The organism is Marinobacter sp., from assembly GCF_014859525.1.
Classification (GTDB): Bacteria; Pseudomonadota; Gammaproteobacteria; order Pseudomonadales; family Oleiphilaceae; genus Marinobacter.
The window spans coordinates 1-44,682 of sequence record NZ_JACUUB010000017.1; the positions used below are offsets into that span (position 1 = coordinate 1).

A 44,682-nucleotide genomic window follows, 5' to 3' on the forward strand; every position below is an offset into this window, starting at 1 on the left:
TCGGGTCATCGGCGCGCCCATCAGGCCAATGCCCAGAAACGCGATGTGAGGAAGTCTACTCGTCATTTTTACTGGTCCCGCTCCAAAAGTTGGAGAAGCAGCTGGGTGGGCCTTTCCAAAACTGTGCGGAGCCATGGATGGCGGAGCCCAAGCGTCACATGGATGTGCCGAAGGAGCGTGTTTTGGAAAGGCCCACCCAGTTGCTTCTGCCCGGAAGTCTGGATTCTATAAGGTATACAAACAAAAACGCCACCAACCGCGAACGGTGGTGGCGTTTTGACTTCAGCGCTCAGGGGCGGATCAGGCTGCCTCAGTCATCTGCGCCTTGATCTTCTTCATCGCATTCTTCTCTAACTGACGAATACGCTCGGCAGAGATACCATACTTGTCCGCCAGCTCATGCAACGTCGACTTACCCTCAGTCAGCCAGCGCTCACGCAGAATATCCTGACTACGCTCATCCAGCGTACTCAAAGCCTGCATCAGCCGGCCATTGGAATCCTCCGACCAGTCCGAATTCTCCAGCTGCACCGCCGGATCACCCCGACGGTCTTCCAGATAATAAGCCGGCGCCTGATAGGCACTGTCTTCGTCGTCATCGGTCGGGCCATCGAACGACGTATCGTGCGAAGACAATCGGCCTTCCATTTCACGGACCACCCTGGGCTCAACACCCAGATCCTTCGCCACCGCATTGAGCTCATCGTGGCTCAACCAGGCCAGCTTCTTCTTCTGGCTGCGCAGGTTGAAAAACAACTTGCGCTGGGCCTTGGTTGTGGCCACTTTCACAATTCGCCAATTGCGCAGAATGAACTCGTGAATCTCTGCTTTGATCCAGTGCACTGCAAACGACACCAGACGAACACCGTACTCCGGATTGAAACGCTTGACCGCCTTCATCAGGCCTACATTGCCTTCCTGGATCAAATCCGCCTGAGCCAGGCCATAACCGGAGTAACTGCGGGCAATATGAATAACAAAACGCAGGTGAGACAGCACCAGGTGACGGGCAGCCTCAACGTCTCCCTCGTAATAAAGCCGTTCTGACAGCTCCCGCTCTTCGTCCACCGAGAGCACTGGAATGCGACTTGCCGCCTGAATATAAGACTCAAGATTCGCACCCGGAACCAGTCTGTCAACCAGCTGTAAACTCATACCCATGCATCAACCTCCGAACCTGACAGCCGTTAAATATAACAACTAAACGTTAGACCGCCAAGAGCCTGTTAAGTTCCTTTAATTCTCAGTAAAACGTTAAAAATCAACAGTCTGAGAATTGGCTTTTGCTTTTCTGACACCCAGTCAGGGCACTCAAACTACGCCAGAACAAGCTGTATCTTCAATACGGTTTTCCCGCTATCCGGATCACCCTCCGGCAATATCTCCCGGTTCTATGTCATCCAGATGACGCTTCACCGCGAGCCAGGCGCCAAGCCAGCCTAACAGCATTGCGATGAGAATCAATGCCAACGCTCCGTCTATCCCCGGCCCCTGCAACGCAAACTCACTGCCATAGAGGCCGGCCAGGCGCTCAATCGGGCCATTTAACCACCACAGCGACATCTGGATCAGCAACCAGGCGACAACCCCACCGCCCAGTCCAAACCAGGTTCCGGTATACAAAAACGGCCGTCGCACAAAAGCGTCCGTCCCGCCCACCAACTTTGCCACCAGAATTTCATCTCGACGGTTTTCGATAGCCAGTCGCACGGTGTTGCCAATCACCAAAATAACCGCCGCACCGAGCAGCAGTGCCAGTGCCCAAACCGCCCTGGCAAGAATGTCGGTCATGGCATTCAATCGCTGCAACCAGCCAAGGTCTACCTGAACCTGTGCAACCCCGTCCATTCCCTCAACAAAGGCCACCAAAGCACGAACACCCTCTGCCGAGCGGGCGCTGTCTTCCGGAGTAATCAGCAAGGTATGCGGCAACGGATTTTCATCCAGGAAATCCAGGGCGTCGTCCAGGCCGGAAGACGCTCGAAACTCGGCCAGCGCCTGATCCCGGTCAACAAGTTGCACCGACAACACCCGCCCATCAATCGCCACCTCCTCGGCGGCTTCCCGCGCCTGCTCCATGGGTATATCCATCGCCAGATAAGCGGTGATCCGGGCACTGCTCTCCCAGCCAGCACTCACGCCCTGCAAGCTGTTGAGTAACAGCAACAAAGCCAGAGGCAAAGCCAGCGCTACCCCCATAACCGTCCAGGTCATCAGACTGGCGATCGGCGTTTTCCACAATCGCTGGGCTGAATCCCGGGCAACCTTGTGATGGTGGTCCACATAACTGCGCGCCTGGGCTTTCAAAGGTGACTTGGCACGATGGTCAGCGCCGCGCCGGGCTTCCTGCTTTTGGCGAGAGTCAGTACCCACTGACACCTCCCATTGCCGCAGCACCGCCACCGGTAACCAGACGGCCATGATCCAGAATAAGCTGGCGCCGGCCCATTTCGTTAATCAGTGCAATATCGTGAGTCGCAATCAGGACCGTCACACCCACCTGACTGAACTCGGTGAACAACTGCATGATGTCGGCCGACAACGCCGGATCCAGGTTACCGGTAGGCTCATCCGCCAGCAGTACCGGCGGTTTGTTGACCACGGCCCGGGCGATGCCGACACGCTGTTGCTCCCCACCCGACAACTGAAGCGGATTCATTTTCTCTTTACTCAACAAACCGACCTTGTCCAGCGCGGCCCTTACCCGTCGACCGATGTCGTTAGGCGACGCCCCCATCACCTCAAGCGGCATGGCAACGTTGTCATACACTGAACGGTCAAACAGCAACTGGTGGTTTTGAAACACCACGCCGATGTGCCGGCGAATGTAGGGGATCTGGCGCTTGGGCAGGCTGTTGAGCTGCTGGCCGCCTACCACTACTTCACCGGCGGTCGGCCGCTCCATCACCATGATCAGTTTGAGCAGGGTACTTTTGCCGGCCCCGGAGTGCCCGGTAAGGAACGCCAGCTCGCCCCGATCCAGGTGGAAATTCACCTGGCGCAGGGCGGTATGGTCGCTGTCGTAGCGCTTGGTAACCTGGCGAAACTCGATCATTGGGGGCGAAGGCTCCGTTGCCGGTACTTCAATCGTCGAACAAGGCGTCAACAAAGGTTTCCGCATCAAAACTGCGCAGGTCTTCGGCCTGCTCACCAACACCGATAAACCGGATAGGCAGCTGCAGCTGACGGGCGATGGCAAACACAATACCGCCTTTTGCGGTGCCGTCCAGTTTCGTCAACGTAATGCCGCTCACACCCACCGCCTGCTGGAACACCTGAGCCTGGCTCAGAGCGTTCTGGCCTGTACCGGCATCCAGTACCAGCATCACTTCATGGGGTGCGGATTCATCCAGTTTTTTCATCACCCGGACCACCTTGGTCAGCTCGTTCATCAGGTTGTCTTTGTTCTGCAGGCGGCCGGCGGTGTCGGCAATAAGCACATCGGTACCCCGGGCCTGGGCAGACTGAATGGCATCAAAGATAACCGAGGCGCTGTCTGCCCCCGTGTGCTGGGCCACGACGGGCACCTTATTGCGCTCGCCCCACACCTGCAATTGCTCAACCGCAGCCGCCCGGAACGTATCGCCCGCCGCCAGCATCACCGATTTGCCTTCGGTCTGGAACTTGCGGGTCAGTTTACCGATGGTAGTGGTCTTGCCAACACCGTTCACGCCGACCATCAGAATCACATACGGCTTATTGTCGGCACTGATATCCAGCGGCCGGGTAACATCCTTTAGCAGGCCATGAAGCTCACCCTTCAAGGCCTTGCGCAGAGCGGCCCCGTCTTTTAGCTGATTGCGCTCGAGCTTATCGGTCAGAGCCTCAATAATCTCAGACGTCGCCGTCACCCCGACGTCTGCCATCAACAAGGTGGTTTCGATGTCTTCCAGCAGATCTTCATCGATTTTTTTTCCAACGGCGAACAGTCCCGCTAAACCACCGGTCAGGTTCGCCCGGGTTTTCCCCAAGCCTTGCTTGATCCGCTCAAACACACTGATCGGCGGTTCTGGTGCCGGTTCCGGCTCAGTGACCGGTTCCGGCGTAATCTCGGGCTCGGCAACAGCTGGGGCAGAGGCAGGCACCTCAGGCGCTACTTCCGTTTCAGGTTCCGCCAATGCTTGCTCAGGCAACTGCTCAGGCTTAACCGGTTCCGGACCTTCCGCAATCTCCGGTTTGCGCTGGGGCACCGGCTTCGGGCGCGGCACCCTCGTGCGGTTGCTGGCAATATCCAGCACAAAGAACAGAACAAGAAGGGCCAACAGGCCGATTGAAATCCACTCTGCCGTCATAGTCTTACCATCTGTCTGGAAATAGGGGGCCAAAATGAAGCGAACATTCTAGCAGACTGGCCGCCGTAAGTGATGGGCCGGCCGATTATCCTCTGCGGGCAGCTTTCCGGTAACATGACGGCCAATGACCTAACCCGCCCAGCATTCCGGAGCACACTCATGGCGCGACGCAGAATGGCCCCAGGCAAACCCGGCCTGGCAACAACCAGAACCAACAGCCAAAGTGGTGTCGGAGAGCTGCGCATCATCGGTGGCGACTGGCGCAGCCGCCTGTTGCGGTTTCCGGATGCCGGTGGCGTGCGGCCCACCCCGGCCCGCACCCGGGAAACCCTGTTCAACTGGCTGAACTTTCACATTGCCGGCAGCCACTGTCTGGACCTGTTCGCTGGGTCCGGTGCACTCGGGTTAGAGGCTCTGTCGCGAGGGGCAGCCCGTGTAACATTGATTGACCACACGCCAGCACTGGCCCGATCCCTGCGAGACAACCTGCGACTGCTGAAGTCGGAGAAAGGCGATGTGCACTGCCAGGATGTGGAGAGCTATCTGGGCACCCGCCAGGGTGCTCCTTTCGACATTGTCTTTATGGATCCGCCTTTCCGGCAAAGCTGGCTGGAACGACTGTTTCCACTGCTGGAATCCGGGCAATGGGTCAGGCCCGGTGGCTGGGTGTACGTGGAACACGAAAGCGAACTGACCACACCGGCGGCTCCACACGCCTGGCAACTGCACCGTCAGAAAACCGCCGGCCAGGTCACCTACAGCCTTTACCGGGTTAATCCCGAATCGGAATAGCCCGCACCCAAAAATAATAAGGCCGGATGAATTTCATCAACCGGCCTTATTGGCATTCAAGACGACAATCAGGCAACCGGTCGCAATGAGTACGCCCGCAAATGAGCCGCAAACTCTTCGAGATACCGGACACCGCTGCTTTCCGCTTCTTTGCACCACGCCATCAGTGCCTGCAACTTGTCCTGCGGCTTGAGACCACGCTGACGCCAAAGAGCCTGTAACTCCTGACTCTTTTCATAGATCAACCGCAGCATCTCGTTACCCGCCAGAACCGTGTCCAGATGCTCCTTTTCCCGAGGCTGGATCAAAGATACCTCGCGCGACAACAGCTTCTTGAGCTTGTGATAGCGGGGCCGGATTTCATCATCCATCAATGTTCTCTGCTGACGAAGCACAGGCTCCACCACCCGTTTGCGGTACTGACGCATGATGTCAAAACGGCTATTGGCAATGGCCTGGACTGTCTCCACATCCATATCCTGCTTACCTGGCAAGTAGTGGGCAATCGGGCGATAGCCCTTGGGCTTGGCCAGACCAAACAACTGGAACAGGCGTATATAGCCCCAGCCAATATCCACTTCAAACCAGCGCCGGGACAGTTTGGCGGAGTTCGGATAGGTATGATGATTGTTATGCAGCTCTTCACCACCAATCAGAATACCCAGTGGCGATATATTGCGGGCGTTATCCGCACACTCGTAGTTGCGGTAACCCATCCAGTGACCAACGCCGTTAACCACACCCGCTGCCCAGACCGGAATCCACATCATTTGAACCGCCCAGATCCAGATGCCGTGAACGCCAAACAACAACAGGTTCAAAACCGCCATCAGGCTGATACCCAGCATTCTGTGGCGGCTATAAAGATTGCGTTCAATCCAGTCTTCCGGGGTGCGCTGACCATAGCGCTCGAGGTTTTCTGGCGTCGCGGCTTCGGCGTAGAGCTCAGCACCCTCAAACAGCACCTTACGAATACCAAGCACCACCGGGCTGTGGGGATCTTCCTCGGTCTCACACTTGGCGTGATGCTTACGATGGATGGCGGTCCATTCTTTGGTGTTCTGGGCAGTCGTCAACCATAACCAGAAACGGAAAAAGTGTTTGAGCACCGGATGCAGATCCAGCGCGTTATGAGCCGAATGACGGTGCAAGTACAGCGTTACGCTGACGATCGTAATGTGGGTGAGCACAAGACCAGTCACGATTAACTGCCACACCGAAAGGTCAAGGAGACCGTTAAACCACATAAATTATCCTCAAAAATCAAGCAGCTTCGAACGGCAATACAGCAGGCGTTAATCGCAAGCGCTCGAAGGGTAAGCACACCATTAACCTTAGCGTACACCTGTACGCATCAACAACTGAGATTGGCGGCTTTTTTGTTACTGTTTACACTATTGGCCCTGAAACACGCCTTGCACCGGAGGCCCTGTGCCCGAATTACCCGAAGTTGAAACCACCCGACAAGGCATTGCACCGCACTGCGAAGGCCAGGCCATCACCAGCGTACTGATTCGAAATGGAAGGCTTCGCTGGCCCGTTCCGGACGATCTGCCCGAGCGCCTGCAAGGCCAGATCATCCGGTCCGTGGATCGCCGGGCCAAATACCTGTTCCTGAACCTGGACGCCGGCACTGTTATCATACATCTGGGCATGTCTGGCAGCCTGCGAGTAATCACCGACAGCAGCCCTGCCATGGCCCATGACCACGTTGAGATCACGCTCGACAACGGTCGCACACTGCGCTTCAACGACCCTCGCCGGTTCGGTTGCTGGCTCTGGGCAGACGACCAGAGCCGTCACCCCCTGATCCGCGATCTCGGCCCCGAGCCGCTGTCTGAGCACTTTAACGGTGCCGTCTTGTTCAACCGCTCCCGAGGGCGACAAACGCCCATCAAATCCTTCATCATGGATAATCATGTTGTGGTTGGAGTGGGCAATATCTACGCTAACGAAGCGCTGTTCAAAGCGGGCATCCACCCAAAGCGCAAAGCTGGACGCATCAGCCTGGACCGTTACCACAGATTGGCCGAGGCCATACGGGAAACTCTGAGCGCAGCCATTCTGATGGGCGGCACCACCTTGCGGGATTTCGTAAACAGCGACGGCAAACCCGGATATTTTGCCCAATCTTTACTGGTTTATGGTCGAGGCGGCGCGGCCTGCCCGGACTGCACCACCACACTGAAAGAAATCCGGATGAACAACCGGTCTACCGTCTACTGCCCTCGATGCCAGCGCTAATTCAACACCGGGATGCCACCTGGCGCACATCTTTCAACGAAAAAGCGTTTGAAATTCGGGCAATATGATTCATAGTTAACAGAGAATTAATGCCCACAGGTTACAATGGACCGACACATTTTCGGTTCTTGCAGACATTCCGGAGTTGAAAACTCAGGCAAACCGGGCCGATACGTTCAGGAGAGATTCATCATGACCCGCAAAATTTCCCGCACTCTGGTTGCGACCGTTGCAGCTTGCCTGTTGGCGTTTTCATCACTCGGCCACGCCAGAGCGGTCGATGAGAGCCCCTCCGCGCTCGCCATGACAACCGATGCCGTTCTATTGCGCCCGGCCCTGCTTGCGACCACCATCGTAGGCAGTGCGGTTTATCTGGTGTCACTGCCGTTTTCAGCCCTGGGTGGCAACGCGGGTGAAGCCGGTGAAGTGTTGGTGGTAGGCCCGGCCAAGGCGACTTTTGTTCGCTGTCTGGGCTGCTCCCGTACTGGCCGCAAACCGCAAACTGTAGAACAGTCCAACAACTGAGCCTGATTGGTCATCGGTACAATTCCGGCTTGCCAGCAGCCGGAATCTGAGGCAGCCTGAAAAAAATCTTTCAGGCTGTTTTTTATGGTTAACTGGTCGACGCTCGATACCGTGTTCCTGGATATGGATGGAACGCTGCTGGACCTGCACTTTGATTCGCACTTTTGGCTGGAGCACCTGCCAAAGCGGTATGCCGAGCAAAACAACCTGCCCCCGGAACAGGCCAGAGAAACCCTTGTAACCATGATCATGGCCGAACGGGGATCATTGAACTGGTACTGCACAGACTACTGGAGTGATCGGCTTTGTGTGGACATCAACCGGCTTAAAGCCGAAGTCAGTGACCGGATCGGTTACCGCCCGCACGCGCCAGATTTTCTTGCCTCGTTGCGTCAGTCTGGCCTTCGCTCGATTATTGTCACCAACTGCCATCCGGATCCACTCGCCTTGAAGCTTAGCCTGACCGGCCTCGACAAACACGTAGATGCGATCATCTCCAGTCACGAGTTGGGCAAACCCAAAGAAGACCCTCACTTCTGGCAGGATCTCGGCCGCCGAATTCCTTACCGCAGGGAAAACACCCTGATGGTGGATGACAGCTTTCCAGTGCTAGAGAGTGCCCGGCACGCCGGAATCGGCCAATGCCTGGCCATCCTCGAACCAGACAGCAAGCAAGCACCCTCACCCCAACACCCCTTCATCCCTGGCATCCACCATTTTGATGAGGTATTACCGGACCTGCAGCTGCAGCAATCTCTGCCATCAAGACGGCAGGGCGGTTATAATTGAGATCAGTCAGGCAGCAGGCCCATCAGGTGAGGAGATATGGCGGTAACTAACGCTGACGAACACAAGATTCGGCTCGACAAGTGGCTTTGGGCAGCCCGCTTCTATAAAACCCGCGGCCTGGCCAAAGAGGCGATAGAGGGCGGCAAGGTTCACTACAATAGCCAGCGCGCCAAGCCAGGCAAAATGGTAGAAACCGGTGCCACAGTTACTCTGCGCCTGGGCTGGCAGGAAAAAATCGTTATAGTGGACGAAATCAGCGACCGCCGTCGGGGCGCCCCTGAGGCCCAAAAGCTCTATCACGAAACCGAAGACAGCGTAAAAAAACGTGAAGATCTCGCCTGGCAGCGCAAAACCATGCAAACCGCTCAGTTGCCACCGGCACGACGACCAAGCAAGAAAGATCGCCGCACTATTCAAAAGTTCCGGGATCAGAACGGCCTGTAAAAGCAGACCCAACAGACTCTCGTCATGCCCAACACCCGCCCCGCTACTGACCATGCCCGGGCACTCACCACTCAATTGACAGACAGCTTCAGGAGACACCATGGCATCCCGAGATCAATTCCAACGTTTTATCTTTGAGCACAGTCAGGTGCGGGGCGCCTGGGTTCAGCTTGGCGACAGTTATCGAGACATCGCCACCCAGGCACCTTACCCGGAATCGATCCAACGCCTGCTGGGTGAATCCCTGGTCGCCAGTGTTTTGATGAGCAGCAGCCTCAAGTTCAAGGGCACCCTGTCACTGCAGGCGGCCGGTGAAGGCGCTTTGCGCACCCTGATGGCAGAATGCAGCCACGACCGCCACATTCGCGGACTGGCCCGCCACGATAGTGAGGCGGTCACCGGCGAAACCCTGAATGGCCTCCTTGGCAAGGGTCGTATGGCCATCACTATTACGCCGGACCAGGGCCAACGCTATCAAGGTGTGGTCCCCCGGGAGGCAGACACCCTGAGCGGCTGCCTGGAGGAATACTTTGAGCGCTCCGAACAAATCGCCACCAGCCTGTTCCTGTTTGCCAACGAAGACACGGCTGCCGGCCTGATGCTACAGCGCTTGCCCGGCCACACCGAAGAAGACGACGATTTATGGAACCGGGTCAACCATCTGGCCCGCACCGTAGAGGCCGACGAGTTGCTGACCCTTGAAAGCGAAACCCTTTTGCACCGGCTGTTCAATGAGGAAACCGTGCGCCTGTTCGACGCCGAGCCAGTTGCCTTCCGGTGCAGCTGCTCCAGGGAGCGCACGCTGGCCGCATTGGAAGCCATCGGCAAAGATGAGTGCTACAGTATTCTTGACGAACAGGGCAATATCAATATGGACTGCCAGTTTTGCCATGCAAACTATCGCTTCGATAGAAATGACATTGACCACCTTTTCACCGGTCATACGTTACACTGAACAGCCTGTTCAGTTGCCTGGAAGCCTGATTTGGCGCGGCTTTCAGCGCAGTCGTTTTTTATTGGCGCGTCTGGCATAATAGCGCGCCTGAATTGACCCGATTGTTCAGAATTCCGCCAATTTCCCAGGGGCGGCCTGAGCAGTTACGAAGACATCCCGAGGGCGAGGTCGAAGTGAGCAACACTTATAGTGATCTGAGTACAGCAAAACTGGTTGAAATGGCGTTGGCCAGGAACGAAGGGCAGCTGGCAGACAACGGCTCTCTGGTGGTCACCACCGGCGAACGCACCGGCCGGTCCCCCATGGACCGCTTTATTGTCGAGGAGCCCAGCACCGCTGACGACATCCAGTGGGGCCCCATCAACCGCCCGTTTGACGCCGACAAGTTCGACGCACTCTGGGATCGTGTTGAAGCTTACATTGCTGAAAAAGACAGTTTTGTCTCCCACGTACACGTCGGGTCCGATCCCGAGCACTACCTGCCGGTGAAGATGACCACAGAAACGGCCTGGCAGAACCTGTTTGGTCGCAATCTGTTTATTCGCCCCGAATCCTATAACTCGGCAGATAAGCAAGAATGGCAGGTGCTTAATGCCGCCAATTTCGAGTGTGTACCCGAGCGAGACGGCACCAACTCCAACGGCTGCGTTATCATCAACTTTGCCAAACGCAAAGTCTTGCTGGCCGGCATGCACTACGCCGGCGAAATGAAAAAGGCCATGTTCTCCGTACAGAACTTCCTGCTGCCCGAGAAAGACGTACTGCCGATGCACTGCTCTGCAAACGTCAGCGAGACCGGCGAAACCTGCCTGTTTTTCGGGCTGTCCGGCACTGGCAAGACCACCCTGTCTGCCGACCCCCATCGTTTCCTGATTGGTGACGACGAGCATGGTTGGGGACCGGGCACGGTGTTCAACATTGAAGGCGGCTGCTACGCCAAGTGCATCGACCTGAGCAAGAAGAACGAGCCGATCATCTGGGACGCCATTCGCTTTGGTGCCATTGTTGAAAACGTGATGATCGATTCGGAAACCCGTGAGCCCGATTACACCGACGTTTCCCTGACCGAGAACTCCCGCTGCGCCTACCCGCTGGAGCACGTTGAGAAGCGCGTTCTGGAAAATCGCGCCGGTGAGCCTTCGCACATTATCTTCCTGACTTGCGACATGACCGGCGTGTTGCCACCGGTCTCCATCCTGAGCCGTGAAGCCGCTGCGTACCACTTTCTGAGCGGTTACACGGCGTTGGTGGGCTCTACCGAGATGGGGTCTTCGTCCAAGCTGAAGTCTACTTTCTCCACCTGCTTTGGTGCGCCATTCTTCCCACGCCCGGCCGGCGTTTACGCCGAGCTGCTGATGAAGCGCATGGATGAGTTCGGCAGCAAGGTCTTCCTGGTCAACACAGGCTGGACCGGCGGTCCTTACGGTGAAGGCCAACGCTTCAGCATTCCGACGACCCGCGCCATTATCGCAGCCATTCAGAACGGTGACCTGGATGACGTAGAAACCGAACATCTCGATGCCCTGAACCTGAGCGTGCCCAAGCACATTCCGGGAGTGGACAACGGGCTGCTGAATCCACGCAACACCTGGACCAGCCCGGAATACTACGACGGCAAAGCCGAAGAGCTGATCAGCCAGTTCGTAGAGAACTTCAAGAAGTTTGACGTGGCAGACGCCATCGTTGCAGCCGGCCCAAAACTCAACTGAGTTAACCGGAATAAAAAAAAGCGCCCTGCGATAGCACGGCGCTTTTTTTGTGAACGCAGTCAATCCATCTCAGGTCGCGTAGAACAAGAGGGGCACGAAAGCCACCAGCAACAGCGAAATACCCATGGCGATCAACGGCATGATAATCCGCTCATAACGCTGATAGAAGGTGCCGCCTTCCTGCTGCGCAGCCAGTACCTCAGACTCTCCCACTACCTGCCGGGTGAGCAAGTGGTTCAGGGCCACCGGTGGGCTCAGATAGCCGAGCTCAAAGGCAACCAGTGTGACCATCCAAAAATGAATGGGATGAATACCGCTGGCGTAGGCAATGGTCGCCACGGTCGCCGTTACCAGTATCACCGCACCAAAAGCGTCCATTATCATGCCCAGAATCACCAGAATCACCACCATCAGCAACATCGCCGACCAGGCACTGTCAAACGCCTGAGGGAACGCCTCCATAATGTGGGAGCGCTCAATCACACCACCAATACTGACTGACAATCCCAGCAACAGCAGCAGGGCACCGATTTCGGCCGTGGTATCGTTGGTTGCGCTCCGAATACTGCGCTCCAGGCCCTGATGTTGAACCTCACTGGTCGCTCTACCCCGCCGAGATTTCAGGCTGACGTGTTCATACACCAGGATTGCCAGCATCATCACCGGCAGCAGTCGTGGCGCAGAGAACTCGTCCATCTTCACGTCAAGCGCGAAGCGATACAGCAGCACCACACCCACCATCACCAGGGCATAGGGCAGCAGCGGCCAAAGCGCCTTAACCGAAGCCGGAAACGCCTCAGCCGTTGGGGCCAGGTTAAACGCGCCCTGTCGGTTAACTGACATGGCCACCACGCCAAACATGGTGGCCGTCAAGACAAACACCCAGATACCCCAACCGAATAGCTCATCGGTCGTCACCTCCCGGTTCAGGTATGCAATCACCACCACCAGCAGACAGGGTCGCAACACCACACCGAGAGAGCCAGACATTGCCGTTGCCGCGAGCGCCAGATGGCGGCGAGCACCGGCCGCACGTAACTCACTGTAAATAACAGCGCCCACCGCAATCACAAAGATACCCGAGGCACCGGTATAGGCCGTCGGCACCGCCAGGAACGCCTGACCCAGACGGCCGCCTTGCGCAAGGTGTTCAGGGGCCCGGAACAGCCGGTACAGACTGGCAAGCGTGAGGCAGGCAAAACCGATCACCCAGAAGTTATGGAGCAACAATTCTTCGGCAGAGATTGAAGCGGTGCTGCCCATACTGGATTGCCGAAAGATTGCACTGGATCCCAATAGCATGGCATTGGCAACGGTCTGCAATGTATGGGAAACGGTGTAATCAAGGCGGGTTTCCATCGACCGCATGGGGGCATGATGGCGGGTCAGAGTGGCGGTGATCGCACACAACATCACCAGAATCGCCAGAAGATAGCGCTGTGCGGAGAGCCCGAAGGCAATCAGATCAGCCACAAACAGTTCGACGGCCCGGTAGGCTTTTACACCCGGCGTCAGCTTACCCTGAACCTCGTCAAAGTTGGCGTGGTCTGACTGACATTCCAGCACCGAGCGCTCAATGGCCCGCCGAAAGGTACAAGACAACGGCGAGTTGGTCCGGCTCGCTGGTTACCCGGCCAAAAGACATCAGCAGAGGCGCGGTGGCTTCGCTCATGGAACAACCCATGGCCAGATCGTCTGATTGCATCAGGTAAGGCACGGTGTGGTTCCGGGAAAACCCTTTCATCACATCACCGGTGGTTTTGTAAACCATGTTATTGACCACACTACAACCGCCAAGGACCAGACTGGCGCCAATGACGACCATCGCGGAACGGAATCGGGACACGGTTTTCCGGAATTCTTGCATAGCATCAACACCCTTTTATTTTTGTGTGTCGTTCAAAAACCAGGAACCTCAGGTAACGACCAGCCGTTTGTTACATCCTGTAACCGGCCCGGCATTGTCGCCAAGTCAGGCCCGGGTTAATGAGACAAGCCCCGCAATTGGCGCCACCAGGCACACATCGTTACTGAACTGGATTTGCACATTCGCAGCAAAGCCACTATAGATTGCATCAGCCGCAAGCCGAGGCGCGCGGCCAACCACAACAATCAAAATGAATAGACAGGAGTATCCGATGCGCAAACCAGAGCTCGCCGCTGCCATCGCCGACCAAACCGGCCTGACCCGAGACAAAGCCAGCGAGGTGATTAGCGCCGTAACCGACCAGATATCCGCAGCAGCGGCCAGAGGCGAAGACACCACTCTGATCGGGTTCGGTACGTTCAATATCCGTGCCCGGGAAGCTCGCACCGGTCGCAATCCACAGACCGGTGCCACCATTCAGATTCCGGCCAGCAAAACCGTTGGTTTCAAAGCCGGCAAGTCGCTCAAAGACGCCATTCGCTGATCAGATCAGCCCGCTTTACGGCGGGCTACTTCACTCTGCTCCGCAAATTCCTGCTTCAGGACGCGCACTCTGAACGGGCACCATCTACCCGGCAACGGATCGCCCGCATAAGTTTGATCGCACGCTCGTCAAAAACATCATCTTCCAGTAGTGACATTCTCACTTGCCGCAGCATCCGATCGTACTCATCTACGTCTTCCTGAGGTGGGTGCATCCACACATGCTCCGGAATGCCTTGCTCTGCTTCGGCAATAATGTCGTAGGCCTGATCAACGCTACCGTTATTAAACTTGCCGGCGAAATTTGCGGAGTTGGACCCGACGACTGAAGCACCCACATGCCGAACCAGGCGAACCGACGCATTGTCGTAATCCAGTGTGGCAATGCGTTTGCCCTGGAGCTTTTGAACGGAATCAATGCTTCGATCCCGGGTATGCAGATAAATAGCACCAGCCGGGAAGACACCGGCCACCTCGTAGGGGCCCTCTATCAGAAATTGGCGTGCCTGGGGCTGGCTCAATGCGTTGTACAGCAGCCGCATTTCTTGCTCGCCGGGCACTGCGCCCATCGCTTCGAGGCTGCCGGTAAACTTGTTGAATTCACGGGCACGGCTGGCCGCCGGCCAATATTCGTCGTCCATAGAGCGACCATAAGTGGCCGCGCCATAGAATACGTTGGCTCAAGCGCCTCTCATCAAGGCCTTTTCAGCAATATCGGGATAAACTGTGATGGTGTCGACAGAGGCTGGGCAACCTCTGCCGCATTTGAGGTGAGGCGGTCAGTGCATCGCGGACCAGGCAACCCGACCGTCCACCAGTGTCAACTTCATCTCGCCGGGCAGCGCAATGCCCACCAGGGGCGCGTGAATGCCCGCTGACATCAACGTTCGGGTAGATGGCGTCCAGCGACCATCGGGATTAAAGACGCAGAGGTCGGCTGGAGCACCCACCGCCAGCTGCGCCGAACGGTTCAATACCCCGGCCGGACCACGAGTGAGCGCCCCCAACAGGCAGGGAAGACTCAGTTCGCCCGCAGCAACCAATTGCAATCCGAGCGATAGAACGCTCTCAATGCTGGAGAGGCCCGGTTCGGTGGCCGGTAATGGCGCCTGTTTGGCGGCGCTATCATGGGGCTGATGCTGGCTCACAATCGCATCGATCACGCCATCACGGACGCCCGCCAGCAGGGCGCGGCGGTCGGCTTCAGAGCGCAATGGCGGGCGTACATGGAAGCGGCTATCAAAGCTCGCCAGCGAGGTTTCGGTAAACACCAGCTGATGCATCGCCACATCGGCCGTTACCTGAATACCTCTCTTGCGGGCGTCCACAAGCATCTCCACACTGCGAGCACAAGACACCTGGCTCAGATGCAGGCGAACACCGGTTTCTTCGGCTAGCAACAGCATTTCCATCACCGCTGCAGTTTCAGCCACCTCTGGAATACCCAACAAACCCAAACGCGTAGCGATCTGACCATCATGGGCATAGCCGTCTGCCGCCAGCGCCTGATTTTCGGGGCTGAACATCACGGTCAATCCAAAAGTCTGAGCGTAAGCCATGCAGCGACGAAGAATACGGGCATTACGAACACCCCGGGAGCCATTACCAACAGCGACGCAACCGGCGTTCTTCAGGCCCTCCATGTCGCTCAGCAGTTCGCCCTCGAGGCCGCGGGTGATGGCGCCAATCGGTAACACCTTGACCACACCGCGCGAGGCTGCGCCCTCGCGGATCAAATGGGTGACGGCCCCGGAGTCGTTCACCGGCGAGGTTTCAGGGCTGGCGCATACGGTGGTGAAGCCGCCATGGGCAGCCGCCCGTGTTTCAGAGGCAATGTTGCCTTTCTGTCCATTACCCGGCTCGCGCAAATTGCAGCACAGATCAACAAATCCAGGCGCTATGACACAACCCTCGGCATCAAACTCCCGATCAACCCCAACATCCAGCGCAGAGGCCCCTATTGCGGCTATTTTTCCATCACGGATCAACAGGCCAGGGTTGGTTATGGGCTCCCCAACGCCATCAAACAGAGTGCCACCGGTAATCTTCAGACTGGCGCTGTCGTGTTGCTGACTTCCACTCATGCCCGGGCTCCCTCGTGATCAACCTGTTTTTGCTGCCGTTCCGCCACCTGCCCACCCATCGCCATGGACATCACGGCCATACGAATGGCAATTCCGTTAGTCACCTGATTAAGAATCACCGACTGCGGGCCATCCGCCACCGCCGACTCGATTTCTACACCGCGATTGATCGGCCCCGGGTGCATCACAATACAATCAGGGCTGGCCAGCGCCAGCTTGTCCTGGCTCAAGCCATAGAGGCGGTAGAATTCACGCTCACTGGGCAACAATGCGCCTTCCATTCGTTCTTTCTGTAAGCGCAGCATGATGACTACATCCAGGTCTCTCATCCCTTTGGTCATATCGTATTCCACGGTACAGCCGAGATCTTCCACATCTCGTGGCAGCAAAGTGCCAGGCGCAATCACCCGTACCTCTGCAGCACCCAACTCGTTCAATGCCCGAATCTGGGAGCGCGCTACCCGGGAGTGCAACACATCCCCGACAATGGCCACTTTGAGGCCATCAAAGCGACCTTTGTGCTGGCGAATAGTCAACATATCCAGCATGGCTTGGGTGGGGTGCGCATGACGACCGTCTCCGGCATTGATAATCGCCACGCCCGGGGTCACGCTTTCTGCAATAAAGTGCGGCGCGCCGCTTTGGGAGTGCCGGACCACAAACATGTCGCTGGCCATGGCTTCCAGGTTAAGCAGGGTATCCGACAAAGACTCACCCTTGGAGGTGGCTGAGGTGCTGATGTCCAGATTCAGGACATCAGCAGACAACCGTTTGGCCGCCAGTTCAAAGGTGCTGCGGGTTCGGGTGCTAGACTCGAAGAACAGGTTGACCACGGTCCGGCCCCGCAACAACGGTACTTTCTTGATGCTGCGCTCGCCCACTTCAATAAAAGAATCTGCGGTATCCAGGATGTCGGTCAGGAGCTCCCGGCCCAGGCCATCCAGCGTGAGAAAGTGCCGCAACTGACCATCCCGGGTCAGCTGCAAATGGTTCGGGGAGGGTGCGTTCGCAGTCATGGTTTGCCTGTCGTCAATGGGAAGGGTTTACTGCCCGGATTCCTGGAGTTCAATGTACAAGGGATCAGGGCCACGCAGCTTGATTCGCTGATGGGGTGCCAACGCCAGCGAACTGCCCGCCACATCAGGCTGAATCGGCAGCTCTCTTGCCCCGAGATCAACTAATGTGGCGAGTATGACACTGGCGGGACGACCGTAATCGAAAATCTCGTTCATGGCCGCGCGGATGGTGCGGCCACTCATGATGACGTCGTCGATCAGAATGATGTCCCGGCCTTCGGTATCAAAAGGCAGGCTGGAGGGCAGAACCCTGGGGTTCAGGCCAATGCGACTGAAGTCATCCCGGTAGAAGGAAATATCCAGTTCACCGAAAGGCTCCGCAATGCCCAGGCGCTTGCCGATCACGTCGGCCAACCAGACACCTCCTGTGCGAATACCAATCAGTGCAGGGTCTTCTATACCCCGCTCTGTCAGAATGCCGCGCAACCCCTTCTCCAGTTCGTCAAGCAACCGGTTGATATCAAGCAATGCCGTCATCAGAGCCTCTTCAGTCAGGTCAGCCGGCTTGCTCCCGGCACCAGGTTTCCAGTATCAATACCGCCGCTCGGTCATCCACGCCATGACGACCAAAATCCCGGCTACCACCAACGGCCATTACATCACCTTTGGCCTCAAAGCTGGTCAGCCGTTCGTCCACCATGTTTACCGGCACATGATAACGGCCATGCAAGCGCTTGCCGAATTTACGGGCCCGGGCACACATGTCGTTTTCAGAATCGTCCATGTTCAGCGGCAATCCAACCAGCACGATGTCTGGACACCACTCAGCCAGAAGCGCCTCGATCACTCCCCAGTCTGGAATGCCATCGCGAGCCGGAATCATCGCCAATGGCTGGCCGGTGCCCAGCATTTCCTGGCCGGTGGCCACACCAATGCGCCGGGTGCCAAAGTCGAAGGCCAGGATTCTGCGCTGTCCCGGTTCAGGCATGACCCACCGAATCGCTGAGCTGGTTCAAGTCTATACCGATCAGCTTCAGCACTGCCTCGTAACGATTTTCTACCGGGGTTCTGAACAGGATATCGGCGCTGGCTGGACAGGTCAGCCAGGCGTTACTGCCGAGCTCTTCCTCTAACTGACCCTCGCCCCAGCCGGAATACCCCAGAGCCACCAGAAATTCAGCCGGCCCTTCATCGTTACCGATACTTTCGAGAATGTCGCGCGACGTGCTCAGCAAGACCTCGTCGGTTACCCGGGCCGTGTTTTGCCAGTGCTGGTCAGGCGAATGCAGCACAAAGCCCCGCTCTGGTTGCACAGGGCCGCCTGTGAACACCGGCAAGTCCAGTTCACCGCCGTGCATATCCAGTTGTTCAAGAATGTCACCCAGGTGAACGTCTAGCAGCTGATTGATCATCAGCCCCAGGGCGCCGTCCGCCGAGTGTTCACAAAGATAAATCACGCCGCCATGAAACCGTGGGTCGGCCAGCCAGGGTGACGCCACCAGAAAATGATGCCTGAGATTGTCTGACGGTTGTGTATCTGCTGTCATCCGGATGTAAGCCCCCGCTGCTGGAACGACCAGGTCCGTATGATCTCCAGCTCGTCGACCTCCTGCTGCATCTCTTCCGGGAAGGGTGCAAAAGGCGCTGCCATACGCACAATACGGATCGCGGCGTCGTCCAGCACCGCACTGCCAGACGACTGAAGAATCGCCACCTCTTTGATTGTGCCATCTTTCCTCAGAGAAACCAGCATCCGGAGGTTACCGTGCAAGCCTGCCTGACGGGCTTCGGTTGGGTAATTGATGTTACCAACGCGGGTGACCTTGCTGACCCAGTTCTGAACATACCAGGCGTTACTGGACCTCAACGTTGAGGCTGCCGTTACCCGCATGACACGAGGTTTACGGGCGTAGGCCTGCTGCTGGGCATCAAAGCGGGCCTCCAGACTGGCAATCTCGAGGCTCCGCTCCATCAGACTTCTGCGTTCAGCCGGCGGCAAGGGCTCCGGGTCTGGCTCGGTTCTCGCTTCAGGCCGTTCCACCTGTCGCTGGGCAGGACTTTCGGTTTGCACCACCGCGCGCTCTTCTCTGGGCTGCGGCTGGGTGGTGGCCTGAGGCTCCGGCTGAACCTGCGCCACCTCTGGCTGGCTGATCTCAGCAGGTTGAGGCGTGGTCATTTCCATCGGCTCGTCTTCAGAGCCGCTGCCCTGCTGGCTGGTCTGGGCCAGAAAATCCGCCTCATCCGGCGCCTGCTCATCGGCAAACTGGGACAGTGTGATTTCCATGGTCTGGGCCGACGACCGAGGCAGTTCCGGAGCAAATGTAATACCCAGCACCACAATGGCGTGCACGGCCAATGCCATGAACAGAGTGAAAGACAACCGGTCGAAATCGCTTACCTGAACTGCCATTACCTTTCCTGAAAGTTAATCCGTACTGGCCTGAACCGGGCGATGCTCAGCCCTGGCCCAGACGCCGGTCAATGGCATCCATAAGCATGCCCGCAATATCGATGCCGTAGGCCGTATCCAGCTCGCGGATACAGGTTGGGCTGGTGACGTTGATTTCTGTCAGGTAATCACCGATCACATCGAGCCCGACAAACATCAGCCCTTTCTGCTTGATCACTGGAGCCACTCTGGCACAGATTTCCCGATCCCGCTCGGTCAGCTCGCGACCCTCACCTCGACCGCCGGCCGCCAGATTGCCGCGATTTTCCCCGTGTGACGGAATTCGCGCAAGCGCATAAGGAACCGGCTCCCCTTCAATCATCAGGATGCGCTTATCGCCGTCGGTAATTTCAGGAATAAACTTCTGGGCCATAGCCTGATGGGCACCGTAGTTGGTCAGCGTTTCGATGATCACTCCCAGGTTGGCATCGTTTTCTTTGATCCGGAAAATCGAGCGGCCACCCATGCCATCCACCGGCTTCATGATGATGTCACCGTGCTCGGCATAAAAATCCCGGAAGCGCTTCGACGAACGGGTCACAATCAGAGGGGGCGTCAGGTCTTCAAACTGGGTGGCAAACAACTTTTCATTGCAGTCTCTGAGTGAGGCCGCGGGATTCACCACCAGCGCACCCTGCTGCTCCGCCGACTCCAGGATATAAGTGGCCATCAGGAATTCACGATCTACTGGCGGATCCTTGCGCATTAAAATGACATCAAGGTCACCCAGAGCCCGATCCTGACCGGCACCAAAACTGAACCAGTTTTCCGGATCCATATGCACCGTCAAATTCCGGGTGTGTGCTCGCGCCTGACCGCCCGCAAGGTACAGATCCTGCTGTTCCATATACTCGATCTGCCAGCCCCGTTTCTGTGCCGCCAGCAACATGGCGAGCGAGCTGTCTTTCTTGAAGCTGATATCTTCGATAGGATCCATCACGATCCCGAGCCGGACTGTCATCAGGGTCTCCTGAAATTTCAATGTGAAAACACGAACCGGTCAGCAGAGCGAACCAGCCATAAAGTGCTATGCTGAAAATGGTATTGTACCCGAGCCTTAATTGCACCCGGTGAAAATCACCTTTAAATCCGTGACAGCAAAGGCAGAAGTACATTTGGTCACAAACTAATACTTTTTATCCGGCCACCAATACTCTATAAATGAGCGGGGTTTATAGAACAACCTTAAGGTTTGTGTTAAAACCCCCGTTTGAAAATAACGACAGTCGCTAGAGCGCAAGGCAGTTGGACAATGGATGACAACTTCGAGAATCTGAAGATCATGGTGATTGACGATAGTAAAACCATTCGTCGCACCGCAGAAACCCTTCTCAAAAAGGTCGGTTGTGAGGTTATCACCGCCACTGATGGCTTTGACGCTCTGGCCAAAATTGCCGATTCCCAGCCGGACATCATTTTTGTTGATATCATGATGCCCCGCCTGGATGGCTACCAAACCTGCGCACTGATCAAGAACAATTCCTCCTTCAAAAAGACGCCGGTTATCATGCTCTCGAGCAAAGACGGTCTTTTCGACAAGGCAAAAGGCCGGATCGTAGGCTCGGACCAGTATCTGACCAAACCGTTCAGCAAGGATGAACTGCTTAATACTATTCGCCAGTACATCCCACAGGCGCACCAGTAAACCTGCTGACACCCGTAATCATCGAGGAAAACATGGCCCGCATTCTCATTGTTGACGATTCGCCAACAGAAGTTAAAAAAATTTCCACCATTCTGGAAAAGCACAAGCACGAAGTGCTGACCGCAGATAATGGTGCTGACGGCGTGGCCAAGGCCCGTGCCGAAACGCCGGATCTGGTATTGATGGACGTAGTGATGCCTGGCCTGAATGGCTTCCAGGCTACTCGCCAACTGACCCGCGCGCCAGAAACAGCCTCCATCCCGGTTGTGATTGTCACCACCAAGGATCAGGAAACTGACCGCGTCTGGGGAACCCGCCAGGGTGCCAAGGGTTACCTGGTCAAGCCGGTTAACGAAGACGACCTGATCAAAACAATCAATAGCCTGATTGCCTGATCTCTAAACGTGGAGTAAGCATGTCCGCCCAGGCCGCCCCCTTTGCCGTTCTGACGGATATCGCTCAGCGCAGCCGGTCGCTAGCCGCCGGCCTTCCGGAACAACAGGAAGCTGTTGAGCTTTGGAACGGTATCGGCTTCGTTCTATCGGGTGAGCGCTACGTCGCCCCCATGGGCGAAGTCACTGAAATCCTGCACGTCCCCCGGTTTACTCATATCCCGGGGGTTCGCCCGTTTCTGATGGGTGCCGCCAACGTTCGCGGTCGCCTGCTGCCTCTGGTCGACCTCGCCGGTTTCTTTGATGTCCCCCGATCTTCCCGCAGCATGCGCGAGCGTCGGGTTCTGGTCATTGAACAAAATGACGTATTCAGTGGCCTGGTAGTCGACACCGTACTGGGCATGCAATATTTCGCAAAAGACAGTTTCAGGGCAACTCCAGAGGGAGTACCCGACAGCATTCGTCCGTTCGTAACCGGTGGTTATGAACGCAACGAGGAGGTCTGGAAAGTGTTCTCTGCTGCCGATCTGGTGGAAGACGAGCGTTTTCTCGATGTCGCACAGTGGTAAGGGTGAGAGTACCGGCAGGAACATCCACCCTGACCGTCTGAAACCCGTTACAAAAACTTGCCATTTCCAGAAAGAAAAAAGGCCGGGAGCCAGAAGATGAAAAACAGAGCCGGAAGACTCAGCTTGGGACAGGGAGGCAACAGACTGGTTGCCGGCCTGATCGCCGCGCTGATTGCACTCACCGTCCTGCTCGTTGTGGTCCTGTTCATTATTAACAGGGACAGCCAGAACGATCAGGAATACATCGCCAACACCGCCGAAATGCGGGTGCTCTCCCAGGAGATCGCGAAGAACGCCACCGAGGCCGCCGGCGGAACCGCCGAAGCCTTTGACCAGCTTCGCCGCTCACGGGATGACTTCCAACAGCTCTGGTCGTTTGTATCAGAAGGCAACCCCGCCACCGGATTGCCCGCCAGTACAATGGCGCAAGAAAGCGGCGTTCAGCAGAACTGGAACACCGTGCGGGACAATGCCGACAGCATTCTGTCGACCCGTGACGCCGTTCTTGGCCTGCACGAAGTTGCCCGCACCTTGAACGAAACCATTCCGCAGTTGCAGGTAGAGTACGATGACATCGTACAGATCCTGCTTGACGGCGACGCGCCAGCCGAACAGATCGCTTTGGCTCAGCGTCAGTCGCTGCTCGCCGAGCGTATTGTACGCTCCGTTAACAACGTACTGTCCGGTGACGAAGACGCGGTTATTGCCGCTGACCGCTTTGGCCGCGACGCCAGCCTGTTTGGTCGGGTGCTGGATGGCCAGCTGAACGGCAATCAGGCCATGGGCATCTCTCGGGTAGCTGACGACGACGCCACCTATGGCCTCGAGGCCGTCGACGAGCTGTTCGAATTTGTTTCCCAAAACGTTGACGCGATTCTTGAAGCTTCTCCCGACCTCTTCAGGGTTCGCACCGCCGCCAGCGACATCTTCCAGAATTCCGAGGTTCTGCTTGCCGAGCTGTCCGTATTGGCAGAGAACTTTGCCTCCCAGTCCAGAACCCGACTGATCAGCCCGACCCTGGCCTTCTTCCTCCTGGCTGCCATGGTTGCGATTGTTGTGTTCATCGGTCTTGCCCTGTACCGCGATGCCCAGGCTCGTCTGGCGTCGACCCAGGAGCAGAACGAACAAAACCAGAATGCGATCCTGCGACTGCTGGACGAGCTGGCTGACCTGGCAGATGGTGACTTGACTACCGAGGCCACGGTAACCGAAGACTTCACTGGTGCCATCGCCGACTCCATCAACTACGCGATCGACCAGATGCGTGGACTGGTGCAAGCAATTCGTGGAACAGCGGTACGGGTAGCGTCCGCCGCCCAGGAAACCCAGGCGACGGCCATGCATCTGGCCGATGCGTCCGAGCACCAGGCTCAGGAAATTGCCGGAGCGTCTGCTGCGGTTAACGAGATGGCCGTGTCCATCGACCAGGTATCTTCCAACGCTGCTGAATCCTCTGCGGTTGCCGAGCGGTCGGTTGCGATCGCCAAGAAAGGCGCGGAAGTGGTACAAAACACCATCCGCGGCATGGACAACATCCGTGAGCAGATTCAGGAAACGTCCAAGCGGATCAAGCGTCTGGGTGAATCCTCCCAGGAAATCGGCGACATCGTATCGCTGATCAACGACATCGCCGACCAGACCAACATTCTGTCGCTGAACGCCGCCATCCAAGCCTCTATGGCTGGTGACGCAGGCCGGGGCTTTGCGGTTGTTGCGGACGAAGTTCAGCGCCTGGCGGAACGCTCTTCTGCAGCAACCAAGCAGATCGAAGCGCTGGTTAAGACGATCCAGTCCGATACCAACGAAGCCGTTATCTCCATGGAACACACCACCGCCGAAGTGGTTCGTGGTGCCCGCCTGGCACAGGACGCGGGTATCGCGCTCGAGGAAATCGAGAACGTATCCATGTCTCTGGCGGAACTCATCCAGAACATCTCCAACGCGGCTCGCCAGCAGTCGTCTTCTGCAGCGCACATTTCAAACACGATGAACGTCATCCAGGAAATTACCTCGCAGACGTCGTCTGGTACCAACGCCACCGCGAAGTCTATCGGTAATCTGGCGGAAATGGCCTCTGAGCTGCGGTCTTCGGTTGCCGGCTTCACCCTGCCGGACGAAGAAAACGCCGATCAGATGCACGACGCAGATAATGACGTACCGGTGATCAGCTGATCACCGGCCCCGGACAGATAACGGTTTATGGCTCAGATGCATAACCAGCTATCACCCTCCGAGGGCATTTGGGCGCTGCGCCGACTCCCTGAGATGGATGAGGCGCAGTTCAATCAGTGGCAGACGTTGCTGGAGCATCGCACCGGTATCTCGTTGACTGCTGAGCGCCGCTCCTTTCTGGAAACCAATCTTGGAATCCGGATGCGGGAAATCGGCTGCAACAGCTACCAGGCCTACTACGAGAAAATCGTCAATGGCCCGGATGCAGTCAGAGAATGGGCAACGTTGGTGGACCGGCTGACGGTTCAGGAAACCCGTTTTTTCCGGGATCCGGATGCCTTCCGCCTGGTAGCAGACTATGTGCTGACACGGCCCAGGGAACAGTTCAGAAAACGGGCATTGGAAGCCTGGAGTGTTGGCTGCTCAACGGGAGAAGAACCGTACACGTTGGCCATGACCCTGAACGAATGCATGGGTCAGCTGGCGTTGCAGCCTTTGTTTGGCGTGACCGGCTCAGACATCAGCCTGCCGGCCATCGAGAAAGCACGCCAGGGCCAATTCAATGCCCGCAAATTGCTGGGCATGGACGAAGACATGAAAACCCGGTACTTCCGTCCGGCTGAACGGAACACCGTAGAAATCGTGAATAGCGTCCGTGATCGCGTTTGCTTTACCAGGCTCAATGTACTGGATCTGGATAAGGCACCGATGCACGGCATGAACATTATCTTCTGCCAGAACCTGCTGATCTACTTTCGCCGCTGGCGTCGGCGGGAAATTGTCAAACGGCTCGCAGAGCGTCTGGCACCGGGGGGCTTACTGGTGCTTGGCCAGGGTGAACTGACCGACTGGCAGCCACCGGGCCTGCAGAGGGTTCCCTCGGAACATGTGCTGGCGTGGATAAAACGTCAGTCCGACGAAGAATAACCGGAGTGGTTATGGGCAATCACCATGACAGTATCGCCCTCGACTGGGTTCGGGGCGAAATACAGGACACGCTGACCCAAGGCCAGCATGCACTGGAAGCGTTCGTTGATAATCGTGACGATACCGCACGCCTGCGTTTTTGCCTGAACTACCTCCACCAGGTACATGGCACCCTGCAGATGGTGGAGCTCTACGGTGCGGCACTGCTCACTGAAGAGATGGAAAAACTGACCCAGGCCATCCTCAACGAGACCGTGGTCAGCGTTGATGATGCGGTCGAAGTGCTGATGCAAGCCATCCTGCAACTGCCCCAATACCTGGAACATCTGGGCAGCAGCCGCGATGATTTCCCGATGGTGCTGCTACCGTTGCTGAACGACCTGCGCGCTGCCCGGGGCGAAGCTCTGCTGTCAGACACCTCCCTGTTCAAACCGGATCTCACGCCCTCACAGCTCGCCGTGGGCGACAAGGGCTCCGAGCGCCTGCACGATCCCAAAGTTCTGGGTCACCTCCGCAAATTACGGCAAATGTATCAGTTTGCCCTGGCGGGCGTGGTCCGAGAGGCAGACCTGGCCGCCCATTTTGACTACATGCAAAAGGTCATTCAGCGCCTTATCCGACTGTGCCATAAGACACCTCGCGGTGAACTCTGGAAGGCAGCCAGTGGCTTTGTCGAAACCCTTCAGGCCAACGTCAATCCGGTCAATACTGCGGTTAAATCGTTACTTCGCGAGTTGGATGCTGAAATCCGCCGGCTGACCGACGAGCACGCCGACATTCTGCAACAGCCGGTGCCAGAAGCGCTCTTCAAACATCTACTTTACTACGTTGCTCGAGCCCGCGACTTAAACAGCCCGCAGGTAAAGGCGCTTCGTGATGCTTACCAGCTAAACAACGCCCTGCCCTCGGAAGACGACGTCAACGCGGCCCGCAGCCGCGTCTCCGGCCCAGGCCGTGATGCCATCCACTCGGTGGTCAGCGCATTGAATGAAGAGCTGGCCAGGCTGAAAGATCAGCTCGATCTGTTTGTGCGCGCAGAGCTCCGCCAGAACAGTGAGCTGGAAGACTTGCTGCCGGGCCTGCACCAGGTTGCCAACACATTGGCCGTTATTGGTCTCGGCATCCCCCGCAAAGTTGTTACCGAACAAGCCGAATTGGTTGAACGACTCTGCGGTCAGGTTGAACCCGCAGACGACGGAACCCTGATGGATATTGCCGGCGCACTGCTCTATGTTGAAGCCAGTCTTGCTGGCCTGGACAGCGATCATCGCAACGACATCGAGTCCGGATCCCAAAACGGAGACCAACCGAATATCGGCTCCATGGAACTTGGCGACGCCAGCGCGGCTCTGTTAAGGGAGTCCCGCAACACGCTGGAACAGGTAAAGTCTGCGATCGTCAACTTCATCGCGTCTCAATGGGATACCCGTGAGATCGATCACGTACCCGGACTCCTGCACAGCATCCAGGGCGGACTGAGCCTGGTTCCTCTTGATCGGGTCGCCGACATGCTCGCCTCTGCCGAGCGTTACGTGTCTGATGTGTTGCTGAGCAACAAGCAGGTTCCGGACTGGAAGCAACTGGATACCTTGGCCGATGCCGTCACCAGCATCGAGTACTACCTTGAGCGTCTGGCTGAAGGCATCAGCGATAACGAGTCCATTCTGAAAGTGGCTGAAGACAGCCTGGCCAGCCTTGGTTTCCCGATAGGTGAAGAACCCACCTGGAACCTGCAACAACCCGAGCCAGAGGCCGGGGTCGAAACGGCAATGGCGTCGGCTGCACAAACTGACTCGGGCGATGCCAACAAAGCCTCCGATGACGAATTGTTGGACGACGAGATTCTCGGCATCTTTGTTGAAGAAGCCGAAGAAGTCCTGCAGACCATCCATGAGTTTTATCCTCGCCTGCATCAAAATCATGAAGACCGCGAAGCCCTGACCGAAGTCCGTCGGGCCTTTCACACCCTCAAGGGCAGTGGACGAATGGTCGGTGCAGTCAGCCTTGGTGAACTGGCCTGGTCGGTCGAAAATCTGCTGAACCGACTGCTTGATCAGACCATTAAGCCGACAGAAGATCTGTTTGCGCTGGTAGACGAAGCGAACAACCGTATCCCGTCCTTGATCAATGAGTTCCGTAGCGGTCAACGCAGTGGTGACGTGGCAGAGCTGATTGCACGGGCCGAGGGTCTGGCAACCACACGAAGAGCAGACACAGATGCCACGGTATCGGATGATCCGGTCGAGGCAACTGAAAACGCCAATGCCGGCGAAGAAGAACCCAGGTTCGAGCCCGGGCTCCCTGCAGAATCCGAACAAGCCTCGGAACCTACAGACAATGATCTGATCGACGACGAGATCCTGGAAATCTTCATTGAAGAAGCCGGCGAAGTTCTCGACACTATCCGTGAATACCTGCCGATGCTGTTGCGCCAGCATGACGATCGTAGCGCCCTCGCCGAAGTGCGCCGCGCCTTCCATACCCTCAAGGGCAGTGGACGAATGGTCGGCGCAGACGTCATCGGTGAACTGGCCTGGTCGGTCGAGAATGTTCTCAATCGGGTTATTGACGGCAGTGTCTTCATGAACGATGACATTGCCCAGTTGTTGCAAGACGTGACCGGCTCTGTTCCCGCTCTGGTTAGCGATTTTGAACATCGGCGCCCGGCAAGTCTGGACATTGCACCGATGGAATCCCGGGCAAAAGCTCTGGCCAATGGTGAAATTCCGGACGCCACCAGCATGCCTCCCGCCGAGACTAGCCTGGCCGACGTCGAAACGCCTGAACCGAGTGATGACACTGTCGACCTGCACGTCGACAGTGTTGATCAGGATCAGGACGTTGACCCGGTGCTGCTGGAGATCTTTGAAAACGAGACCGAAACGCACCTTCAGACCATCAAGGAATATCTGTCTGCGGCCGGTGATAAAACGACAGTCGCCTATACCGACGATCTGTCCCGCGCCCTGCATACTCTCAAAGGCAGCGCACACACCGCAGGTATCGGTCCCATCGCAGAAGTGATCACTCCGCTCGAACGCTTTGTCAAAGAATCGAGAGCACAGAACAAACGGGCGGATCACGACGTTCTGGCGTTGCTTGAGCAAGCCAGTAATTACCTGAGCCAGGGTCTGGCACAGCTCAAAAGCAATCCCCAGGGATCGCTGGAAGGTACCGACGATTATCTGGCACGGCTGGAAAACATTAGCCAACAAACACTGTTGTCGCACGGCCAGCACAATGAGGACCAGCCATCCGCTCAGGCACCATCGCAGCTGGTCCAGTTGTTCCTTGGCGAAGGGCTCGACATCGTCCTGGACGCCGAGTCGATTCTTGACGAATGGGCCCAACACCCGGAGCGCACCGAGTCCCTCGGTACCTTGCGAGCCGAGCTTGAGCACCTGACACAAGGTGCCGCCGGCACCGGACTATTGGATCTTGCGGACCTTGCAGCGGCCCTGACTCGCACCTACACCGCGGTCGACGAGCATAACCTGACACCGGATGACGACTTCTTCAACACCGTTCATGCGGCCCAGGAACAACTGATCAATCTGATGGATCAGGTTGCCGCCGGCTTGGCCACCGAACCCAGCGATGTTCTGATCGAAGAACTGGATGCGCTGACAGATGCTGCCGCAGCAGCCCATCAGGCAAGCCAGGGGCCGAACGAGTTCGAACAACAGTTCCCTGGCGATCTGGAAGAAATCGATCTGACCCTTGAACTGGACGACGCGGAAGAAGCCGAAACCGGCACCACTGAGCCGGAACAACCGCCTCTGCCGGAGCTGTCTTCAGAAGACAGTGACTTTGATGACGAGCTTGCCGAAATCTTCCTCGAAGAAGCCCGTGACCTGATCAACAGCTCTGCAGAGGCTCTGCAAAACTGGAGTGAAGAAACCGGCAACTTCGATATTCTGCGACTGCTTCAGCGCGACCTGCATACACTCAAAGGTGGTGCACGGTTGGCCGATATTCCAGCAGTCGGCGACCTCTCCCACGAACTTGAGAATCTGTTTGAGGGGCTGACGGAACTAAAGCTTTCAATCAACGACACACTCTCTGACCTGCTGTTCCGGTGTCACGATCGCCTGGCCGGCATGGTTGATGCTCTGGAAACCAAGGAACAGCCCAGGCCAGCACCCGATCTGATTGCCGAGATTCACAGCTACATCGACGGCGCCAAAGGCTCCCGTCCGGTGACCAATGTAAGTGATGCTGACACTGAATTGCCAGAGGATGACCTGGGGTTACCAGAACTCGATGTGGAGGAAGCCTCCACCGATGAGCCCGCTACCGAAGACCTGATGGCGACAGATTTGTCCCATCTCGATCCGGAGCTGATCGGCATCTTCCTGGAAGAAGCTTACGACCTGATCAATTCGACCGGCAGCGCGCTCCATGCCTGGAGCGAAAATCCGACTGATCGTGATGTTGCCGCGGTTCTCCAGCGCGAGGTCCATACCCTCAAAGGCGGCGCCCGAATGGCAGGTGTCGATGCCATCGGCGATTTAACCCACGTTCTGGAAGATTTGTTCGAGAAAGTGGCCGATGGCCAGCTTGGCGCCAGTGGCGAGATGATCGATCTGTTGTTTGCCTGCCATGACCGTCTGGCTCAGATGGTCGAACAGGTAGCCACTCAGAAACCTTGCCCCTCCGCCAATGAACTGGTCCAGGAGGTGGAGGCCATCCTCCGCGGCGAGACACCATCACCGAGCAGTGAACTGCCAATCGCTGACGTGGAAGAGCCGTCCGCCGAACCAGAGCCGAGCTTTGATACCTCGGCTGAGTTTGACGCTGAGCCGGCCGAGGCCTCGAAACCGGAGGTCGATGACGATCTGATCGGCATCTTCCTGGACGAAGGTCTGGAGATCCACGAAGCCATTACCGAATGCCTGAACCAGTGGCGTGAAGAGCCGGATGAACTGGCAGGTATCACGCGGCTCCAGCAAGAATTGCACACGCTCAAGGGTGGTGCCCGGCTGTCGGATGTCGATCCGATCGCGGATCTTGCCGAAGCCTGGGCTGACGCTCTGGACCGGCTGGTGTCCAGCGGCAGCGGCCAACAAGGGCTGTTGGCGCTGAGCGACCAGGCTCTTGCCAGCCTCAAAGCGATGCTCGACAGCATCGAACAAGGCCTGAAACCTGCGCCAGATGCTGGCATGGTTGCCGAGCTCCAACGTGCCGACGAGCTGGAGGAGGACGTTCACAGCGCCGAGACCAACCAGACCGACGCAGACGCCGTGGACCCGGAAGTTCTCGAGATCTTCCTGGAAGAAGCCGGCGAGCTGATGGATCAACTGGAACAACTGCTGGACGACTGGCGCAAAGAACCAGCCAATCATCACTTCAACCAGGAAGCGCAACGGGCATTGCACACCCTCAAAGGGGGTGCTCGCCTATCCCAGATCAGCGATCTGGGCGACAAAGCTCACGCCTTTGAAACCCGATTGATTGATCTTGGCGGTAACGCACCTGATGACACCCAGTGGCAAGCCATCACCGGTGATCACGACGCCATCATTGCCCTGGTCAAGGAGATCCGAAACCGCTTCGAGTCCGGCGCCTCCATGACTGTCACGCCGGACCAAAAGCCTGAGCCCGAGATCCAGCCGGAACAGCCAGCCGCCCAAGCTCAACAGCCGGAAGTAAAAGCGCCCGAGCCCATGCTGGCCGTCCCGCCGGCACCGGAAGCACCAAGGCCGGACAAGGCGTTAGCCAAGGTTCGCAGTAAGGCCGCCGAGGCTCAGCGAGCAGCCCAGGAAACCATCCGGGTATCCGCACCGCTGCTCGACGAGCTGGTCAACCTCGCCGGCGAGACCAGTATCACCCGGGGTCGTCTGGAACAGCAAAGCAGTGACTTCAGTCATACCCTGGATGAAATGGCCGCGACCATCGAGCGTCTGCGGGAGCAGCTGCGCCGGATGGATATCGAGACCGAGGCCCAGATTCTGTTCCGGGCAGAGCAGGAGCATGGCCCGGATTACGGTGATGATTTCGACCCACTGGAAATGGACCGCTACTCTTCCATCCAGCAGCTGTCGCGCGCCTTGTCAGAGTCGTCCTCTGACCTTGCCGACTTGCGGGAAACCCTGGCCGACCGGATACGAGATACCGAAACCCTGCTGGTACAACAGTCCCGGATCAACACGGAACTTCAGGAGGGTCTGATGAAGACCCGAATGATTCCGTTTGCCTCGATGGTGCCGAGACTGCGCCGTATCGTTCGCCAGATCAGTGGCGAGCTGGGCAAGAAGGTCGAATTTGATGTCCGCAACGCCGAAGGCGAAATGGATCGCAACATTCTGGAGCGCATGATTGCGCCCCTTGAGCACATGCTGCGGAACGCCCTGGACCATGGCATCGAAACACCGGAAGAGCGCAAGCAGGCAGGCAAGCCAGTCACCGGTGAAGTCGTACTGTCACTGACCCGCGAAGGCGGTGATGTGGTTCTGCGAATGATTGACGACGGCAAGGGTATTCCAGCGAACGTGATTCGGGACAAGGCCATTCGCCAGGGCCTGATGCGCCAGGATGAAGATCTGTCAGAACGGGAAATTCTGCAGTTTATTCTTCAGCCAGGATTCTCCACTGCTCAGCAAGTCACCCAGATCTCCGGTCGTGGTGTAGGCATGGACGTCGTGGGTAGCGAAATCAAGCAGCTTGGCGGCAGCCTCGATATTGATTCCGCCCCCGGACGTGGGACCACCTTCACCGTGCGCTTGCCGTTTACCGTTTCGGTCAACCGGGCACTGATGGTTTCTACTGGCGAAGACTTTTACGCCATCCCGCTCAACACCATTGAAGGTATCGTGCGGGTCAGCACCTACGAGCTGGAAGAATATTACAAGCCGGATGCACCACTCTACGAATACGCAGGTCAGCACTACCGCTTGCAGTATCTTGGCAGCCTGTTGAACAGCGACCATCATCCCAAGCTGCAGGGGCAGGCTCTGCCACTGCCGGTTATTCTGGTGCGCGGCGCGGAACAACCCATGGCACTGCAGGTAGACCAGCTGATGGGTAGCCGTGAGATCGTCGTTAAATCTCTCGGACCTCAGTTCAGTACTGTCCGGGGTGTGTCCGGGGCGACTATTCTGGGCGACGGTAACGTGGTTGTGATTCTCGACCTGCCGGCGATGATTCGCTCTGACATTCTGTCTGAACGCCAGCGCCTGGCGAACATCGAGAAAGCACAAGAAGCCAGCCGCTACGAAGAGAAAGTCACCACTGTCATGGTGGTGGATGACTCGGTCACCGTGCGCAAGGTTACCTCCCGTTTGCTGGAACGGAATGGAATGGAAGTCATTACCGCAAAAGACGGTCTGGATGCGGTTGCACAGCTTCAGGATCATCGCCCGGACATCATCCTGCTGGATATCGAAATGCCTCGCATGGATGGTTTCGAGGTGGCCAGCTTTGTCCGCCACGATGACAACCTGAAAGACACGCCAATTTGCATGATTACCTCGCGTACCGGTGAGAAACACCGCGAGCGGGCCCTGTCGATTGGTGTTAATGAGTATCTGGGTAAACCCTTCCAGGAAACCGAATTGCTTGAGACCATCAAGCGGCTGACCGGGAATCAGTGATGGCCGGCCAGGCTGGCCGGCCATCGGTCGGAATTGTTTCCGATGTGGTTCTGCAGCGCCACCGGTTGCAGGCTGCAACCGGCAAATTCGGCCTTGATGCGTGTTTCTCCGGAGACCCATCCCGGCTGATGCAGCATCCGAAGTTCCCGGAAGCGTCGCTGTGGCTGATCACACTGGAAGACGAGGCCGATCACCCAACCCTGTTTGATCATTTGCTTGAGCATACCGACGCCCCGGTACTTTTTGGTGTCGATCAGGCACCCAAACCCGGCAGCATCGAATACTTTCGCTGGGAGCGGAGACTGCTGGATAAGCTGGAGCAGCAACTTGGTCACCTTGAGGAGCTTGATACTGCCAGCGATCTGGAAGAGCTGGTGGCGCCTCAAGCTTCGGCAACCTCTGAACTCCCGCGCTGGATTACGCCATCAGTGCCGGGCTCAGTGGCCGAGGACATCTGGATATTGGGCGCCTCACTTGGTGGACCCGCCGCCGTCAAAACGTTTCTGGATCATTTGCCCGCGGGCCTTCCTGTCGGCTTTGTCTACGCCCAACATATTGATGGCACCTTTACCGAGGTTCTTACCCGGGTGCTTGGCCGCCATGCCCATTACCAGCTCAAGCGAGCGGAACAAGGCTACCGGGTGCTCAACGGCGATGTGGTGATGATGCCCGTCGAGCGGGAGTGGTCTGTGGACAGTCGCGGCCGACTGACCGAGCAAGACAAGGCCTGGCCGGGTCCTTACGGGCCTTCGATAGATCAGGTACTACTCAATGTTGCCGAGTACTATGGCAAGCGTTGCCATGCCATTATCTTTTCCGGCATGGGCAATGACGGCGCCATTGCCGCGCCTATGCTGAAAGCTTACGGCAGTCATATCTGGGTGCAGGAAAGCCGAAGCTGTGGCAACAGTTCGATGCCGGATTCGGTCGCTGCGACAGGCTGTGCCAGTTTTTCCGGAACGCCGGAGCAGCTGGCTAAAGAGCTGGTAAAAACGATTGAGAACAACTGCCTGCTGAAAGGCCGGCAAAAACGGGATTCCGCCTGAGGTAACATGCAATGAAAGAAAACAGCCAGTCCCTCGCCTGCGTCATGATTCCAGTCTGTGATCGGCAGCTGCTGCTGCCCAACGTCTCGATTGCGGAGGTGGTGGATTTCGGCAGCACAGATGCCGGCGCCAACACCCCGGAATGGCTGGTAGGATTTCTGGACTGGCGAGGTCTCAGTCTTCCGGTTATTTCTTACGATGCTGCTAACGGTGGCCGTCTTACCGTGCCCGGTGATAATCGTGGCCGAATCATCGTACTGAACACCATCGGTTCCAGCCATCAACAGGCACCGTTCATGGCGCTCATCACCCAGGGCATACCCAGTCAGGCGCGTTTGGAAGAAAATCAGATTCGTCAGCTGGACGGTGAAGCCGGACCGGCAGACCTGATGCAGGTCGAGGTAGAAGGCGAAGCCGCGTGGATCCCGAATCTTGAATACCTGGAATCACTTGCTCTGGAAGCGAAACACTAGAGCGGGCGCACCAACACCCATAGCCCAGCCGTCTGCAAATGTTATAATGTTGCAAATTTTGCAGGATCCAGACGATGACGGAACGCGCGCTCCCCTATCGCCCGCACAACCATGACGCTTGTGTCAGCCACGCCCTGGCGGATGCCCGGGAGATCTGTCGCCAACACAACGCCCGCCTGACGCCGATTCGGGAACGGGTTTTGGAGTTTATCTGGCAATCCCACAAGCCACTGGGCGCTTATGACATCCTTGCCATGCTCGGCGCTGAAGGCCATAACGCAGCGCCACCCACCGTATACCGAGCCCTGGATTTCTTGCTGCAATATGGCCTGGTACATCGCATTGCCTCGTTGAACGCCTTCATCGGATGCGCCCACGCGGGTGAGCATCACCGGGGAGCCTTCCTGATCTGCCGTCAGTGCGGCACGGTTCTGGAACTGGCCACGCCAGCCGTCAGCAAAGCCGTCGAAGACGCTGCCGCCGCAGAGGCGTTCCTGCCTGAAGAAGTCACCCTGGAAGTGGCGGGTGTTTGCCCCCGCTGCCTGGGAGATAACAGCAATGCCTGATCGTCTGGTACACCTGGATCAGCTGACAATCCAGTTTGACGACCGCCCGGTGGTGGACCGGGTTGATCTGAGCGTGCGACGGGGCGACATCATTACCATCATCGGGCCCAACGGTGCCGGTAAAACTACCCTGATCAAAGCCATTCTGGGTATCCAGCGCATCAGTTCCGGTCAAATTTCACGGCCATCCCGGTTAATTATTGGCTATGTACCCCAGCACTTGTCCCTGGAAGCTACTCTGCCCCTGAGCGTTCGACGCTTCATGCTTTTATGCGGTCAGTCGGCCAGTGCATGTGAGGAAGCGTTGGAACGCACGGGCGTCCGGCACCTGCTGGATGCTTCAGTGCATCATTTATCGGGCGGCGAAAAACAACGGCTGCTCCTGGCGCGCGCTCTGGCCCGCAGGCCTGATCTTCTGGTTCTGGACGAACCTGCCCAAGGCGTCGACATCAATGGACAAGCGGCACTGTATGAACTGATCCGCCAGCTCCGGGACGAACTGAACTGCGGTGTGATCATGATTTCCCACGATCTGCACCTGGTCATGGCGGCTACTGACAAAGTCATCTGCCTGAACCAGCATGTGTGCTGCAGTGGCTATCCGGCCGATATTTCCCACGACCCGGCGTTCATCGAAACCTTTGGTCATCAGGTTGCAGAATCTCTGGCGGTTTATCATCACCGCCATAATCATAATCACGATCTGCACGGCGATGTCGTGACTGCGACCGGACATCAAGGAACCTGTGACCATGAGCATCATTGATTCGGTCTTGAGCGACTTTTTCTGGCGCGCTCTATTCGGTGGCCTCGGGGTGGCACTGGTCGCCGGTCCGCTTGGCTGTTTTGTCGTCTGGCGCAGGATGGCGTATTTCGGCGACACCCTGGCCCACTCGGCACTGCTGGGCATCGCCCTAAGCTTTTTGATCAGCGTGCCCCTGAATCTTGGGGTGATTATAACCTGCGTTATTATTGCCATTGCGCTGGTTCTCTTGTCCCGAACCAAGGCCCTGGCAACCGATACGCTGCTCGGTATACTGGCGCACAGTTCACTGGCCATCGGCCTGGTCACTCTGAGCTTCATGCCGGATGTCCGGGTTGATCTGACCGGCCTGCTGTTCGGCGACTTGCTTGCCATGAACCAGCAAGATTTGCTCTGGATATACGGTGGTGCGGCTGTTGTGCTTATTCTACTGGCCATACTCTGGCGCGGCCTGCTGATGAGCACCATTCACGAAGAGCTGGCACGGGTAGAAGGCATCCCCGTAGAACGACTTCGGCTGGCGTTGATGTTGATGTTCTCTTTAGTCATTGCCGTCGCCATGAAGATTGTCGGTGTCTTGCTCATTACCGCACTGCTGATCATTCCAGCCGCCACGGCACGGCGGCTGGCCAAAAACCCGGAACACATGGTGGCGCTGGCCGTGGTTTTCGGTTTTATTGCCGTCACCGGTGGCCTGTCCCTGTCCTGGCATCTGGATACCCCTGCTGGCCCATCGGTAGTGGTCACGGCATTTCTGACCTTTCTGCTGGTCTACGGCACTGCCCGTAACGCCAGCCAATAGGGTCTGCCGCTTTCGTATCCTGCGGACCTGGTCTAGAGTTGACTGGGTCACTGATCAGCCCTCGCTGCCGAGGTGCTCATGCATGGATTGCGACCTCTCTGATATTTCAACCGCCGACCGGCGCCAGGCAATGAATGACAGTGGGTCTCGCAGCCGGGAACAGGCCCTGGCGCGCATCGATGTGAATATGCTCCATCGCACCACGGAGCGGGTGGTGCCTAGGGTTGTGCAGGTCATCGCACTGACCAACCCGCTTCACGGTGTTACAGGTTTTCGGCTGAGCGCAGTAACGGCCTACAAAGGCTGAACCTGATCCAGAAGTTTTCCATTTTCAACCAACTCCAGAAACTCATCTCCCAGCCGGTCGCTCTGTGCAATGGCTGCACGCCAGGAACGCTCACGGCCGGCATCGTCGCCAAGATACTTCTCGAAATCCTTCCGGTCGGGCAACTTCCGATCTGGCAGGCTGTCCAGATACGCCTTCGAGGGCGACACCAACAACACATCCTGCAGCCGGGTTGCATCACCCCGCCGCCAGGGCAAGGTTTTGTCAAACCAGCCCGGCACCACCTTATCGGTGAAATGGGGGTACAGAATGATACCCGGTTGCTCGTAGGGCAGATCAAGGTGGTAGTCCAGTAACCCGCCATCACGATAGACACCCTCCGGGGCGCCGGGAATGTTCCGGACACCGGACATCACCAACGGAATAGAGGCCGATGCCAACAGTGTTGGCATCAGATTCTCCCTCGACAGCGCCACCTCGTGACGGGGAAAATCCACCAGCTTTGCAATCGGTGTTTTGATACGGGCATCGTGCACGATACCCCGCTCCATAAACCGGCTCAGGTGACGTCGGCTGACCATGTTGGCACTGATCGCACTCATCAAGCCCAGCCCCAAACGACCCCGGGCATCGTGTTCCAGCAATCCCAGGCTTCGCACCACCACCACATTCAAGCGGTACCATGGATGATTCAGGAGATAGTCTTCTCGCCCGCCCAGCAGTTCTTCCAGAAACAGCACGCTTTTTCGTGACACTTCGGCGGCACTCACCCCTTTGGCAAAGCGTTGGCAGGTATAGAGTTCCGCCAGCTTCGACAGCTGGGCCCTGGGATTATCAGATGAGGCAATGGCCGCAAACCGCCAACTACCGATGGACGAGCCAATCAGGACCCGCGCCTGCGGGGCCTGAGGAAGCCAGTCCCCGAAAATGGCCTTATCCAGGCCACTAAGACCCAAGGCTTTTGGGCCACCAGCAGCGCCCGGAATAACATGAATATCCGCAGGGCTAAGTGGTCTCTCTTTGAGACGCTGCAGCGCTCGTTGGCCGGCACGAATAGTCAGAGCGGGGATTGGCATCTGGATTGCGGTCATCAAAAGCTTCCTTTTACAGTCCCCGGAGTTTATCGAAACCGGCAGTGGCCAGCCAACAACTCCGTGCTAGACTGCAATTGACGGTGTCTCACCAACGTGTCCCAGCCATGAACCGCAGGAGTAGGCTGTGAATCTGTTTGCCTCGCCCGATACCATGGCTACCAACCCGACCCTGGCGGTTCTGGGATTCAAACGCCAACTGGTGTATCACCTTCACATCTGGGCGTTCATTGCGGTCGCCCCTCTTATCGTCGTCCAGTGGCAACAAGCCAACCTGCTGCTGGCGGCCTTGTTGATACTGTTCTTTGTTAACGCGGCATTAGTCGTTGTGTTGTTGCGCCTTCGCGGTGTGTATTTCCTGAAAGGGCGCCTGTTTCCAATCCTGGCCGTCATCTGTGCCGCCTATTCCACCTCCATCAACGGGCACGCCGGGCTTTACTGGGCCTATCCTGCGGCCATTGCCCTGTTTTTCCTTTTACCGCTGCGAGAGGCCATTGCCTGCAACATCGTGTTTGTCGGCGTGATGGCGGTGGTGTCTTTTCTCAAGTTTCCGGAGGCCGATTTCTGGCGAATTACCTTCTCCCTGGGCCTGAGTTGCCTGTTCGCCATGATCTTTGCCTGGTTGGTGGGTCGTCTGCAGCAGGAGCTGACCCGACTGGCGACCACCGACCCTCTTACCGGATGCCTGAACCGGTCACAGCTGGCCGATATTCTGAACGGCCAGATCCAGATGCGCGAACGTTATGAGCGAGTGTCCAGCCTGGTGCTGATTGATCTGGATTATTTCAAGACCATCAATGATCGTTGGGGGCACCTGGCAGGGGATCGTGTACTCAAAGAAATGACGGGCCGGCTACGTAAGCGGCTGCGTGAGAGCGACAAACTGTTCCGGATCGGCGGTGAAGAATTCATGGTGGTATTACCGGAAACCCGGCAGAAAGACGCCGACACTCTTGCCCATCAATTACTGACCAGCATCAGCGCCAGGCCGTTTCTGGACGATATCAAACTGACAGCAAGTGCCAGTGTTGCCGAAGTCTACCAGGGAGAAACCTGGTCTGTTTGGCTGAATCGTGCCGATCAGGCGTTGTACGAGGCCAAAGCGAGAGGTCGCAATCAGGTGATCAACGCTCCGCGCCCGTCTCGTGACCCGGATGAGCCCCTGATCGATCTGACCTCGCCCGTTGCCGATAACGGTGTAACACCCTGAGCCTCGTCAGTCACCGAGGCTGGCACGAAAATCCCGATACGCCGAGAACACATCCCATGGGCTTTCAAAGTGTGGGTAGTGGCCAACGTTCCGGAGGCTAACGACGTCTGGGGCAGGTATCAATTCACGGTAACGTCGCGCCATAGCGCTACCGGAGACGGGGTCTGCTGTTCCGGTAATCAGACGCATAGGTTGTGACGCATTCCGAAGCGCACCAACCCAACGATTGCGATGGCAACGGCGTTCTTCCATAAACTGGATCAGCTGATGCAAAATGCCCCTGCCATTGTTGTAGGTTAGCAGATGCCAGAAGTCTTCCATATCTTGCTGCATTGGCGGGTTACGATCACCAAAGAGTCGGCGGAAATTACGCTCGAACGCACTGCGGGTCAGCCCCCGGCTGATCAGACCACCCAGAGGACTTTTCAGAACCTTTTGTATGAACAACGGGTTGTGTACCTCAGGAAATAACCCGCCATTAAGCAAGCAAACGCTCTCAACCCGAAAGGGCAAAGCCCCATCCTGATCCCGTGCCAGCAGCTCCTGAACAACCGTGGAACCGTAATCGTGAGCCAGCAAATGCACCGAGGTAAGGCCAAGCCCTTCAACCCAGCCCTGAACAAGATCCGTCTGATCTTCTATGCTGTAGGCATAATCCCGGGGCTTATCGGAAAAGCCGAAACCCAGCATATCCAGACTCAGCAATTGATAGCTCGACGCCAACATCGGCCAGATCCGGTTCCAGTCCCAACTGGCGGTGGGGAAACCGTGCAAAAGCACCAAGGGTTCACCCATGCCGGCCATCCGGCTGAAAATGGCATGGCCATCGTAGCTGAACCATTTGCCTGCCTGCTGCCAGGCCTCAAGGGTATAGGTGTCCTGACGTTGTTCTGCCTTGCTTCCTGACCCGGGTATAACCTGTTCCATCTGTCTGTCCCGACACGCCATCAAAGCCAATCACTTTAGTGCAAACCCGCAATGGTCGCCAGATGGATAAATGGCTATCGTGAACTGGTCCATAATGACCAGGACCGCGTAAAGCGTAGAGATAGCTTATAAATTCCCTTAAGCTTGCGCCTGTATCAGACAGCAACCGGAAAAGACTATGACGTTACCTGTGGACGAGCTGGCCGGTTTTTACCGTGCCCTCATCGAAGGCCTTGGCGAAAACGCAGACCGCGAAGGACTGCAAGATACCCCCATGCGAGCAGCCAAAGCCATGCAATTTCTCACCCGTGGTTACCAGCAGGATCTCAATGAGCTGGTGAATAATGCGGTGTTCGAGTCCGCCATGGATGAGATGGTCGTCGTTCAAGACATCGAGCTTTACAGCATGTGTGAGCATCATATGTTGCCCTTTATCGGCAAGTGCCACATTGCCTATCTGCCCCAAGGCAAGGTGTTGGGCTTGTCCAAGTTTGCCCGCATTGTGGATATGTACGCCAGGCGATTACAGATTCAGGAAAACCTGACCCGCCAGATCGCCGAGGCTGTGGAAAGCGTAACCAACGCCAAAGGCGTGGCCGTGGTGATCGAGGCCCAGCACATGTGCATGATGATGCGGGGAGTAGAAAAACAGAACTCCCGCATGAAAACATCGATGATGCTGGGGCAGTTCCGCAAGTCCCAGGCTACGCGCAGTGAGTTCCTTAACCTGATCAGCAGCAATCGTTGATTTCGCCATTCCTCAGGGGGGTTTCATGGCAGATATGACCGGAGATCATCTGGCCCGGGTCAGGATCAAGAACCTTTTACTTCGCGCATACATTGGTATCAAAGAAGAAGAGATCAATAACCAGCAGGACGTCGTGATCAACGTAACGCTTCGTTATGACGCTTCCGAAGCCATCGTGCGCAATGAGATTTCGGCCGCCCTGAACTACCGAACCATCACCAAGCAAATCATCGGTCACGTAGACGGCAATCGGTTCGCCCTGCTGGAGCGGCTGACCCACGAAGTGCTCGCGATTGTGATGGAGCACCAGGCGGTGCAGTGGGCACAGGTAGAAATCGACAAGCCACACGCGTTACGCTATGCCGAATCGGTCTCCGTTTGCCTTGAGGCCCACCGTTAATCCGTTGAGATTCGCAATCCATGCCCAGCAACCATCCTGATCAGATCAAAGCCATTCTTGAGTCGGTACACACCATTGCACTGGTTGGCGCCAGTGCAAAAACCGACCGGCCGTCTCACGAAGTGATGGATTATCTGCAACGGCAAGGTTACCGGGTGATCCCGGTTAACCCCAGACTTGCTGGCCAGCAAGTTCTTGGCGAGACCGTTTACGCCGACCTGGCCTCGTTACCAGAGCCAGTGGATATGGCGGAGCTGTTTCTGGCACCCGAACGCACTGAGGCGGTAATCCAGCAGGCTATTGAGCAGAAAATACCGGTCCTCTGGTTGCAGATTGGCGTGATCAACGAATCCGGGGCGGCGCGCGCCGAGGCTTCCGGATTAAAGGTCGTGATGGACCGCTGCCCCAAACAAGAGATCCCGAAGCTGGGTGTTGTGCCGGCTTCAGCACGCGCGTGACCCGCAATACGCTAGAATTCGAAGTACTCCGTGGCCAAACCGCATGATAATGCCTCATAATCGGATCTGACCGGCCGTTAACCCTCTTCAGCCTGTCGATTAATCCAGCGGAGCCGCTTGTGGAAAAACCTGAACCTCTCACCAGACTTTTTGTACGATGGCTGATGAGCCCGGTGTTTGTGTTGGTGATCTTTGTGGTTTTTCTTGCCATTGCCGCAGGGCTCCGTGAGGGCCTGATTCAACAAGACAGTCATCAGATTCAAGCCAACCTCCGCAACGAAGCCCGCGCCCTGACGAACAATCTGGAGCGGGAGTTCATGGTGCATGTTCAAGCCATCGGGCGCATGGCCAACCGGCTGCACGTCGAGCCAGAAACCCCGGAACAGCAGTGGCGCCTTGACACCCAAAACTACCTCAACGACTTCGGTGTATACCAGGCGATTGAATGGGTCGACAGCCATTTCATCATTCGCTGGCTGGAGCCACTGACCGGTAATCCGGATGTGATTGGTTATAACGTTGCCTACAATGATCAGCGCCGAAAGGCTCTGGAACAGGCCGCCGCCACCGGAGCATACGACCTTTCGGGCATTATTGATCTGCGCCAGGGCGGCCAGGGTATGGTCATCTATTACCCGGTGGGGGCTGGCGAAGCCAATAACGGCTTTATCGCCGGCGTGTTCCGAATGGAAGTGCTGGCAGAACAACTGCTGACCAGTCGGGTGCTTGAACACTTCCAGATTGAGATTCAGGAAAGCGGCGAACCTGCCTACCTTCTTGATTCACCTGTTGATAATGATCAGGCCTTTATTTACTCCCTACCCATACAACTGCCAACCCTGGACTGGTCTCTAACCTTACGGCCCAGCCAGGCCTGGGTCAGCAATCAGCGCAGCCATTGGCCCGGCACGACCTTCGCCAGCCTGGTAATGATGGGCCTGCTGACAGCACTGACAGCACTGCTGGTGCAACTTATTCTGAAACGCAATCAGGCCCTGCTGAAAACCCGGCGCGAGCTGGAGCAGGAAATCGATCAGCGCGTTGCCATGCAGGTGGATCTGGAACGGCTCGAGTCCACCGACACCCTGACCGGCCTGGCCAATCGTCGTTTTTTCATGGAAGACCTGGCCCATACGCTCAACATTGCCGATCGCCAGATGCGCCAGGTCGGTCTGGTGATGCTTGATCTGGACCGGTTCCAGATGCTCAATGATTCTCTGGGCCATCAATTCGGCGACGAACTCCTGATCAAAGTATCCGAGCGTTTAAACGGCCTCAGTAATGAGAAGATCCTGGTGGCTTATGCCGGCGGCGATGAGTTCATGCTGTGCCAGCAACAGGTGGACAATATCGATGACGTTATCCATTTGCTGGGCCAGATCAAGCAATGCTTTGCGGAACCCTTCGAGGTTCAGGGTGATGCTCACAGCATAACCGCCACTATGGGTGTGGCGGTCTATCCCCAGAGCGGCCTGGATGCCGACACCCTGATGCGTAATGCTGACATCGCGCTATACAGAGCCAAAGGCCAGGCCCGCAACACCTATCAGTTTTATACCGAGGGCATGCAGGATCGCGAGGTTATGCGCCTGGAACTCGACAAGGATCTGAGCCAGGCTCTGGCCAACAATGAATTTGTGTTGTTCTATCAACCCCAGCTCGACTTGGCGACGGGCGAGATCAAGAGCGTAGAGGCGCTGATTCGCTGGCAGCACCCACGCCGGGGGCTGCTGGCACCTATCGAGTTTATTCCGCTGGCAGAGGAAAGCGGGCGAATCACCGAGATTGGTCGCTGGGTGGTTCTGGCCGCCTGTCGCCAGCTCGCACAGTGGCGCAACACACCCTGTGAGCAACTGCGGGTAGCGGTCAACCTATCGGGCCGGGAGCTGGATGATGAATCGCTGATTGATCATGTTCGTGACGCTCTGGCGTCTGAGAACATTGACCCTGGCAAGCTTGAGGTTGAGCTGACGGAAGAAATTTTCATTCAGAACATTGAACACAACCTGAACCAGTTAGCGCAGCTGCGTGAGCTGGGTGTGCAACTGGCCATTGATGATTTTGGTGTGGGCTATTCGTCTCTGGGGTACCTGCGCGATTTCCCGGTGGATTTACTGAAGATCGATCGCTCGTTCATTACCCATGTGACCGATCGGCATGATGATGCGGTGATTACCCGGGCGGTGATCAATCTGGCCCACAACCTGGGCATTCAGGTGGTGGCTGAGGGCGTAGAAACAGAAGACCAGCTGAATTTCCTGAGAGCACATCGGTGTAATCTGGCGCAAGGCTATCTGATCAGTCGCCCAATTCCCGCTGCGGATCTGGAGACAGCACTTAACGAGGGTATTCTGTTTACCGGGTATTCGGTAAGTTCCGATTTGTAATGAGTGGTTGATCACCCCAAAATTCTAGGCAGGCTTTTTACTGGGTAACGCGTATGTCGTCTAAGTATTTGTCTCCGGAGCAGGATGCCAAGATTCGCCGCTGGGAGCGGTGGAACCGGAATTATTTTGTATTTGCGTTTGTGGCGCTAACGTTGGTGCTGGTGTTCAGCAGTCAGTTGGGGATTTCGAGTGGCGATGAGTGGGGCTCGCTCGGTTTTCTACTGGTGTTGCTGGTGGCACCGATTGTGGTGCTTCAGTTGCGGCTGCATTGTCCGGCGTGCGGTGTGAAGATTGGCTGGCAGGCAAAGCTCATGGCGCCTGACCAGTGTAAGTCTTGTGGTGTGTTTCTTCGTTCCAAGAACTCCTCTTCCTGATATCCTGTCTGAAAACCTTTGACCTGTGAGTTGGTCACAGGTTTTACTCTGACCTCTGTGTTTTGGAGATGGACGTGCCGCGGCTGGGGTAACTTTAATCGTGGATTCTTTGTACATCCGTGAACATTGGTGAGTACGCCGTCAT

42 protein-coding genes and 1 pseudogene are annotated in these 44,682 nt (G+C 56.9%); 26 read left to right on the top strand and 17 right to left on the bottom strand.

Translation table 11 applies throughout. From position 1 onward, the window contains the following. Positions 1-300: 300 nt before the first annotated feature. The 4 genes from rpoH to ftsY all read right to left on the bottom strand — a co-directional run bounded on the left by rpoH (position 301) and on the right by ftsY (position 4,292). Entirely contained in the window at positions 301-1,161 is an 861-nt protein-coding gene (rpoH, locus tag IBX51_RS05980; protein WP_291829705.1) for an RNA polymerase sigma factor RpoH, read from the bottom strand. A gap of 204 nt (positions 1,162-1,365) precedes the next feature. Continuing rightward, positions 1,366-2,373, bottom strand: a complete 1,008-nt coding sequence (ftsX, locus tag IBX51_RS05985; protein ID WP_291829706.1) for a permease-like cell division protein FtsX — start codon at positions 2,371-2,373, stop codon at positions 1,366-1,368. Continuing rightward, a complete protein-coding gene (ftsE, locus tag IBX51_RS05990) occupies positions 2,363-3,055 on the bottom strand; it encodes a cell division ATP-binding protein FtsE (protein ID WP_291829708.1) in 693 nt (230 codons plus the stop codon). The genes ftsX and ftsE overlap by 11 nt, the downstream gene beginning before the upstream one ends. A 28-nt stretch (positions 3,056-3,083) precedes the next feature. Continuing rightward, positions 3,084-4,292, bottom strand: coding sequence for a signal recognition particle-docking protein FtsY (gene ftsY, locus IBX51_RS05995; RefSeq protein ID WP_291829710.1), 1,209 nt, complete (start codon positions 4,290-4,292; stop codon positions 3,084-3,086). Positions 4,293-4,466: 174 nt separating this feature from the next. Here ftsY and rsmD point away from each other — a divergent pair, with 174 nt between their 5' ends. Further along, a complete protein-coding gene (gene rsmD / locus IBX51_RS06000; protein WP_291829817.1) occupies positions 4,467-5,084 on the top strand; it encodes a 16S rRNA (guanine(966)-N(2))-methyltransferase RsmD in 618 nt (205 codons plus the stop codon). A gap of 68 nt (positions 5,085-5,152) precedes the next feature. On the opposite strand, the gene IBX51_RS06005 is transcribed toward rsmD, so the two are convergent. Next, positions 5,153-6,331 (bottom strand): acyl-CoA desaturase, encoded by a 1,179-nt coding sequence (locus IBX51_RS06005; RefSeq protein WP_291829712.1) that lies wholly within the window; start codon positions 6,329-6,331, stop codon positions 5,153-5,155. A 184-nt stretch (positions 6,332-6,515) separates the two neighbouring features. Between IBX51_RS06005 and mutM the strand changes: the two genes are divergently transcribed. From mutM to IBX51_RS06035, 6 genes are all read left to right on the top strand, one after another. Further along, positions 6,516-7,328 carry a bifunctional DNA-formamidopyrimidine glycosylase/DNA-(apurinic or apyrimidinic site) lyase gene (gene mutM, locus IBX51_RS06010; RefSeq protein WP_291829714.1) on the top strand — a complete coding sequence of 271 codons (813 nt, stop codon included), beginning with the start codon at positions 6,516-6,518 and terminating at the stop codon, positions 7,326-7,328. A 192-nt stretch (positions 7,329-7,520) separates the two neighbouring features. Then, a complete protein-coding gene (locus IBX51_RS06015) occupies positions 7,521-7,853 on the top strand; it encodes a hypothetical protein (RefSeq protein WP_291829716.1) in 333 nt (110 codons plus the stop codon). Between the two features lie 84 nt (positions 7,854-7,937). Next, a complete protein-coding gene (gene yrfG / locus IBX51_RS06020; RefSeq protein WP_291829718.1) occupies positions 7,938-8,642 on the top strand; it encodes a GMP/IMP nucleotidase in 705 nt (234 codons plus the stop codon). Between the two features lie 36 nt (positions 8,643-8,678). Continuing rightward, on the top strand, positions 8,679-9,086 hold the full coding sequence (gene hslR, locus IBX51_RS06025; protein ID WP_291829720.1) for a ribosome-associated heat shock protein Hsp15: 408 nt from the start codon (positions 8,679-8,681) through the stop codon (positions 9,084-9,086). A gap of 100 nt (positions 9,087-9,186) precedes the next feature. Beyond that, on the top strand, positions 9,187-10,041 hold the full coding sequence (gene hslO, locus IBX51_RS06030; protein WP_291829721.1) for an Hsp33 family molecular chaperone HslO: 855 nt from the start codon (positions 9,187-9,189) through the stop codon (positions 10,039-10,041). A 173-nt stretch (positions 10,042-10,214) separates the two neighbouring features. Continuing rightward, positions 10,215-11,750 (top strand): phosphoenolpyruvate carboxykinase, encoded by a 1,536-nt coding sequence (locus IBX51_RS06035; protein WP_291829723.1) that lies wholly within the window; start codon positions 10,215-10,217, stop codon positions 11,748-11,750. Between the two features lie 69 nt (positions 11,751-11,819). On the opposite strand, the gene IBX51_RS06040 is transcribed toward IBX51_RS06035, so the two are convergent. Both IBX51_RS06040 and IBX51_RS06045 read right to left on the bottom strand, forming a co-directional pair. Beyond that, entirely contained in the window at positions 11,820-13,352 is a 1,533-nt protein-coding gene (locus IBX51_RS06040; RefSeq protein WP_291829725.1) for a TRAP transporter large permease subunit, read from the bottom strand. After that, positions 13,324-13,617 (bottom strand): hypothetical protein, encoded by a 294-nt coding sequence (locus IBX51_RS06045; protein ID WP_291829727.1) that lies wholly within the window; start codon positions 13,615-13,617, stop codon positions 13,324-13,326. The genes IBX51_RS06040 and IBX51_RS06045 overlap by 29 nt, the downstream gene beginning before the upstream one ends. A 271-nt stretch (positions 13,618-13,888) precedes the next feature. On the opposite strand from IBX51_RS06045, the gene IBX51_RS06050 reads away from it, so the two are divergent. Continuing rightward, the gene (locus IBX51_RS06050) at positions 13,889-14,161 is read left to right on the top strand and encodes an HU family DNA-binding protein (RefSeq protein ID WP_291829729.1); all 273 of its coding nucleotides are present in this window, start codon (positions 13,889-13,891) and stop codon (positions 14,159-14,161) included. Between the two features lie 55 nt (positions 14,162-14,216). Here IBX51_RS06050 and IBX51_RS06055 read toward each other — a convergent pair. The 8 genes and pseudogenes from IBX51_RS06055 to gshB form a co-directional block, all read right to left on the bottom strand. Further along, positions 14,217-14,774, bottom strand: a pseudogene (locus IBX51_RS06055) (putative solute-binding protein); the annotation flags it as partial. 165 nt (positions 14,775-14,939) lie between these two features. After that, positions 14,940-16,244, bottom strand: a complete 1,305-nt coding sequence (locus tag IBX51_RS06060) for a dihydroorotase family protein (protein WP_291829734.1) — start codon at positions 16,242-16,244, stop codon at positions 14,940-14,942. Beyond that, positions 16,241-17,260 carry an aspartate carbamoyltransferase catalytic subunit gene (locus tag IBX51_RS06065; RefSeq protein ID WP_291829736.1) on the bottom strand — a complete coding sequence of 340 codons (1,020 nt, stop codon included), beginning with the start codon at positions 17,258-17,260 and terminating at the stop codon, positions 16,241-16,243. The genes IBX51_RS06060 and IBX51_RS06065 overlap by 4 nt, the downstream gene beginning before the upstream one ends. Positions 17,261-17,287: 27 nt before the next feature. Then, positions 17,288-17,797: a bifunctional pyr operon transcriptional regulator/uracil phosphoribosyltransferase PyrR gene (pyrR, locus tag IBX51_RS06070; RefSeq protein ID WP_291829738.1), complete on the bottom strand. Its 510-nt coding sequence runs from the start codon at positions 17,795-17,797 to the stop codon at positions 17,288-17,290. A gap of 19 nt (positions 17,798-17,816) precedes the next feature. Beyond that, positions 17,817-18,248 carry a Holliday junction resolvase RuvX gene (ruvX, locus tag IBX51_RS06075; protein WP_291829741.1) on the bottom strand — a complete coding sequence of 144 codons (432 nt, stop codon included), beginning with the start codon at positions 18,246-18,248 and terminating at the stop codon, positions 17,817-17,819. Further along, on the bottom strand, positions 18,241-18,807 hold the full coding sequence (locus IBX51_RS06080; RefSeq protein ID WP_291829743.1) for a YqgE/AlgH family protein: 567 nt from the start codon (positions 18,805-18,807) through the stop codon (positions 18,241-18,243). Before IBX51_RS06080 ends, ruvX begins: the two co-directional genes overlap by 8 nt. After that, complete coding sequence (locus tag IBX51_RS06085) at positions 18,804-19,670, bottom strand: energy transducer TonB (protein ID WP_291829746.1); 867 nt, start codon at positions 19,668-19,670, stop codon at positions 18,804-18,806. The genes IBX51_RS06080 and IBX51_RS06085 overlap by 4 nt, the downstream gene beginning before the upstream one ends. Before the next feature lie 46 nt (positions 19,671-19,716). Then, positions 19,717-20,670 (bottom strand): glutathione synthase, encoded by a 954-nt coding sequence (gshB, locus tag IBX51_RS06090; protein WP_291829760.1) that lies wholly within the window; start codon positions 20,668-20,670, stop codon positions 19,717-19,719. 291 nt (positions 20,671-20,961) lie between these two features. Here gshB and pilG point away from each other — a divergent pair, with 291 nt between their 5' ends. The 12 genes from pilG to IBX51_RS06150 all read left to right on the top strand — a co-directional run bounded on the left by pilG (position 20,962) and on the right by IBX51_RS06150 (position 36,963). After that, positions 20,962-21,354: a twitching motility response regulator PilG gene (pilG, locus tag IBX51_RS06095; protein WP_291829762.1), complete on the top strand. Its 393-nt coding sequence runs from the start codon at positions 20,962-20,964 to the stop codon at positions 21,352-21,354. A gap of 32 nt (positions 21,355-21,386) precedes the next feature. Beyond that, a complete protein-coding gene (gene pilH / locus IBX51_RS06100; protein ID WP_011787171.1) occupies positions 21,387-21,749 on the top strand; it encodes a twitching motility response regulator PilH in 363 nt (120 codons plus the stop codon). A gap of 20 nt (positions 21,750-21,769) precedes the next feature. Then, a complete protein-coding gene (locus tag IBX51_RS06105; RefSeq protein ID WP_291829779.1) occupies positions 21,770-22,315 on the top strand; it encodes a chemotaxis protein CheW in 546 nt (181 codons plus the stop codon). Between the two features lie 96 nt (positions 22,316-22,411). Further along, positions 22,412-24,487, top strand: coding sequence for a methyl-accepting chemotaxis protein (locus tag IBX51_RS06110; protein ID WP_291829780.1), 2,076 nt, complete (start codon positions 22,412-22,414; stop codon positions 24,485-24,487). A 27-nt stretch (positions 24,488-24,514) separates the two neighbouring features. Further along, positions 24,515-25,414 carry a protein-glutamate O-methyltransferase CheR gene (locus IBX51_RS06115; protein ID WP_291829782.1) on the top strand — a complete coding sequence of 300 codons (900 nt, stop codon included), beginning with the start codon at positions 24,515-24,517 and terminating at the stop codon, positions 25,412-25,414. 11 nt (positions 25,415-25,425) lie between these two features. Further along, positions 25,426-33,006 (top strand): Hpt domain-containing protein, encoded by a 7,581-nt coding sequence (locus IBX51_RS06120; RefSeq protein ID WP_291829785.1) that lies wholly within the window; start codon positions 25,426-25,428, stop codon positions 33,004-33,006. Continuing rightward, positions 33,006-34,052 (top strand): chemotaxis protein CheB, encoded by a 1,047-nt coding sequence (locus tag IBX51_RS06125; protein ID WP_291829788.1) that lies wholly within the window; start codon positions 33,006-33,008, stop codon positions 34,050-34,052. Before IBX51_RS06120 ends, IBX51_RS06125 begins: the two co-directional genes overlap by 1 nt. Positions 34,053-34,063: 11 nt before the next feature. Next, positions 34,064-34,525 carry a chemotaxis protein CheW gene (locus IBX51_RS06130; RefSeq protein WP_291829791.1) on the top strand — a complete coding sequence of 154 codons (462 nt, stop codon included), beginning with the start codon at positions 34,064-34,066 and terminating at the stop codon, positions 34,523-34,525. A 74-nt stretch (positions 34,526-34,599) separates the two neighbouring features. Next, positions 34,600-35,091, top strand: a complete 492-nt coding sequence (locus IBX51_RS06135) for a Fur family transcriptional regulator (protein WP_291829793.1) — start codon at positions 34,600-34,602, stop codon at positions 35,089-35,091. Next, positions 35,084-35,857, top strand: a complete 774-nt coding sequence (gene znuC / locus IBX51_RS06140) for a zinc ABC transporter ATP-binding protein ZnuC (protein ID WP_291829795.1) — start codon at positions 35,084-35,086, stop codon at positions 35,855-35,857. The genes IBX51_RS06135 and znuC overlap by 8 nt, the downstream gene beginning before the upstream one ends. Then, positions 35,844-36,656 carry a zinc ABC transporter permease subunit ZnuB gene (gene znuB / locus IBX51_RS06145; protein ID WP_291829798.1) on the top strand — a complete coding sequence of 271 codons (813 nt, stop codon included), beginning with the start codon at positions 35,844-35,846 and terminating at the stop codon, positions 36,654-36,656. The genes znuC and znuB overlap by 14 nt, the downstream gene beginning before the upstream one ends. A gap of 82 nt (positions 36,657-36,738) precedes the next feature. Further along, positions 36,739-36,963 (top strand): hypothetical protein, encoded by a 225-nt coding sequence (locus IBX51_RS06150; protein WP_291829799.1) that lies wholly within the window; start codon positions 36,739-36,741, stop codon positions 36,961-36,963. Here IBX51_RS06150 and IBX51_RS06155 read toward each other — a convergent pair. Next, the gene (locus IBX51_RS06155) at positions 36,951-38,033 is read right to left on the bottom strand and encodes a patatin-like phospholipase family protein (RefSeq protein WP_291829801.1); all 1,083 of its coding nucleotides are present in this window, start codon (positions 38,031-38,033) and stop codon (positions 36,951-36,953) included. The two genes, IBX51_RS06150 and IBX51_RS06155, sit on opposite strands and share 13 nt — an antisense overlap. Before the next feature lie 127 nt (positions 38,034-38,160). Between IBX51_RS06155 and IBX51_RS06160 the strand changes: the two genes are divergently transcribed. After that, the gene (locus IBX51_RS06160) at positions 38,161-39,243 is read left to right on the top strand and encodes a diguanylate cyclase (RefSeq protein WP_291829803.1); all 1,083 of its coding nucleotides are present in this window, start codon (positions 38,161-38,163) and stop codon (positions 39,241-39,243) included. A gap of 6 nt (positions 39,244-39,249) precedes the next feature. Here IBX51_RS06160 and IBX51_RS06165 read toward each other — a convergent pair whose 3' ends face one another. After that, a complete protein-coding gene (locus tag IBX51_RS06165; protein WP_291829805.1) occupies positions 39,250-40,170 on the bottom strand; it encodes an alpha/beta hydrolase in 921 nt (306 codons plus the stop codon). Between the two features lie 178 nt (positions 40,171-40,348). Here IBX51_RS06165 and folE point away from each other — a divergent pair, with 178 nt between their 5' ends. From folE to IBX51_RS06190, 5 genes are all read left to right on the top strand, one after another. Next, complete coding sequence (folE, locus tag IBX51_RS06170) at positions 40,349-40,918, top strand: GTP cyclohydrolase I FolE (RefSeq protein WP_291829807.1); 570 nt, start codon at positions 40,349-40,351, stop codon at positions 40,916-40,918. A 25-nt stretch (positions 40,919-40,943) separates the two neighbouring features. Next, entirely contained in the window at positions 40,944-41,318 is a 375-nt protein-coding gene (folX, locus tag IBX51_RS06175) for a dihydroneopterin triphosphate 2'-epimerase (protein ID WP_291829809.1), read from the top strand. Positions 41,319-41,338: 20 nt separating this feature from the next. Further along, positions 41,339-41,776 (top strand): CoA-binding protein, encoded by a 438-nt coding sequence (locus tag IBX51_RS06180; protein ID WP_291829811.1) that lies wholly within the window; start codon positions 41,339-41,341, stop codon positions 41,774-41,776. Between the two features lie 164 nt (positions 41,777-41,940). Then, on the top strand, positions 41,941-44,163 hold the full coding sequence (locus IBX51_RS06185) for an EAL domain-containing protein (RefSeq protein WP_291829814.1): 2,223 nt from the start codon (positions 41,941-41,943) through the stop codon (positions 44,161-44,163). Between the two features lie 53 nt (positions 44,164-44,216). Beyond that, positions 44,217-44,537 carry a hypothetical protein gene (locus tag IBX51_RS06190; protein WP_291829816.1) on the top strand — a complete coding sequence of 107 codons (321 nt, stop codon included), beginning with the start codon at positions 44,217-44,219 and terminating at the stop codon, positions 44,535-44,537. Positions 44,538-44,682 lie beyond the last annotated feature (145 nt).

Excerpts from the sequence above, each read along its gene's own strand:
- rpoH (WP_291829705.1), bottom strand. The coding sequence starts at position 1,161 with ATGGGTATGAGTTTACAGCTGGTTGACAGACTGGTTCCGGGTGCGAAT.
- ftsE (WP_291829708.1), bottom strand. The coding sequence starts at position 3,055 with ATGATCGAGTTTCGCCAGGTTACCAAGCGCTACGACAGCGACCATACC.
- ftsY (WP_291829710.1), bottom strand. The coding sequence starts at position 4,292 with ATGACGGCAGAGTGGATTTCAATCGGCCTGTTGGCCCTTCTTGTTCTG.
- rsmD (WP_291829817.1), top strand. The coding sequence starts at position 4,467 with ATGGCCCCAGGCAAACCCGGCCTGGCAACAACCAGAACCAACAGCCAA.
- IBX51_RS06005 (WP_291829712.1), bottom strand. The coding sequence starts at position 6,331 with ATGTGGTTTAACGGTCTCCTTGACCTTTCGGTGTGGCAGTTAATCGTG.
- IBX51_RS06015 (WP_291829716.1), top strand. The coding sequence starts at position 7,521 with ATGACCCGCAAAATTTCCCGCACTCTGGTTGCGACCGTTGCAGCTTGC.
- yrfG (WP_291829718.1), top strand. The coding sequence starts at position 7,938 with ATGGTTAACTGGTCGACGCTCGATACCGTGTTCCTGGATATGGATGGA.
- hslR (WP_291829720.1), top strand. The coding sequence starts at position 8,679 with ATGGCGGTAACTAACGCTGACGAACACAAGATTCGGCTCGACAAGTGG.
- hslO (WP_291829721.1), top strand. The coding sequence starts at position 9,187 with ATGGCATCCCGAGATCAATTCCAACGTTTTATCTTTGAGCACAGTCAG.
- IBX51_RS06045 (WP_291829727.1), bottom strand. The coding sequence starts at position 13,617 with ATGCAAGAATTCCGGAAAACCGTGTCCCGATTCCGTTCCGCGATGGTC.
- IBX51_RS06050 (WP_291829729.1), top strand. The coding sequence starts at position 13,889 with ATGCGCAAACCAGAGCTCGCCGCTGCCATCGCCGACCAAACCGGCCTG.
- IBX51_RS06060 (WP_291829734.1), bottom strand. The coding sequence starts at position 16,244 with ATGAGTGGAAGTCAGCAACACGACAGCGCCAGTCTGAAGATTACCGGT.
- IBX51_RS06065 (WP_291829736.1), bottom strand. The coding sequence starts at position 17,260 with ATGACTGCGAACGCACCCTCCCCGAACCATTTGCAGCTGACCCGGGAT.
- pyrR (WP_291829738.1), bottom strand. The coding sequence starts at position 17,797 with ATGACGGCATTGCTTGATATCAACCGGTTGCTTGACGAACTGGAGAAG.
- ruvX (WP_291829741.1), bottom strand. The coding sequence starts at position 18,248 with ATGCCTGAACCGGGACAGCGCAGAATCCTGGCCTTCGACTTTGGCACC.
- IBX51_RS06080 (WP_291829743.1), bottom strand. The coding sequence starts at position 18,807 with ATGACAGCAGATACACAACCGTCAGACAATCTCAGGCATCATTTTCTG.
- IBX51_RS06085 (WP_291829746.1), bottom strand. The coding sequence starts at position 19,670 with ATGGCAGTTCAGGTAAGCGATTTCGACCGGTTGTCTTTCACTCTGTTC.
- gshB (WP_291829760.1), bottom strand. The coding sequence starts at position 20,670 with ATGACAGTCCGGCTCGGGATCGTGATGGATCCTATCGAAGATATCAGC.
- pilG (WP_291829762.1), top strand. The coding sequence starts at position 20,962 with ATGGATGACAACTTCGAGAATCTGAAGATCATGGTGATTGACGATAGT.
- pilH (WP_011787171.1), top strand. The coding sequence starts at position 21,387 with ATGGCCCGCATTCTCATTGTTGACGATTCGCCAACAGAAGTTAAAAAA.
- IBX51_RS06105 (WP_291829779.1), top strand. The coding sequence starts at position 21,770 with ATGTCCGCCCAGGCCGCCCCCTTTGCCGTTCTGACGGATATCGCTCAG.
- IBX51_RS06110 (WP_291829780.1), top strand. The coding sequence starts at position 22,412 with ATGAAAAACAGAGCCGGAAGACTCAGCTTGGGACAGGGAGGCAACAGA.
- IBX51_RS06115 (WP_291829782.1), top strand. The coding sequence starts at position 24,515 with ATGGCTCAGATGCATAACCAGCTATCACCCTCCGAGGGCATTTGGGCG.
- IBX51_RS06120 (WP_291829785.1), top strand. The coding sequence starts at position 25,426 with ATGGGCAATCACCATGACAGTATCGCCCTCGACTGGGTTCGGGGCGAA.
- IBX51_RS06125 (WP_291829788.1), top strand. The coding sequence starts at position 33,006 with ATGGCCGGCCAGGCTGGCCGGCCATCGGTCGGAATTGTTTCCGATGTG.
- IBX51_RS06130 (WP_291829791.1), top strand. The coding sequence starts at position 34,064 with ATGAAAGAAAACAGCCAGTCCCTCGCCTGCGTCATGATTCCAGTCTGT.
- IBX51_RS06135 (WP_291829793.1), top strand. The coding sequence starts at position 34,600 with ATGACGGAACGCGCGCTCCCCTATCGCCCGCACAACCATGACGCTTGT.
- znuC (WP_291829795.1), top strand. The coding sequence starts at position 35,084 with ATGCCTGATCGTCTGGTACACCTGGATCAGCTGACAATCCAGTTTGAC.
- znuB (WP_291829798.1), top strand. The coding sequence starts at position 35,844 with ATGAGCATCATTGATTCGGTCTTGAGCGACTTTTTCTGGCGCGCTCTA.
- IBX51_RS06150 (WP_291829799.1), top strand. The coding sequence starts at position 36,739 with ATGGATTGCGACCTCTCTGATATTTCAACCGCCGACCGGCGCCAGGCA.
- IBX51_RS06155 (WP_291829801.1), bottom strand. The coding sequence starts at position 38,033 with ATGACCGCAATCCAGATGCCAATCCCCGCTCTGACTATTCGTGCCGGC.
- IBX51_RS06165 (WP_291829805.1), bottom strand. The coding sequence starts at position 40,170 with ATGGAACAGGTTATACCCGGGTCAGGAAGCAAGGCAGAACAACGTCAG.
- folE (WP_291829807.1), top strand. The coding sequence starts at position 40,349 with ATGACGTTACCTGTGGACGAGCTGGCCGGTTTTTACCGTGCCCTCATC.
- folX (WP_291829809.1), top strand. The coding sequence starts at position 40,944 with ATGGCAGATATGACCGGAGATCATCTGGCCCGGGTCAGGATCAAGAAC.
- IBX51_RS06180 (WP_291829811.1), top strand. The coding sequence starts at position 41,339 with ATGCCCAGCAACCATCCTGATCAGATCAAAGCCATTCTTGAGTCGGTA.
- IBX51_RS06185 (WP_291829814.1), top strand. The coding sequence starts at position 41,941 with ATGAGCCCGGTGTTTGTGTTGGTGATCTTTGTGGTTTTTCTTGCCATT.
- IBX51_RS06190 (WP_291829816.1), top strand. The coding sequence starts at position 44,217 with ATGTCGTCTAAGTATTTGTCTCCGGAGCAGGATGCCAAGATTCGCCGC.